Raw genomic sequence first — 43,745 nt, 5'->3', positions numbered from 1 at the left:
GCCTTCGGTGGGCCAAATCGGCCCACCGGGTTCGTTGCGGCGCTCGCCCGATATCCCGTATCGCGCGTCGCGGCCCACGCCTGCCCGGATGAACCGATTTGGCCCATCGAATCGATCCCCTATAACCATGAACCGCTCTAGTCGCCAGCCATCGGCTCATCGGGCGCGAGCAGGTTGAGCGCCAGGGCGTGAACGCGGCCTGAGAGTTCCTCGGCAAGGAGCTCGTTGACCATGCGGTGGCGCTCGATGTGGCTTTTGCCGGCAAAGGCCGCAGCAACCATGCGGACGGAAAAGTGCGTTTCGCCGCCCTCGCGATAGCCGGAATGACCGCGGTGGCGCTCTGAATCATCGGTCACCTCGAGCGCGCCGGGCGCGAAAGCCCGCGTTAATTTGCCTATGATTTGCTGTTTGACGGACATGATGTCGCAACCTCTCGCTTGCTTCGCCTGGCTCGCATACCCATAATCTGCTCGATGAAACTGGACTCGAAATATTTCGATCGCATCCGCGTCAAGCCGAACGCGGAAGAGATGCTGCGCGCGCGAAGCCCGCGCTGCGCCGAGCCCGGCTGCACGCAGGCCGGCGCCTATCCGGCCCCGCAGGGCCGCGGCCGCGAGGGGAAATTCTTCCATTTCTGCCTCGATCATGTGCGCAAATACAACCGCTCCTACAATTATTTCAACGGCATGACGGACGCCGACATCGCCCGCTATCAGGCCCAGACGGCGACCGGTCATCGCCCGACCTGGTCGATGGGCGTGAACGGCAGAGCCGATTCCTCATTCACCGCCTTTGCCGACGGCTTTCAGGACCCGTTCAGCGTGTTCTCCGGGCGCTTCGGCGCCAGGCGCGAGCAGGAGCAGGAGCAGGCCCGACGGCGTCCGGTCTACAATGCCCAGCGCAAGTCGCTTGCCGCCCTCAACCTCGACGGAACGGCGAGCGCGGCGGAAATCAAGTCGCGCTACAAGGCGCTGGTCAAGCGCCACCATCCCGACGCCAATGGCGGCGACCGCAGTTCGGAACACAGACTACGTGAAATCATCCAAGCCTATACCTATCTTAAGAGCGCCGGTTTTTGCTAACTTCGCGGCCGCTTAAGGCCGGCCTGCTCGGGTCAGACCCGGGGGGCACCGGCACCGGAGGAGTGATGACAACTCAAGTGATTGCGCCAGGCGAAGTCCCGCCGCCGCCGGACATGAAGATCTCGGTCCGCCAGGTGTTCGGGATCGACACCGATCTTGAGTGCCCGGCCTACTCGGAAGGAAACGAGCACGTTCCGGAGCTGGACAATGACTATCTGTTCAACCGCGAGACGACGCTCGCCATTCTGGCCGGCTTCGCCTTCAACCGCCGCGTGATGATCCAGGGCTATCACGGCACCGGCAAGTCGACCCATATCGAGCAGGTTGCAACCCGGCTCAACTGGCCTTGCGTGCGGGTCAATCTGGACAGCCATATCAGCCGTATCGACCTCGTCGGCAAGGACGCCATCGTGATCCGTGACGGCAAGCAGGTGACCGAGTTCCGCGAGGGCATCCTGCCCTGGGCGCTGCAGTCGAACACGGCGCTGGTGTTCGACGAATACGATGCCGGCCGTCCGGACGTGATGTTCGTCATCCAGCGCGTGCTCGAGGTCTCGGGCAAGCTGACCCTGCTCGACCAGAACCGGGTGATCCGCCCGCATCCGGCCTTCCGGCTGTTCTCGACCACCAACACCATCGGTCTCGGCGACACCTCCGGCCTCTATCACGGCACCCAGCAGATCAACCAGGGTCAGATGGACCGCTGGTCGATCGTCACTACCCTTAACTATCTGCCCCACGACGACGAGGTGAACATCGTGCTGGCCAAGGCCAAGCATTATCGCACCGACGAGGGGCAGGAGATCGTCGCCAAGATGGTGCGGGTCGCGGACCTCACCCGCAACGCCTTCATGAACGGCGACCTGTCGACGGTGATGAGCCCGCGGACGGTGATCACCTGGGCCGAGAACGCGGAGATCTTCAAGGATATCGGCTTTGCCTTCCGCGTCACATTCCTCAACAAGTGCGACGAGCTGGAGCGCGGCCTGGTGGCCGAGATGTACCAGCGCTGCTTCGCCGAGGAGCTGCCTGAATCGACCGCCAACGTGGCGCTGATGTAACGCCGGCCCGGCGTTTGAACCCATGCCCAAGGACCGCAGAAGCAACGGGACGGCCAACGAGCCGTTCAAGCGGGCGCTGGGCCCGACCATGCGGGCGATTTCCGGCGAGCCGGAACTCGCGGTTGCCTTTGGCACCGACCGGGCCAGCCTGCATGGCTCGCAAGCCCGCCTTCCCGAACCGCCGCGCCGCATGACGCTGAGGGACGTTGCCGTGACGCGCGGCCATTCCGACGCCATCGCCTTGCGGCTGGCCTGCCACGACCCTGCCGTGCATCGCACCTTCCGGCCGCCGGGCGAGAATGCGAGGGCCGCTTTCGATGCGGTCGAGCAGGCGCGCGTCGAGGCCATCGGCGCGCGGCGCATGGACGGCATCGCCGGCAATCTCACCGCCATGATCACCGAGACTCTGGAGCGCCAGAACGCCGCCGAGATGTCGACTCGCGAGGAGGCGCCGCTCGACCAGGCGCTGGCGTTGATCGTCCGCGAGACGCTGGCCGGCCTGGCGCCGCCGGAGTGCGCCAAACGTCTGGTCGCCGCGTGGCGGCCATGGATCGAGGTCAAGGCCGGCGACGACATCCGCGCGCTTTCCGGAGCGCTCGACGATCAGCGCGGCTTCGCCCACATCCTGCGCGATCTTCTTGCCCATCTCGACATGGGCGACGAGCTCGGCTCCGATCCCGAGGACGCGGAGGAGAGCGAGGAGGACGAGCGCAACAATGTCGGCGAAAACGCGTCGGAAGAAGGCGGCGAGAGCGACTCCGCCGAGGCGGCCTTCCTCGAGGAAGGCGATCGGAGCGGAGAGGACCAGCAGGAGGGCTTGAGCGAGGCCGCCGAAAGCGACGCCGACGGCTTGGCCGAGGATGAGGACACCGATGCGACGCGCGAGGCCAACGATCCGTGGCGGCCAAACGCCCACCCCAACGACAACCGGATGGCCGCCGGCTATCGCATCTTCACCACCCGGTTCGACGAGACGGTGAAGGCGGAGGATCTGTGTGAGGCGGAGGAGCTCGAACGGCTGCGCGGCTTCCTCGACAAGCAGCTCGTGCATCTCCAGGGCGTGGTCACGCGGCTTGCCAACCGGCTGCAGCGGCGCCTCATGGCGCAGCAGAACCGCGCCTGGGATTTCGACCTTGAAGAGGGCCTGCTCGACGCGGCCCGCCTGTCGCGCGTCGTCGTCGACCCGATGCATCCGCTCTCCTTCAAGCGCGAGCGCGACATGAACTTCCGCGATACCGTGGTGACGCTCTTGCTCGACAATTCCGGCTCGATGCGCGGGCGCCCGATCACCGTCGCCGCCACCTGCGCGGATATCCTCGCCCGTACCTTGGAGCGCTGCGGCGTGCGCGTCGAAATTCTCGGCTTCACCACGCGCGCGTGGAAAGGGGGCCAGTCGCGCGAAGCGTGGCTGGCGGCCGGCAAGCCGCCCAATCCCGGCCGTCTCAACGATCTGCGCCACATAGTCTACAAGGCCGCCGAGGCGCCCTGGCGCCACGCCAGGCGCAATCTCGGCCTGATGATGCGCGAGGGGCTGTTGAAGGAGAATATCGACGGCGAGGCGCTGTTATGGGCGCATGAGCGGCTGCTCGCCCGGCCCGAGCAGCGGCGCATCCTGATGATGATCTCAGACGGCGCCCCGGTCGACGATTCGACCCTGTCGGTCAATTCCGGCAACTATCTGGAGCGCCATCTGCGCCAGGTCATCACCGCCGTCGAGACCCGCTCGCCCGTAGAGCTCCTGGCCATCGGCATCGGCCACGATGTCACCCGCTACTATCGCCGCGCCGTCACCATCGTCGATGCGGAGGAGCTCGGCGGGGCGATGACCGACAAGCTCGCCGAGCTGTTCGAGGACGACAGCCAGAAGCGCGACCCGCAGGCGCAGCGGCGCGCCGCGCTGCGCGCCCGCCAGGCCGCGCGGGCGTGAGGAAAGCCGGGGAACCGATTCAGGTCACGCGCATCGCACCGATTGGACGGATGAGGCCGCGCAGCGCCCCATAGGGCACCAGCATCATCAATCCCATGAACAGCTTGACGCCGAAGTCGCTGATCGCCCAGGCAACCCAGCGCGGCATCTCGCCCAAGAGCCCGCCGAACGCGCTCGTCTCCTCGACGGCGAAGGGGATGTCGGGCCCGAATACGGAAAAGAACGCCGCGAAGGCGAGCGAGAAGAATATCGCCGTATCGACCGCCGAGCCGACCAGCGAGGAGATGAGCGGCGCCCGCCACCAGGAAAGATGCCGCAGCCGGTCGAACACGGTGACGTCGAGAAGCTGCGCCACTAGGAACGCCGAACCCGAGGCGAGCGCGATGCGCGGAGAGGCGATATACAGGCTCAGCCCCACCGCCAGCGCGAAGCCGACGATGACCACGCGGCGCGCCACCGCAACCCCGAAGCGGCGGTTGGTGAGGTCGGTGACTAGGAACGAAACCGGATAGGAGAACGCGCCCCAGGTGAAATAGTCCTGCAGCCCGACCGGGCGGAAGGGATATTGAACCATGATGTTGGCGGCGACGACGATGACGCACATCGCCGCCACGGGCACGGCCATCGGGCGCAAGGATTGAACAAGCCTCATGAGGATGGACGGCCGCTCAGGCCGAAGCCGCCTGGGCCTTGGCGAGCCGCCGCTTCAGCCGCCGCGCCTTGGTGGACAGCTCGCTGTCGCGGGCCTTGGCGAGGAAGGCGTCGAGGCCGCCGCGATGCTCCACGCTTCTCAGCGCATGGGCGCTGATGCGCAGATTGACCTGCTCGCCGAGGGTTTCGCTGAGCAGCGAGACGTTGCACAGATTCGGCAAGAAGCGCCGCCGCGTGCGGTTGTTCGCATGGCTGACATTGTTGCCGGTCTGCACCGCCTTGCCGGTCAGCTCGCATCGCCGTGCCATGAGCTTTGTCCTTATCGTTGCGCGGCCGGAAGATTGTTGAGCCGCGTTTTCCTCTTAGTTAGGAAATTCGGGCAGGGTATAGTTGGCGGGCGAACGGGCGTCAAGCGGCGCAGATGCGGTTTGCAGCGGTCGCGAGCAGCCATGGGATTGACCCATTTGAACGGCATGATGAGCCCGTAGGCCTCACTAGGCGCAACGAGGCGACACCGTTCGCGGGGACAAGCGGGATTAGGCGTCGGCACGCGGAACGACAGGGGTCTTGTCGAGGGAGATGATGTCGTGCTGTCCTGTAACGGGTTTGTCTGGGTCGGGTCGAAGTCGTTGAATCTGATGCATCCGCGCCGCCTGTGCTCCGCGCTTCCCGGCGCCGCGCTCATGTTCGCCTTGCTGCTTTCCGGTCCGCCGGCGCATGCGGACGGAACCACCACCGTCGTCACCAAATACGAGCTTTCCATTGCCGGCATCTCGCTGGCCAGCTTCAAGTTCTTCAGTGATTTCGATAGCCGCGGCTATAGCATTTCCGGGCGCGGCGACAGTTCGCGCCTGGTCGAGCTGATCGCCAAGTTCGAGGGCTCGACCAAGAGCGCCGGCGCCTTTGCCGGACTGAACGTCCTGCCGGCAAGCTACCGGCTGTCGTTCCTGAGCGGCAACCGCAATCAGAGCGTCGAGATGCATTTCAGCAACGACACCGTCGACAAGCTCGCGGTCGATCCGCCGCAGTCTCCTTCGGCCGCGCGCGTTCCGATCAAGCCGGCCCATCGGACCGGCGTACTCGATCCGCTGAGCGCGGTCCTGTTGCCGTTGCCGAAGGGCGAGCTCGACGGCAACAGCGTCTGCGATCGCCGGCTGCCGATTTTCGACGGCCGCCACCGCTACGATCTCGTGTTCTCCTACAAACGCACCGAGACCGCCCCGGTGGCCGGCAAGCCGCAGGAGCGGACCAGCCTGTTCGTTTGCAAGATCAAGTACAACCCGATCGCCGGCCACAAACCGCAGGTCAATTCGACGCTCTATTGGCAGAACAGCGAGGATATCGAGATTTGGCTGGCGCCAGTGACGAGCGCCGGTATGCTGGTGCCGTATCGGGCAATGTTGCCGACGCCGATCGGGTCCGCGGTTCTATCCCTGAGCAAGATCAAGATTTCGAAAAAGCAGCAGCAGGCCGCCATATCGCCGGCCGGATAGGGACGCCTGCAGGGCCCGGAAGCACGATCCGGCCGGACAAGAATTTAACTTCCCGCTTACCGTAGTTAACCGCGGAGACGGCGGGAACGGACGTGATGAGGCAGCGTCCGGCATGAATTGTGTGCGACGGATCGGACTTCACAATATCTGGTAGAGACCAATGCGGGAAAATGCCGAGGTCAGTGATTCGGGCGGGGTTTGTTCTGTTTTTGCCCCTTTCGTTAAATTCTCCCGGCCGGAACCCGGCCCCCATCGTTTCATGCTGATACAGTCGGACCGCGCGGGGCGGCGATTTACCTCCGCCGGCATACGCCCTATGACAAGAGTTGGCTCATGACCCCCGCATGCGAAAACCTCGTCGCGGTGCTCGGCCCGACCAACACCGGCAAGACGCATCTCGCCATCGAGCGCATGCTCGGGCATGCGAGCGGCATGATCGGCCTGCCGCTGCGGCTCTTGGCGCGGGAGATTTACAATAAGGTCATCGAGCGCATCGACGCCGACCAGGTGGCGCTGATTACCGGCGAGGAGAAGATCAAACCGCCCTCCCCGCGCTACTATGTGTGCACCGTCGAGGCCATGCCGCGCGACGTCGAGGTCGCGTTCCTCGCCGTCGACGAGATCCAGCTCGCCGCCGATTTCGACCGCGGCCACGTCTTCACCGACCGTATGCTGCACCGTCGCGGGCGGCAGGAAACGCTGCTGCTCGGCGCCGACACCATCCGGCCCCTGATCGAAAGCCTGCTGCCGGGCGTCAATCTCCTGCAGCGTCCGCGCCTATCGGCGCTGCGCTATTCCGGCCAGACCAAATTGACCAGACTTCCGCGCCGCGCCGCCATCGTCGCCTTCTCCGCCAACGAGGTCTACGCCATCGCCGAGCTGGTCCGCCGCCAGCGTGGCGGCACCGCCGTGGTGCTCGGCGCGCTCAGCCCGCGCACCCGCAACGCTCAGGTCGACCTCTACCAGGCCGGCGAGGTCGACTATCTGGTCGCCACCGATGCCATCGGCATGGGCCTGAACCTCGATATCGACCATGTCGCCTTCGCCGCCGACCGCAAGTTCGACGGCCACCAGTTCCGCACCCTGAGCGCGGCCGAGATCAGCCAGATCGCCGGCCGCGCCGGCCGCCATCTCCGCGACGGCACCTTCGGCGTGACCGGCCGCGTCGAGCCGTTCGCCCAGGAGGTTGTCGAGCGCCTCGAAGGGCATCGCTTCGAGCCCTTGAAGATGCTGCAGTGGCGCAATTCCAACCTCGATTTCGCGAGCCTCGACGCGCTCAAGGCAAGTCTCGCCGTGACCCCGACGCAGCCGGGTCTGACGCGGGCGCCCATCGCCGACGACGAGCGCGCGCTCGACATTGTCTGCCGCGACGCGGACCTGCGCGACATGTCCAGCGCGCGGGCCAACGTCGCCTGCCTGTGGGAGGTTTGCCAGATCCCCGATTACCGCAAGATCGCACCCGCCAACCACGCCGAGCTCATCGCCACCATCTTCGGCTATCTGCAGACCGAAGGCCGCATTCCCGACGACTGGTTCGCCCGCCAGGTCGCCTATGCCGACCGCACCGACGGAGATATCGACACGTTGTCGAACCGCATCGCCCATGTGCGCACCTGGACCTTCGTCGCCAACCGGCCGGATTGGCTCGATGACCCGGCCCATTGGCAGGGCCAGACGCGGGAGATCGAGGACCGCCTGTCCGATGCCCTGCACGCGTGCCTGGCGCAACGCTTCGTCGACCGGCGCACCAGCGTGCTGTTGCGCCGGCTGCGCGACAATGTCGATCTGGAGCTGGAAATCGAGCACGGCGACGTGCGCGTCGAAGGCCAGCATGTGGGCCATCTGCGCGGCTTTCATTTCGCCCCGGATGCCGCCGCCGGCAGCACCCATGGCAAGACGTTGCGCGCCGCCGCGCTCAAGGGCCTGGCGGCCGAGTATTCAAGTCGCGCAACCCGGCTTGCCGAAGCCGCAGACAAGGAGATCGGCCTTGGCGATCAAGGCGAGCTGACCTGGGCCGGCGAGACGGTGGCCCGGCTTGTCCCCGCGGACGATGCGCTCGTCCCGCGCATCGCGCTGATCGCCGATGACCAGCTTCAAGGTCCCGACCGCAATCGCATCCAGGAGCGCCTCGACCGCTGGATCGCAGGTCACATCGGCGAGGTCCTGGCGCCGCTCTTGGGCCTGCGCACGATCCAGACCGACAACGGGCTCTTGCGCGGCATCGCGTTTCGGCTGGTCGAATGCTTTGGCTTCCTGCCCCGTCATCGGGTCAGCGATGAGATGCGGCAGCTCGACCAGGAAGCGCGCGGGGTTTTGCGGCGCATCGGCGTGCGCTTCGGCGCCCATACGATTTTCATTCCCGCACTATTGAAGCCGGCGGCAACCCGCGTCATCCGCCTGCTCTGGGCGCTGCGTCACGGCGGGTTGACGGCAGAGCTGTTGGAAAACCTGCCCCAGCCCTCGGTCCAGGGCCTAATGTCGGTCGCCGTCGACGACGCCGTGCCGAAGGGCTATTACGCCGCTATCGGCTATCGCATCTGCGCTCGCCGCGCGGTGCGCGTTGACATGCTGGAGCGGCTCGCCGATGCCGTCCGTCCCCTGATCGCCTGGAAGCCCGCCGAGAACGGCGCCGCCGCGCCCGAGGGCGCGCTCGGCAAGGGCCGTTTCGTGGTGACCGCGGCCATGATGTCGCTCGTCGGCTGCTCGGGCGAGAGCTTCGCGGAGGTGCTGAAAAGCATCGGCTTCCGCCGCGACGGCTCGGCGCTGCTGGCGGCAACGGGGGATACGGCCGCTTCCGAGCCGGCGGCAGGCGACGCGTCCGCTGCCGCGAATGGCAACGCCCCTGCCGCCGGCGCGCCGGCCCCGGAGGCGCCCGACAATCCCAAGGCTGACGCCGCCGACTCCCCCCGCAATACGCCGGGGGGCAGCACCGCGATACTCGGGGTGTGGCGCGTCCGCGTGGCCAGACCGAAACGGCCGCGCGCTGCCGCCGACAAGAAAGGCGAGACTCCGCGGGAGCAGCGCTCAGCGCCGGCGCGTGCGCGGAAGAAATGGCCGCGCAAGACCGATCGGCAGCTGCATGGCCGGGACCACTCCGGCGCCGCGAAGCGCCCTGACCGCAAGCCCGGCACACCCGACCCGCTGTCGCCGTTCGCAGCCCTTGCCGAGCTCAAACGCGAACTCGAAGACGCCGGCAAGAGCGGGCGGAAGCGCTGACTTTGCCTGAACCGTCGCCCGAAGCAGTTCCCGGTCAGCGCATCGACAAGTGGCTGTGGCACGCGCGCATCGTCAAGACGCGCACCCTTGCGACGCGTCTTGCCGCCTCGGGCCAAGTGCGCGTCAATAAGCGCAAGACCGCCCGGCCGAGCCGCACCGTGCGCCCCGGCGACGTGCTGACATTCGTCCATGGCGGCCAGGTCCGGGTGCTGAAAATTCTGGCTCTTGCCGCCCGTCGCGGCCCCGCCGCTAAGGCACGCGCGCTCTACGAGGACCTGTCGCCCGAGCCGCAGAAGCCTGGCCCCGACCAAGCCGGCGCGCAAGCTCCGGTCGCCGCCCGCCCGCGCGGCACCGGCCGGCCGACGAAACGCGACCGGCGGGCGCTGACGGCGCTGCGCCAGCGCTAGATCAGGCATTCGCATCCGTTCGAAAGCACGCCGAGCCCGCATGGAGTGGCAACGAAATCGGCGGAAGCGCGATGACTCTATGATGCCTCTATGATGATCTTGCGCCGGCCGCGCAGAAATCGGAGTGTTCCGGCGGCCAGATGATATGATACATTTCTAGACACGAGAGTGGATTTTTTGTGTTACAAAAATGACAGGAACTGCCAAACGATTGGTACGGTGCAGGGATCGACGGTTGCCGCAATGAAGGAAGCGCCGGAACCAGGGCTGAAGATGACGCGCCGAGTGACCGTCGACGAAGCCCGGGTGATCGCTTTCCTCAACGCCGGAGATGGCGGCGAGACGCGGCGCCGCACCTTGCCGCAGGCGGTTGCGCACCACCGCCGTTTCGTATAGCAGTCGAGCCGGCCATTGAGTGCCGCGGCGTCCGGCCGCTGCGCAGCACATAATCCGGAGTGTGCCATGACCTATGTCGTCACCGAGAACTGCATCAAGTGCAAATACACCGACTGTGTCGAGGTCTGTCCGGTGGATTGCTTCTACGAGGGCGAGGTCATGCTCGTCATCCATCCGGACGAATGCATCGATTGCGGCGTGTGCGAGCCGGAATGCCCCGCGGAGGCGATCAAGCCGGATACCGAGCCGGACTTGGAGAAGTGGCTGAAGCTGAACGCCGAATTGTCCGAAAAGTGGCCCAACATCACCGCCAAGAAAGAACAGCCCGAGGATGCCGAGGAGCATGACGGCGAAGAGGGCAAATTCGACAAATATTTCTCCAAAGAGCCCGGCGAGGGCGATTAAAAAGCCGGTATTGATCCCCCCGATTTCCTTGCTGCACTGCGGCAAGACCGCGCGAAAATTGGCTTTTTTCGTTGTCGGGTGCGCAAACGGCTTCAAATCGGCGCTTTTTTGTGCTATATAAGAAAATGCGTCGATTAAGGCCTCAGCGCATGCAATCCCGCCGCGGATGATGGCGGATTTTTTATGGCTAGAGGGCTGGGCAACTGCCGGCATGAAGGAATGTCTGGCAAAGGGGGGTATTTGCGTCGAAGGCGGATGCGGCACGAACACGCCCCGGCATCTTGTCGGGCGTCTTGATGCGGCGAGCGCTTGAAAGGGCATTTACGGCCTGACAAATCGACCGTGTCGCGATGGAAGCGAAGCTAGGGCGCGCGGCGCGCCGGGGCTCCATCGTCAACTCGATCCTCGCGAAAGGGCGCGGATCGCGAATGCATAGGAGTAGAGACAAGCGTATGGCAACTGAGAAGAGGAAGCCGGTTCATCAGCGGTCGGGTTTCCGGACAAACGAGTATGTCGTCTATCCGGCGCATGGCGTCGGGCAGATCGTCGAGATTGAGGAGCAGGAGGTCGCTGGCGCCAAGCTCGAGCTGTTCGTGATCAGTTTCGAAAAGGACAAGATGACCCTGCGGGTGCCGACCGCGAAAATCCAAAGCGTCGGAATGCGCAAGCTTTCAGAGGCGGCGACCGTTCAGAAGGCGCTCGATACGCTTAAGGGCCGCGCGCGCGTCAAGCGCACCATGTGGAGCCGGCGGGCCCAGGAATATGAGGCGAAGATCAATTCCGGCGACTTGATCGCCATCGCCGAGGTGGTTCGCGATCTGCACCGGCTCGAAAGCCAGCCGGAGCAGTCTTACAGCGAGCGCCAGCTTTACGAGGCGGCTCTGGACCGTATGGCGCGCGAAGTCGCCACGGTGCGCAAGATCCTCGAGAGCGAGGCGGTGCCGTTGATCGAGGAAATCCTCACAAAGTCTCCGAAGCGTACCAGGGCGGTCCAGGACGAGGCCGAAAAGCAGGTCGAAGCCGCCTGACCCACCCTTCCGCAGCAAATTTCCGGAGCCCGGCCGGCGCGCAATCAGGCTGAGGGGTTGCCGGTCAGCCGCCCGGACCGCGCGCCACATTAAAAGCTAGGGCGCGGTCGGAGGCAAGAACCGGTCCCCACTTTTGCTGACCGCGCTCTGTTGGCCGGGCTTCTTCATTCATGAGTTCCCCGGCTATTCCCCGATCAGCTTGATCTCTTGGCCGGCGCGCACCTCCTCGCCCGGGGCAAGCCCGTTGATGATCCGGAAGCGCTCCTCGCGATCACCGCTATCGGCCATGCGGCGGGCGAGCGAGCGTACGGTCTCGCCGGGGCGCACGGTGACGATGCGCAGCTTCAGCGGTTTCAGGGCGGTCACCTCCCGTTCGCTCAAGGTGCGCAGGCTGCCGACGATGCGCTCGAAATCGCGCTCGCCCTCGGCGTCGATCTCGCGCGCGGCGAACAGGAAGCGGTAGACGCGTTGCGGGGTCAGGCGGACCGCCGCCAATCGGTACTGCCAGCCCTCATGGACCGCCTCGCCGAACGCCACCGGAATGCCGTTGATCGATTCGCTGCGCAGTTGGCCGACGTCGGTGCCGCGCGCCCACACCGCGGCGACGTAATCCTCCAGGGATTGGTCGGCGGCAACCTCGATACCGTCGAAGCGCAGCGCCGCGTCGTTGCCGCCGACGGCAAAGACCGCTTCGTGGCTGTTCTGCAGGCTGAAGCCCTCGGGCACCGCGAAGGTGAACATCTGCGTCGGATGCAGGAATCTGCGGCCGCGCACATAGCCTTCCGCCGGATCCTCGCCATAAAGAACGCCATCGATCATGTCGAAATAGGCGCTGCGCTCGCGGGTCCGCTTGCCCGGCGCGAATCCGAGATTGCCGGCGAGTTCCATGACGCGGCGGATGCGCTCCGGCGTCGCCGGATGCGAGGAAGCAAGAGTCGGCCGGTGCGCGTCCCGCTCCTGGCCGAGAGCTTGCGCGCGCTCATCGCTGTCCCGGCTCATCGCTTCCAGGAAGCTTGCCGCTCCGTATGGGTCGAATCCCGCCCTGACCGCAGTCTCGACGCCGATCTCGTCGGCTTCCAGCTCCTGGTTGCGCGAGAAGCTGGCGAGCATGGACTCACTGCCGCGCAGCGCCTGGCCGATGGCCGCCGGATCGCGCAGCACGTGGCTGATGCGTCCGAGAAATACCGCCCGCAGCGCCTCGCTCTGGCGCTTGGCGGCGTGGCGGGCCGACACGTGGCCCATTTCGTGCGCCAGCACCGCGGCGAGCTCGTCGGCATCGCTGGCCAGGGCAAGCATGCCGCGGGTGACGTAGAGATAACCGCCGGGCAGCGCGAAGGCGTTGATGTTGGGGGAATTGAGCACCGTCACCTGATAGGTGATGTCCGGCCGCTCGGAGGCGCGACCGAGCCGGTTGACGATGCTTTCCAGCCCCGATTGCAGCACCGGGTTGACGTAGACGCCACCGAATGCGCCGATGATCTTCGGGTGCTCCTTGGCGCTGAGCTCGACCTCCTCGGTCTCGCTCATCAGCCTTCCGAGGCCGTCGCCGAGCCTGCCGTCGACCGAGCAGCCGGCGACAAGCAGGGCCAGCCAAACGGCCATCAGCCCCAGCCGGCGGCGGCGCAACCGCGTCTCAATCGTGCTTATCGCCATCGTCGATCAACTCGATCTGCTCGGGGTGGTCGAGCACCATCATCGGTCCATCCTGCTCCAAAATCCAGCCCCTGAGCCGCACCCGCCGGTTGGGCAGCTTCAACGGCAGGATGCCGGCGGCGGCGAACATGTCGAGATCGTTGGCCGCAATGACGCCGGTGAAGTCCGTCTTCCAGCGGCGGCCGAAATTCAGATAGACCCGCCGGCCCGCCGCACCTACCGAGATCACCTCGCCCTCGACGAGCTGGAACGTATCGAGGAAACGGCGCAATGCCTCCGGCTCGCCGGCCGCGCGCACCGCAAAGTGCGGGCTTGCCCACAGGCCGAGCCGGGCCCCGCGGGCGGCGTCTTCGCGCGCAAGCAGCCGACTTGCGCAGGCGCGGTTGTCCTCGAACGATTGGACCCGTGCAAGCCCTCGAGCGATCAGCCATTCCTGCACCCAGACCCTGTCGTCGCCCTGGCCGACATGGACGTGGGCCGGCAGGCGGGCATAGCGGTCCGGGCTGCCGACATGGGCAAGCGCGACGGCGCGGCCGAGCAGCAGCCTTTCCAGTCCCGCGCGGGCCTCTTCGCCGTATGTACTCTCGCCCGCCGGCACCGCGATAGCCGACAGGCGGACCTGCTGCCCGTCCTCGAGAATAAGCATGCCGCCTTCGCCGAGCAAAGCGACCTTCCCTGCCGCCGTGTGCGCCGCGCCGGGCGGGCAGTCATCTTCCGCGGCAAGCGCGGCGGCCGGCGCGTGAACCAGAAAGCCCGCCAGCAGGACGGCGCGAACGTAAGAGCGGTCGGTCATGGGGTCAGTCTAGGGCGGGGTGGCGCGATTGAAAACGGGCTGCGCGCTAGCTGCCAATCATGCTAAAGGGCAAAACGAATGTCCCCGTAGCTCAGCAGGATAGAGCATCAGATTCCTAATCTGAGGGTCGCAGGTTCGAATCCTGCCGGGGACGCCAACGCTCTCAATAGTCAGGGAAGGTGGAGCGTTTCCCCGTCCACCGGGCAACGTAAAGCAGACACCCTTTGCCAAATGATATCACGCTCGCCAGTCTGGCCGGGGCCTGCAAGGACACCCACCACTTGACCGAATTCTTGTCTTGCCGGCGGCGGTCACATTTCACTGCAAATTACTTGGCGGGCCAGAAAACAGCCGGCAGGGGACTGGCATCACGCGCTGACTTGTGCGATTAATTTTTCCGAGGGGCTGCTGACATCATGGCAGGCGGAACTGCCGTCGCAGGGCCGCTCGAGGATGCGGAGGCAGCCCATGGGTGTGGCCACCATGCTGCCGCTTTGCGGCTCCCCCGACTGCTGGCCGGTCAGAGCGGCGCCGTGGTCGGATTCGACCTTGGCGTCTTGTACGCCCTCGGCAGAGGGTGCCGCAGGGCGATGTGCAAGCGTACAAATGGTTCAACCCCGCCGCCGGTTGCGTCCCGGCTTCGGAACAGGAGTTGCGCGACACGGCGAGCAAGAAGCGCGACCTCGAAGCCGCCAAGACAGCGCCCGCTCGGACGGCCGAGGCGCAGAAGCCCGCACACCAGTGGATGCCCGGATGACCAGCAAACGCCGCAAAGGTCTGTTCTCGATGCTTGGCGCGGCGCTGGCCGCGTGCCTCATGGCGGCGGACCTTGCGGGAACCGCCCTTGCCGGACCGTTAGAAGACGGGGCCTCAGCCTATGGGCGTGGCGAATATGAAAGCGCGATGCGGCTCCTGCGTCCGCTGGCCGAGCAGGGCGTCGCCATGGCCCAGCACGGCATCGGCCTGATGTACGACAACGGCCAGGGCGTGCCCCGAAACCCCGCCGAGGCGGCAAAATGGTATCGTCTCGCCGCCGAACAAGGCGTGGACGCCGCCCAATACGCGCTCGGCGTCATCTATTTCAACGGCAAGGGCGTGCCGCAGGATGGCTTGGAGGCGCTGAAGTGGTTCCGCAAGGCCGCCGATCAGGGAAACGCCAGCGCCCAGTTCACCCTCGGCCACATGTACAATACGGGCCAGGGCGTGCCCCAGGACTTTGCGGAGGCGCGCAGGTGGTTTCGCAGGGCCGCTGACCGGAACTATGCCCAAGCCCAGCTCTTTCTAGGCTCCATGTATGCCGTCGGCCGCGGCGGGCCGAAGGACTATGCCGCAGCGGTGGGGTGGTGGCGCAGGGCCGCCGCGCTGGGCGATGTTCAAGCCCAGCTCCTCCTCGGCTTCATTTACGCCAACGGTGAGGGCGTGGCGCAGGATTTTGCCGAGGCGGTGAATTGGTACGGCATGGCCGCCGAACAGGGCGACACCGGCGCACTGCTCTATCTGGGCGACATTTACAGCGGCGGTCACGGCGTCCGGCGCGACTATGCGGAGGCGATGAAATGGTATGAAAAAGGGGCCGCGCGGGGCGACGCCCAAGCCCAGTACAACATCGCCTTCATGTTCGCCAATGGCCGGGGCGTCCAGCAGGACGACTCCGAGGCGGTGAAATGGTACCGCAAGGCCGCCGAGCAGGGCCTCGCCGGCGCCCAATCCAATCTCGGCAACATGTACAGCACCGGCCGGGGCATCCGGCAAGACTACGAAGAGGCGGTGAAATGGTGGACCAGGGCCGCCGAGCAGGGCAACGCCCAGGCCCAGCGCAACCTTGCCCTCGTCCACGTCAAGGGCCGGGGCGTCCCGCGGGACCCTGTCCTGGCGCACATGTGGTTCAACCTGGCCGCATCGAGCGGGAACCCCGACGCCGTCGCGGCACGTGACATTTTTGCGCGCATGCTAACGGCCGAGGAAGTCGAAAGGGCGAATCAGCTGGCGCACCAGTGGGCGGAAAATCACAAGCAGTGAGCGTCCCGGCGGGCTCCTCATCTGGATGCAAGAGAGCGGCCCTTGATCAACTTTCGAGTGGCCTTTGGCTCATTCGGATATCGCTGGCCCAACCGGTCAGCGCATATGCTTGATGATCCGTGCCCTCTCGATCAAGCCGCGCTCAGGTCGATCACCGGAGCGTCGATGGCATTTTTCTTGATCGAATCGATGCCGTTCATGCAGCCCGACTTGCCTCTATATGCCTCGGACCGTGCAATGATTTCGCCGTTCGCTGCCTTCAGAACGAAATAGAACTGCCCATCTTTCTGTCTCAGGATCTCGAATTTGCCACCGCCGGCGTGTCTCCCCCCCTCTCGTATATCAGCCTTGATGACTCGCCGCCGCATGAGGTCGTAGTCGGACTGCAGCCCCAAGAAGAAGCCCTCCGAGAGGCCAAAATAGCGCGCGAGTCGAAGGTCAGTGTCTTCAGTGACGGCCCGTTTGCCGTGCACAATTTCGTTGATACGCCGAGGCGGCACTTGGATCGCCCGGGCAAGCGCCTTCTGGCTCAGCCCCATGGGCTTCAAGAATTCCTCCAGCAAGATTTCACCCGGGTGCGGGTTCGCCAGCGGCTCGCCGTCACTCATGATAGTCGACGATTTCGACATCGCTCGCTTCTCCGTCATGCCATCGAAAGCAAATACGCCATTGATCGTTGATCCGGATGCTGTGCTGGCCGGCGCGACCGCGCTTGAGCGCTCCCAACCGATTTCCCGGCGGAATACGAAGATCCTCCAGGATACGCGCCTGGTTCAGCATCCTGAGTTTGCGCAGCGCCACGCGCTGAATGTCAAAGGGCAACTTGCGGCTGCGCTGCCCGGACCAAATCCTGGCCGTTTCAGCGTCCGCAAAGCTCCGGATCATAGTCGCATATAACGCATCCCGCTCCGTAAACCAACGAGCCAAGACCCTCTTATCCTGGCTATGCTGTGGCCGCTAACCCGCCTTACCCAGCTCCTTGCGCAGCATCGCGGCGCCGGCGGCAAGGCTCCTGAGCTTGCCCTCGGCGACCGCCCGCGGCAGCGGCGCCATGCCGCAATTGGTGCACGGATAGATGCGCGCCGCATCGACATGCTCCAGCGCCGCGCGCAGATTCGCGGCGACCTCTTCCGGCGTTTCCACCTTGCTGGTGGCAACGTCAACCGCGCCGACCATGACTTCCTTGTCCTTAAGCAGGCGCATCAGCGACATCGGCACCTTGGAGCCGGCGCATTCGAGCGACACCTGATCGATACGGCTCTTATCGAGGGCCGGAAAAATCTCCTCATATTGCCGCCATTCCGCCCCCAGCGTCTCCTTCCAGCGCAGATTCTCTTCGATCCCGTAGCCGTAGCAGATATGCACCGCGCTCTTGCAGGAAAGCCCCTCGGCGGCGCGTTCAAGGGCGGCCACTCCCCAGTCCTTGACGTCGTCCATGAACACGTTGAACGCCGGCTCGTCGAACTGGATGAGGTCGACGCCGAGCGCCGCCAGCTCCTTCGCTTCCGCGTTCAATATTTCGGCAAAGGCCATCGCCATGTCGGCGCGCCGACCGTAGTGGGCATCGGCGATGGTGTCGCAGATGGTCATCGGCCCGGGCAGGGTGAATTTCAGCTTGCGGCCGGTATGAGCCCGGCTGAAGCGGACCTCGTCTACATGCACCGGGCGCGGCCGGCTGACGGGTCCGGTCACCTGCGGCACGTCGACCACATAGCGATTGTCGCGGATGCCCATCTTGGTCTTGTGCTCCCAGTCGATGCCGTCGATATGCTCCAGGAAGCCGTGCACGAAATGTACCCGGAACTGCTCGCCGTCCGAGACGATGTCGATGCCGGCCGTCTCCTGCACCTTGAGCCAGACCAGGACGGCGTCCTGCTGGGCCCGCTGCAAAGCCTCGCCGTGCATCCGCCACGGCGCCCACAGCCGCTCCGGCTCAGCCAGCCAGGCCGGCTTGGGCAGGCTTCCGGCGACCGTCGTCTCGAGCATGAAGCAATCCTTTCTTCCGACCCTCGTGCCGACAATAGCCGCTGTCCCGGCTGCGGCAATAGTCTCATCGGGATCGTTGAGCCCCGGCCACCGCCTGCTATTGACGCGGCCCGATTTTCCCGGCACCGATGGCGCACCCGAAAAACAAAACGAATCTCACGAGGCATGTCGCGTTGGACGACAGCGGTAAAACAGTGATTCCAGCGCGGCGAGGCGCTTTCGCTCCCCGAGCCGGGCTAGCGGTGGTGGCATTGCTGGCGCTGCTGGCGCTGCTTGCCGCGGTGCCGCGGCCGGGCCTCGCGCAGACCTCCGAGGCGCAGATCCCGTCCGGCGAAGCCGCCCCCGCGCCGGCGCTTGCCGAGCAGCCCCCGGCTAGCGAGGAAATCGCCGGGGCCCGGCAAACGCTGGAGATGCTGAAACTCATCGCCGACCGCTTCGAAGCGGCGATCCAGCGCGAGGGGCTGACCGACGCCGAACTCGCGGCCCTGCGCGCGGAGATTGACCCGGTCCAGGCGCAGGCGCAGGCCCTCGTCGCTCAGATCGTCCCCCAGGTGCAAGCGGTCGAGGCGCGCCTGAAGCAACTCGGGGCCCCGCCCGGCGAGGGACAGCAGCCGGAAAGCGAGCTCATTGCGGCCGAGCGCAAAGAGCAGAACCAGCAGCTCACCACGCTCCAGGCCGTCATCAAGCAGGGCAGGCTTCTTTCGCTGCGCTCCGAACAACTCGCCACGCGCATTGCCGAGCGCCGCCGGACCCTGTTTACCGACCGCATTCTCGAGCGCCACGGCAGCGCCCTCAACCCGGTCCTGTGGCTCGATGCGCTGAATGCGGCACCCACGGTCGTCGGCCGGGCCTGGTTGCTTTTGTCCGATTGGTCAGGGATTCTCAGCGCCCGGCTCGGCGCCGCTGCGCTTTTGTCGATCGGCGGTGCGCTGATCGTTCTCGGTCTGGCGCTATTGCCGGTGCGTCGGCTCCTGCTGCGCGTCGCCGCCCGCGACCCGGCGCGCACCCAGCCCCCGCGCCTGCACAAGGTCTCCGCCGCGGCGTGGCTCGTGACCTTCAACGTGGCGGTCCCGGCGCTTGCCTTGACGCTGCTCTATGCGGTTTTTTCCGGATTCGACCTGTTGCCCGACCGCGTCGACCGCCTCGCCACGGCGGGCCTGCGCGCGATCGTCCTGTTCGTGTTCATAGAGGGCCTGACATGGGTGCTGCTGGCGCCGAAGCGGCCGACCTGGCGGCTGTTTCCGCTCCCTGACGTGGCGGCGCGGCGCGTCAACGCGGCAATCATCGCCACTGCCGCGGTCTATGCGATCGACGCATTCGCCGACACGGCCAATCGGGTCTTGTTCGCGCCGCTGTCGGTAAGCGTCGCCAAGGACGTGCTGACCAGCATGCTGATCGCCATCCTGCTGGCCATCGCCCTCACGCATGCGCGCCCCTCGAACCTGCGCGAAGCGCCCGACACGCCGCCGCCTACCCTTTTCCGTTGGCCATGGATCTCCGCGCTCGCCTGGCTCGGCGTCATTGCCATCCCGATCGCCGCCATCCTCGGCTATCTGTCGCTGGCCAGCTTCATCGCCGCGCAGCTCGTCGTCGGCGGCGCCATCATTGCGACCCTGATTCTGGCATTGGCTCTGGTCGACACGCTACTGACCGACGGGCTGGAAGCCGCGGACGGGGTGGGCGATGCGGTCGCCACGATGTTCGGAATGCGCCGTGAAGCCGTCGTCCAGACCGGCATCCTTCTCAGCGGCGCGCTGCGCGTGGTCCTGGTGCTGGTTGCCGCCTCCTTCCTTCTGGTACCCTGGGGAATCGAGACCAAGGACGTGTTCAGCTGGCTGAGGACCGCCTTTTTCGGCTTCACGATCGGCGACATTACGATCTCGTTTTCGGCCATCCTGCTGGCGCTGGCGATCTTTCTAATCGGCCTTGTGGTCACGCGGGCCATCCAGCGCTGGCTGGAGCAGCGCCTGTTGCCGCACACGCGCTTCAATGTCGGCATCCGCGATTCTCTGAAGACTGCCTTCGGCTATGCGGGAATCATCGTCGCGGCGGCGGTTGGATTCACCTTTCTCGGCCTCGATCTGTCCAATCTGGCGATCGTCGCCGGCGCGCTTTCGGTCGGCATCGGCTTCGGGCTGCAGAGTGTCGTCAATAATTTCGTTTCCGGCCTGATCCTGCTTGCCGAACGCCCGATCAAGGCCGGCGACTGGATCGTCGTCGGCAACGAAGAAGGCTATGTCAGCAAGATCAGCGTGCGCGCGACCCAGATCGAAACCTTTGACCGGGCGACCGTCATCGTGCCCAATTCGGACCTGATCAGCGGCGTCGTCAAGAACTGGATGCACTCCAACTTGGTGGGCCGGGTGACCGTGCCGGTCGGCGTCAGCTATTCCGCCGATCCGGAGAAGGTTCGCCAGAAGCTGCTCAAATGCGCCGATGAGCACCCCTCCGTGCTGCGCGAGCCGGCACCGCGCGTCTATTTCCACGATTTCGGCGCAAGCTCGCTCGATTTCGAACTGCGTGCCTATATCAGCAATGTCGACGTGTCCCTGACGACGCGCAGCGATTTGCGCTTTGCGATCCACAAGGCGCTGAAGGAAGCGGGAATCGAGATCCCGTTCCCGCAGCGGGACGTTCATCTGCGCGACATCGACCGCATCGAGAAGGCGCTGGCGAGAGGCCGCGACGACAACAAGGCGGCGGGGAAGGCCCGTGCGCGCCGCAACCGGGAGGCCGAATGAAGGCGAAGCGGCATTTTCTGTTTCTCACCTTGGCGCTGCTGCTTGCCGCCTGCGCGGATGGCGGCATCCCCCCGATCTATGCGAGCCTCGCGCGCGAGGACGTCGAGATCGATGCCGCCGCGGCGCGCGACCTCATCAATCAGCATCGCCAGCAAGCCGGCCTGCCGCCGCTGGTGCTCGACCCGGCGCTGACCAAGGCAGCAGCGGCGCACGCCCGCGACATGGCAAGCCACGACCGCGTCGGCCATGACATCTCCAACGGCGCGCTGGCGAAGCGATTGGCGGCGCATGCCATCGGCTTCACGGCGGCAGCGGAAAATGTCGGCGCCGGCTATCACACCATCGCCGATGCCATCAGCGGCTGGCGCGGCAGCCCGCCGCACAACGCCAACATGCTGCTCGCCAAGGCCCGCCGCATGGGCATCGCCGCCACCTATGCACCGACTTCGAAATACAAGCTGTACTGGTCGCTCATCCTGGCGGACGGCTCGTAGTCAGCGCCGTAGCCCTGCAAGAAACGTTTTTGCCGCCGCCTGTGCCGCCCGCGCCGCCCGCACGGTCGCGAAGATGGCGCCAGGCGGAAGCGCGCCGGGGCGAATGACGGCAAGCGCATCGGTGATCGCGATGCGTTCGCGCCAGATATGGTCGATCATCGGATGGTCCGGCGCGGCGCAGGAATCGACCAGACGGAACTCTCCACCGTCGAGAAGAGCGCCGGTCAGCGCGACCACGAGCTGCGCGCCGGGAGAAAAGCGCGCATAGACTTCATCGAAGGCAATCTTCCAAAGCCACGCCTCATCGCCGCTGACCAGCAGAACGGCCACGGCGAGCGCGCGGTCGCCGAGCATCAGGCGGACCATGCGAACGCCCCGCTCCTCCACCAGCCCGGCCATCATCTCGCGGAAGAAGGCAAGCGAATGAGCGTCCTGAGCGAGCGCCGTGCCGCGCCGGCCCTTCCAGCCGCTTTGCTCCAGTTTGAGAAAGTCCTCCGCGGCGCGCTCGATCCCGTCCTCGTCCGTCACCGGTTGGAAGCTGAGCGCGCCCTTTTCCGCCAGGCGCTTTTCAAGACGGCGATACTCCTTGAGCCGCTTGCGCCCAAGCGCGGCACGAAGATAGAGGGCCCCCGACTGATCGCTGCTCAGACAGGCGCGGCGATGACGCTCGAATTCCATGAGCGGCAAGCCGCGCGCGGCGAGGGCGCCACGGAACGCGGCGTAGATCGGGCCTTCGGCCCCGACCTGCCGCAGCCGCAAGAGCCGCGGGCCGTGCCCGCGCGCTTGCAGCCAATCGAGCACGGCCGAGACGGCTTCTTCGACATGGCGGCGGTGGATCAGCGGCGTTCCGAGATAGCCGAGCCCATGGCGCCAAACTTCCGCCGTTCGGAACGGCAGGCCCGGCGACGGTGGCCGGTTGGCGAGCGCCATAACAGCGATGAGCCGCTCGCCATTCGTCTCCCTGTTGCCGTTCCGCCAGACGAACAGCCAGCCGATGCCCGTCCCGCCTTCGACGTGGCGCCAGGCCGGCAGCGCCATGGCCGGCTCCATGAGCTTGTTCTTCTCCGCAGCCTCCGTGGCAAGCGCGCGCCAGGCGGGAATGAGGGCCGCAAGCCGCGCCTCGCCGTCGACGCGCTCGACGCGCTCGACGCGCTCGACGCGCAGTTTGCCCGGCACTTTCGCGCCGCCGCCTGCCTCATGCGCCTCAGCCGGCAAAGCCGCCCTCGTCGAGGAACCGCTGTTCCTCCGGAAGGGTCTTGCGCCCGAGGATGCGGTTGCGGTGGGGAAAGCGGCCGAAGCGCTCGATGATCGCGGCGTGGGCGCGCGCGTGTTTGACCCCGTTCTCGTCGCCCGCCGCCTCGCACAGTTCGATGCAGCGCCGCTGCATGGCCGGGTCTTCGGCATGCATGAACGGCATATAGAGAAACCGCCGCAGCGGCAGCTCGAAGGCCTGATCGAGACCGCGCTCAACCGCCTGCTTGGCGACGGCAAGGGCCTTAGCGTCGGCGGCAAACGCCCGCGGCGTGTCGCGGTAGATATTGCGTGGAAACTGGTCGAGCAGAATGACCAGCGCCATGGCGCCCTTCGCGTTCTCCAGCCAATCATCGCACGCGCCGGCCGCAGCCGCGTCGTGGACGGCACCGAAGCGCTGAGCGATTTCGCGGTCGAAATCCTCGTCCTTCTCGAACCATTTGTCCGGACCGGACTTAATCCAGAATTCGACGATGTCGTCGGACCCTGCTCGGTGCTCGGATTGCTCGCTCAAGACAAACTCCTTCCTAAAGTCGCACCTTGCCGGCGCGGATTAGCGCATGGAGGTCTGCATCGAGCGGCGTAAACGTGCCGGCTTCCGGGTCATTGAAATAGAGCGGATCTGCGACGGTTGCGGGGTCAAAGCCCTCCTTCACCAGATCGATCTTCTTCTGCTTGAAGGTCATGGTCGCCGCCGGCTTCTCCTGCAAGCGCAGGAACAGCGGCCGGGCAAAGGGGGGAAGTTGTGCTGCGACGTGCCGGCAGAGCGCCTTAAGGTCGATGCCGTCGTCGACCACCAGCGCCGCCATGCCGGCGCGTCCCTCATAGCCGGGCACCGTGACGCCATAGACATTGGCATCGCGGATGCCGGGGAACACGGTCAGCACCTCGCTGACCTCGGAGGTCGCGACATTCTCCCCTTTCCAGCGGTAGGTGTCGCCGATGCGGTCGATGAAATAGAAATAGCCTTCTTCGTCGCGGCGCATCAGGTCGCCGGTGCGGAACCAGACATCGTCCTTCTCGAACACGTCGCGGAGAATCTTTCGTTCGTTCTCGGTGGCGTCCGCATAGCCCTCGAAACGCTGGCTCGGCCGCGCCGGATCGTTGACCACCTTGCCGATCACCTCGCCGATCTCGCCCGGCTCGGCGTGAATGCAGAATCCGTCTTCGCCGCGCACCGGCACCTCCTTCTCCAGATCGAAACGGATGATCTCGGTCACGAAACGGTTTCTCAGATAGGTCGGGATGCGCCCCACCGTGCCCGCCTTCCCGTCGAGGTTGAAAAGCACCACGTTGCCTTCCGTGGCGCCGTAGAATTCGAGGATGTGCGGCAGGCGAAAGCGGGTCTTGAACGCGGTCCAGATGTCCGGCCTCAGCCCGTTGCCGCAGCAGAGCCTGATCCTGTGCCGGGTCTCGTCGGGGCTGACGGGATTGTTGAGCAGGTAGCGGCACAACTCGCCGACATATTGAAACAGAGTGCAGTCGTAGCGAACGATGTCGGTCCAGAAATGGCGCGCCGAGAAAGACTCCCGAATCACCACCGAGCCGCCCACCGTCAGGGTCGAGCCGACCGCGAGCACGCCACCTGAGGAATGGTAGAGCGGCAGGCAGACATACATGCGGTCGTCCTTGCTCGCGTTCATCGCCGCGGAAAAGCCGTTCATGATCGCCTGGACGCGGTAGTGGTTGATGTTGGCGGCCTTGGGCAGGCCGGTGGTCCCGCTGGTGTAGATGTAAAGGCACGGATCGTCGTTGCTGAGCTTGGGCTTGCGCCCGTCCGCGAGCGGCGTTGCCGGCTGCCGGTCCAGCGCCGCTTCGATGCTGTCCTTGCCGGAAGCGGCGGCGCCCGCGACCCAAACGCGCGCGGCCTGGAGCAATTGCGGCTCTGCCGTCTTTAGGGCCGCCAAGAGATCGGCGCCGACGATGATGTGCTTCGGTCGGACGATGTTCAGGCAATGGGCGAGACCCTGGCCGGTGAGATTGGTGTTGATCAGCGCACAGACCCCGCCGGCGCGCACCACGCCGAGCCAGACGACGAGGAATTCGGGCCGGTTACGCATGAACAGTGCCACCGTCTCGCCCTGCCCGACGCCGTTTTCCAGCGCCCAGTGGGCGTAGCGGTTGGCGCGCTCGTTATATTGGCGGTAGGTGAACTGCTCCGTATCGCTGATCAGCGCCGGCCGGTCGGAAAATCGCGCCGCAAGGTCGTCCATCACGTCGGGGAAGGTGCGCTGCGGGTTGTTCGCCACCTTCCTCAGCCGCCTGAGGATCCTGACCGCGCCGGCCACATAGACGAGAACGCTTCTTAGACGGTTGAAAAGGCCCATGCGCTCCTCCCGCCGCTCCGACAGCGGCGGTGAACGGTAACATTCCACCCGACGCAAGGCGAGAAAGTGTGGCTTCCGCCCCGCGCATTGACAAACACAACGCCGCGGGCGAAGGACGAGCTCGCGGACGGAACGTTCGGGTCAAGGGCATGGACGAGACGCTCGACGTCAAGGGGCTGTTATGCCCGATACCGGTGCTCAAGGCGCGCAAGGCACTCGCGCGCCTGCCCTCGGGCACCTTACTGACGGTCGAGGCGACGGATCCCGCCGCCATCATCGATTTTCCGCATTTCTGCAACGAGACCGGCCACGAGCTCGTGGCTCAGAGCCAGGCCGACGGCGTCTACATTTTCACCATCCGCAAGGCCTAGCGATCACGGCGCAGCGACAGGGGATTGTCGGCAAGCACGTCGGGGCTTGCGGTATCGACCTTGGGTTGCCCGGCGAGCGCTTCCAGGAGTCCCATGACCTTGTCGCGCTCCACGTCCCGGGTGATCAGCACCATCCGGGTGCGGCGGTCGGCGTCGGGCCAGGCGTCGAGCCGCACCGGCGGGTGAAACACGTGCTGCACGCCGTGCACCACGAGCGGCCGGTCGGGGTCGTCCTTGAGCCGCACGACACCTTTCAGCCGCAACAGATTGGGCCCGTGCATGCCGCGCAGAAGGTCGAGAAACATCTCCAGCGCCGACAGCGAAACCGCCTCGTCGATCGCCACCGTGAAGGCGCGAATGTGCTCGTCATGGCGGTTGACGTCATCGCGCGCGTGATCGTGCTCGCGCCCGTGCCCGGCCTGATAGGCCTCCTCGGCAAGCCAGCGGGCGACGTCCGGGTGCTTGGTCGCCGGATTGTAGAGCCCGGCCTCGAACAGCCTCGCCGCCCGCGCCTCGCCTTTTGCGGCATCGAGGATGGGGGCGGCCGGATTGAGGGCCGACAGCCGCGCCTTGAGCGCCGCCAGCGCCGCGGCCGCGGCCTCCATCAGGTCGGTCTTGGTCAGCACGACGCGGTCGGCGACCGCCGCCTGCTTGACCGATTCTTCGTGGGCATTAAGGGTTGCCGCGCCGTTGACCGCGTCGACCGTGGTAATCACCCCGTCGAGCCGGTAGCGCAGCACCAGATAGGGATGCGCCATGATGGTGTGCAGCACCGGCGCCGGGTCGGCGAGCCCGGTGGTCTCGATGACCACCCGGTCGAATGGCTTGATGCGGTGATTGTCGCGCTTGCGCAGCAGCCCTTCCAGCGTATTGATGAGGTCGCCGCGGATGGTGCAGCACAGACATCCCGAAGACAGCTCGACGATGCCCTCGTCCGCCGTCTCGACCAGCAGGTGGTCGAGGCCGATCTCGCCGAACTCGTTGAGGATCACGGCAGTGTTGGCGAGCGCCGCGTCCTTGAGCAGCGCGTTCAGCAGGGTGGTCTTGCCGCTGCCGAGAAAGCCGGTCAGCACGCTGACCGGGATCGGCGTCCGCGCCTCCCCTGGCTCACTCGGGCTCATGGCGGCTTGGCCTAGCGGTCGGGCCGCAGGGTCGGGATCGGCACGTCGCTTTCCGGGCCGGGATCGATCATCGGATTGACGGTCGAGGCGCTGACGAGCCGGGGCGCCTTGGCGATCTGGGTGATCTTTTCCGCCTCGAGCTGCGCGCGCAGCTTGGCGTCGACCGCGTAGGCATCCTCGCCGTCAGAATAGCGGCCCCTGCACACCACCGGGCCCATATGCTCCGGCAGCAACCCATATTCGTAGGGTGGCGACAAATCTTCGAGCTTTTTCGGATTGATCCCCTTCCACCACGCATCCTGGAACCCGCGCTCCAAGAGGTCGGCGGCTTCCGCGCGGCGTGCATTGCCCGACTTGGCGCCGAGAACGACGGCGACCACGCGGCGCTTGCCGCGGGTGGCGCTGGCGACGAGATTGTAGCCGGAGGCGCAGATATAGCCGGTCTTCATACCGTCAGCGCCGTTGAACTGGCCGAGCATCTTGTTGTGCGAGCGCACCGTCCGCTTGCCGATCTTGATGCTCTCCAGCCCGAACAGCCCGTCATATTCCGGGAAATCGCGAATCAGTGCGCGGGTGAGCAGCCCGATATCGCGCGCCGTGGTCATCTGGTGCGCGGCCGGCAGGCCATGCGGATTGGTGAAATAGGTCCCGGTCATGCCCAACTCGAGCGCGATCGCGTTCATCTCGGCGACGAATTTTTCGACCGAGCCCGATACCGCCTCGGCGAGCATCACCGCGACGTCGTTCGCCGACATGACGATGAGCGCCTTAAGCGCCGTTTTGACGTCAATCGTGGCGCCGGTCGGCAGGCCGAGCTTGCTCGGCGGCTGCGCATGTGCCTCGGCGGAGCAGGGGATGCGCTGATCCTCCTTGAGCCGCTCGTCGCGAATGGCGCGAAACGTCACATAGGCGGTCATCAGCTTGGTCAGAGAGGCGGGGGCCCACGGCGCCATCGCCTCCCTGGCATACAGCACATTGCCCGTCTTGGCATCGAACAGCAGCACCGGGCCGGCGTCTGCCGCCCCCACTGCCAGCATCGCCCATAAGGTGAAGAATAGAGTTGCGGTTCGGCGCATTGCCCCGTCAGCTCACGTTCAGCCCCGCTCAAAACCCGCCAAGGGCGTAGGCCTTCCCGGCTGTTGGTGCCCCTGGCCGGAGTCGAACCAGCACGCCCTTGCGGGCAACAGATTTTGAGTCTGTCGCGTCTACCAATTCCGCCACAGGGGCTCTCCCGGCGCGTCGATCATAGCGAGCCAATGGGCCCGGTCAACCCGCCGAACGGGTTAGATCAAATTAGTTTGAACCGGCGGATGCCGCGCGCATCGGCAGCGCCAGAATCGCCCGCAGGCCGCCCTCGGCGCGGTTTTCCAGCGTGACGTTGCCGCCGTGGCCGCGCAGGATGGTCCGTGCGATAGCCAGTCCCAGGCCGATGCCGCCGGTTTCGCGACTGCGCGAGGCCTCGCCGCGCACGAACGGCTCGAACACACGCTCCAGATCCTCTTCCGGAAGGCCCGGGCCGCCATCCTCGACGACGATTCGCGCCTGGTCCGGCCCGGCCTCCAACCTGATCTGCGCGGCACCGCCATAGGCAACCGCGTTCTCGATCACGTTGCGCAACGCCCGGCGCACACCGTCCGGCCGGCAGCGCACGACCATCCGCTCAGCCGTCGCCACCGTCACCTTGTGGTCGAGCTCGCCGAGGTCATCGGCAAGGCTTTCCACGAGCGCGGTCAGATCGACCTCGCGGGTCTCCTCGCCGCTGCCCTCGGCGCGAATGAAGGCGAGCGTCGCCTCGACCATGCGCTGCATCTCGTCGAGGGTCTCGATGAGCTTGGCCTGCGCTTCCTTGTCCTCGACCAGCTCGGCGCGCAGCCGAAGGCTGGTGATCGGCGTTCTGAGATCGTGCGAGATCGCCGCCAGCATCTGCGTGCGGTCGCGGATGAAGCGGTCGAGACGGGCGTGCATTTCGTTGAAGGCGCGGGTGCCGCGGACCACCTCCTCGGGCCCGCGCTCGGGAAGCGGCTCGACGCGCTCGCCGCGGCCGAGCCGGTCGGCGGCCAGCGTCAGCTCGCGCATCGGCCGGGTAATGCGCCGGGCGACCACGAGGCCAGCCAGACTCGCCGCCGTCGCCGATAACAGCAGCGATACGACGAAACTCAAGCCGAAGGGCGGCGGCAACGGCGGCGGCCCGGTGACGCCGTTGAGCCATTGGCCTCCCGGCATGGCGATCGAGAAGGCGATCCAGCGCACCTGGCGTAACGTCTGCTGGCCGCGCGGCATGGGCGGGCGGCGGAGCAGCGGACCGTCATCATCCTCCTCCATGCCGTGCATCATCGGCATGTCCCTATGGCGCGGCCCGAACGGCTCGCCGGGGTCGAAGACCTCGCGGGTCAGCGCAACCCGCAGGCGCTCCGGACGGATGCCCACGGCGATCGCCATATCGCGCGCCAGGCGCTGGGTGCGCAAATCGCCGGCGTCCTCCGGCAGCACAGGTTCCGTGGACAGCGTAAAGCGGACCAGCTGCGAGGTTGCCGCGTCGAGGATGCGTTCGTGCAGCGACGGTGGGGTGTCCTCCAGGAGGCGCACCAGCGAGGCCGCTCGGACCACCACATTCTCCCTGTAGGCGGTGCGCACCGCGCGGGTGCGCTCGTTGGCGAACAGCACGATGGCCACGGTCTGGGCGACGAACAGCGCCAGCACCAGCGTCGCCGTAAGCTGGCCGGCAAGGCTTTTCGGCCACAGCCTCATGACCGTTCCACGGGCGCTGCGAAGGTGTAGCCGCCGCCCCACACGGTCTTGATCAAGGCCGGATTGGCCGGATCGCGTTCGATCTTGCGGCGCAGCCGGCTCACCTGGTTGTCGACGCTGCGGTCGAAGGGCGCCGCGCCGCGCCCGCGCGTGATGTCGAGGATCTGCTCGCGCGACAGCACCATCCCCGGCCGCTCCAGAAGCGCGCTCAGAAGCCGGAACTCGCCGGTGGAGAGCGCCACGCTGACACCATTCTCATCGACCAGCTCGCGCCTCGCCGGAACGAGCCGCCAGCGGTCGAAGCTGATCTCGCCGGCCGGCCGCGGCTCGCGGCTCGGCGGCAGCGCGTGGGTGCGCCGCAGTACCGCCTTGATACGCGCCAACAGCTCGCGCGGGTTGAACGGCTTGGTCAGATAGTCGTCGGCGCCGATCTCGAGCCCCACCACCCGGTCGGTGTCTTCGGCCATGGCGGTGAGCAGGATCACCGGCAGGTCCGTGGTTTCGCGTAAGTGCCGGCACAGGCTAAGCCCATCCTCCCCCGGCATCATGATGTCGAGCACGATGAGGTCGATGGCCGCGCCTTTAAGCGTGCGGCGCGCCGCGGCGGCGCCGTCGGCGGCGCTGACCCTGAGGCCGTTCTTCGACAGATAGCGCGCCAACAGATCCCGGATGTCGCGGTGATCGTCGACAACGAGTATGTGCGGCGTCTCGCTCATGCGTCTGAGTTAGCCTTGGCCGACGGCTCAGGGGAAGAAAAAATGTAACAAGATCTGTCAATAGGCCGCCTTGGCAAGGGGCGTGACCATTGGGCGGCCATCCTCTCATAGTTTTGCGACAGCTCGGCGCCATATCTTGAGCGCCGAGTGGCAAACGCAACGCAATTCGATGAAGGAATCTCAACATGACCAGAAACAGGAAACTCATTCTCGCAGGGACCCTGGCCGGGCTCTTGGGCAGTGTCGCCATCATCGGTGCCGTCCAGGCGGACCCGCCGCGCGGCTACGGGCCGGGCTACGGCTCTTATGGCCAAATGATGGGCGGTTACGGGCCCGGCCAGCACATGATGGGCGACTCCGGACCCGGCTACGGTCCCAGCTATGGCCCCGGTCGCCACATGGACGGTTCCGGCCCCCGCGGCGATCATCCCATGTGGCGCGGCGACCGCGGCCCTAGCGGCGCGTTCGGTCCCGGCTTCGGCCCCGGCGCCGGCCATTCCGGCACCATGATGGGGCTTATGTTCGAGGAGGCCGACGCCGACAAGAACGGAAAGCTCACTCAGGCCGAGATCAATGCCTATCGTGACGCGCGGTTCACGCGCTACGATGCCAATTCCGACGGCAAGCTGAGCCTCGACGAGTTCGAGGGCCTGCTGCAAGAAATCACCAAGCCGATGACCGTGCGCGCCTTCCAGATGCACGATCCCGATGGCGACGCGGCGATCACCAAGGAGGAGTTCGATCGTCCGACGGCCGGCCTGGTCGAAAGGCTCGACCGCGATGACGACGGCGCCCTGTCGCGTGACGACCGGTCTCGGTCCCGCTTTGCCTGGGGCCATAGGCACCACCACGACGACAACAGATAATTATTGATTCCTCGGCCTCCCGCCGAGGGGTGGGCGCGCGGTCATCGCCCCGGACGCGCGCCCGCCTCTTTATGCCCGCCTTGCCCCCTCCATCGCCTTATGGACAAGCCCGGCGCGGCAGCGTAACTAGCTCGGCGATGCTGCGCCGCCTCTATGACCGTGTCCTGGAGCTCGCCGCCCACCGACACGCGGTCTGGGCGCTCATTCTGGTTTCCTTCGTCGAGAGCTCGGTGTTCCCGATCCCTCCCGACGTGATGCTGATCCCGATGACGCTCGCCGAGCGCCGGCGGGCCTTCGTCTTCGCCGGGCTTGCCACCGTCGCCTCGGTGGTTGGCGGGGCGCTGGGCTATTTCATCGGCTGGGGCCTGTACGAGGCGGTTGGCCAGCCGATCCTCAGCTTCTACGGCTATGGCGACCGCTTCGCCGCCTTCGCCGACAGATACAACGCCTTTGGGGCGTGGATCGTGCTGTTCGCCGGCATCACGCCGTTCCCCTACAAGGTGATCACCATCGCCAGCGGCGTCACCGGCCTGAGCTTCCCGGTGTTCATGGTGGCAAGCATCATTGCCCGGGGCTTGCGTTTCTACCTCGTCTGCGGCCTGCTCTACTGGCTCGGGCCGGAGATCCGCAGCTTCATCGAACGCCGCCTCGGTCTCCTGGTCACGTTGTTTTTCATTGCCCTGTTCGGTGGTTTTCTGCTCGTTAGGTACGTTTTTTGAGACCACTCCGAATGCTGTCGCTCGGTCTGCAAACACGCCCCCTGGTGCTTGCCGCCAGCATCGTGCTCGTCGCCGGCGTCGCCATCCTCGCCGGCGCCTGGGGGCTGCAGACCTTCGCCGATGTCGTGCCCTGCCCGCTATGTCTGCAGCAGCGCCAGGTCCACTATGTCGGCCTGCCGCTGACCGCCGTGGCGCTGATCTGGCTGTTGACCGCCGGTTCTGCCGGTGTTGCGCGCATCCTGCTCGCCCTCGCCGCCCTTCTGTTTCTCGGCGGGGCGGCGCTGGCTGCCTATCATGCCGGCGTCGAGTGGCACTGGTGGGCGGGGCCCAGCAGTTGCATCACGGGCGCCGGCGCGCCGCAGAGCGCGGCCGGCCTCTTGGAACAGATGCAGCGCACCCGCGTCGTCCCCTGCGACGAGGTGACATGGAGCCTCTTCGGCCTGTCGCTCGCCGGTTACAACGCGCTGATTTCGCTGGCGATGGCGGCGCTGCTCGGCTGGGCGCTGAGCGCCAGCCGGCGCGCTTAAGCCGCTTACGGCTCCAGCTCGCTCCGGTCATCATCATTCCCGCGAAAGCGGGAATCCATTGGCCCGAGCCAAAAACCGGCTCGATCGCCCATTGTCTCAGGCATGCACGACGTGCACCGCCAATAGGTCCCCGCCTGCGCGGGGACGACGAAGAATGGAGGTCAATTGGCAAGCCGCGCGGCTTACGGCTCCAGCTCGCTGTCCCAATAGAGATAGTCGAGCCAGCTTTCGTGCAGATAGTTGGGCGGGAACAGCCTTCCGTTATTGTGCAGCTGGTAGACGGAGGGCCTGAACGGCTTCTGCCCCGGCCACATGCGCGCCTCGCCCGGCAGCTTGCCGCCCTTGCGCAGATTGCACACCGCGCAGGCGGCGACGACATTCTCCCAGGTGGTCTGGCCGCCGCGCGAGCGCGGCACCAGATGGTCGAAGGTGAGCTCGTCCTTGTCGCCGCAATACTGGCAGGTGAATCGGTCGCGCAGGAACACGTTGAATCGGGTAAAGGCCGGGAAGCGCGCCGGCTTCACATAGGTCTTCAGCGACACGACGCTGGGCAGGCGCATCTCGAAGGAGGGGCTGTGCACCGCCCGGTCATATTCGGAAATGATGTTGACCCGATCGAGAAACACCGCCTTGACCGCGTCCTGCCACGACCACAGCGACAGCGGGTAGTAGCTCAGCGGCCGATAGTCGGCGTTCAAGATCAGCGCCGGACAAGTTTCCGGCGATACGGCGACGTTCACCCTGTTAATCCCTTGAAACTCAAACCTCGAATCAGTCTTTTTGCGCGGCGAGACAGTCTATCAACAGTGTGACGAGCTTGTGAAGCGGCGGCCCGCCGCAGCCCCGTCACACCGGCGCGCCGCCACGATTTCCGCGCCGCACGCGGTAATAAGACCAGAACAGGCGCGCTGCAACCCCCCTCCACGGCCGCCAGCGCGCCGCGATCTCGGCCACCGCCCGCGCATTGGGGCGTTCGGCAAGCTCCAGCGCCTCGCCGACCGCCACCTGCAGCGCCAGGTCGCCGGCCGGCCAGATGTCGGCATGGCCGATGCCGAAAAGCAGATAAAGCTCCGCCGTCCACGGCCCGATTCCCTTGATCTGGCACAGCTCGTCGATAACGTCCTCGGCAGGCCGGCCGTCGATTCCGTCAAGATCGACTTGGCCGGCGCGAAGCGCCTGCGCCAGCGCCCGCACGGTCGCGACCTTGGCCGCCGACAGGCCGCAGCCGCGCAGCGTCGCCTCGCGGGTGCGGGAAAGCCGCTCCGGCGTCATCGGCCGCACGCGCGCGCAAAGCCTGCGCCAGATCGCCTCGGCGGCGAACTTCGAAAGCTGCTGCGCCATGATGATCTGCACCAGGCCGGCGAAGCCCGGCTGCGACCAGTTGAGCGGCACCTCGCCGGTCTCCGCCCGCACCGCGGCGATCACCGGGTCGGCGCGCGCGAGCGCATCGAGCCCTTCCCTGATGTCGGCTTGGCTCTTTATGGTGCGCATGGTCAATGTGACGCCTCCGCTCAGGACGGCGGGACTCTAGTCAAGCCATGACGACAATGCCAGAGCGACCCGTTTTCCGATTCGCGCCGAGCCCGAACGGCGAATTGCATATCGGCCACGCTTTCTCGGCCCTGTTCACGGCTATGGCCGCGCGCTCGGCCGGCGGGCGGTTTGTGTTGCGCATCGAGGACATTGACACCGGGAGGGCGCGGCCCGAGTTCGAAGAGGGCATCTATGCGGACCTCGCCTGGCTCGGCGTGACGTGGGAGGAGCCGGTGCGCCGCCAGTCGGAGCATTTCGGCGACTACCGGGCGGCGCTGACCCGGCTTCAGGAATTGGGCCTCGTCTATCCCTGCTTTGCGACCCGCGCCGAAATCGAGGCGGCGGCGCGGCTCGATTCGCCGCGCGACCCGGAGGGCGCGCCGCTCTATCCCGGTCTGTGGCGCTGGCGCCCGCCGCGCGACGTGGAGGCAAGGCTATCGGAAGGGGCGCCCTTCGCGCTCCGCCTCGACATGGCCCGCGCCGTCGCCGCGGCCGAGAAGATCGCTGGCGGTCCGCTGACATTCACCGAGGAAGGCGCCGGGCCTGCAGCCGAGACCGGCGAGGTCAGGGTCGAGGCGCAGCGCTGGGGCGACGTGGTAATCGCGCGCAAGGAGGTGCCGACGAGCTATCACCTCGCCGTCGTGGTCGACGACGCGTTGCAAGGCATAACCCATGTCTCACGCGGCCAGGACCTGTTCCACGCCACCTTCATCCACCGCGTCCTGCAGGCCTTGCTCGGCCTGCCCGCCCCCCGCTACCGCCACCACGCCCTGATTCGCGACGGCGCCGGCCGCAAGCTCGCCAAGAGCGCCCGCGACACCAGCCTACGCGCCCTGCGCGAGGCCGGCATGAGCGCCGAGGAGCTGCGGCAAAGGCTGGGGTTTGCGGCATACAAACCTTGAGCCGGCCGGGCAATTGGATCATGGTCAGAATTCGGTCACACAAGGCCGCTATTGTTTGAACCCAGTCAGGGCACTCGGGCGCTCCCGATTGTTCGTACCGAACTGCGGGGACATCTTTTCATGATTGTCGAATACAGTCTCGGCGAGCGGGTGGCCGACGGCTGCATGCACCTGTTGGGCGTCACCGCGAGCCTGGCTGCCGCCGTCACGCTGATGATCGTCGCGGGCCAAATGCTGCCTGCCTTGTCGCTGGTTCCGCTCGCGGTCTATGGCGCCGGCCTGGTGGCGATGTTCGCCTGCTCGGCCGCCTATCATCTGATCCGGAAGGGAAAGGCCAAGGAGCTTTTCCGCCGCCTCGACCACGCCGCGATCTTCGTGATGATCGCCGGCACCTACACCCCGTTCGCGCTCCTGAACATGGGCGGCGCCTGGGGGATCGGCCTCCTGTCGGCGGTGTGGGCGATCGCTCTTTTCGGCGCGGCGGCAAAGCTGTTTTTGCCCCGCGCGTTCGAGCGGATATCGCTCGCGCTGTATCTCGCTCAGGGCTGGGCGGTGCTGGTCACGCTCAAGCCGCTGGCCGCCGCCGTTCCCACGCTCGCCCTGGTCCTCATCGTCGTCGGCGGGGTCTTGTATACGCTCGGCGTGCTGTTTCATCTCTGGCGTCGCCTGCCCTACCACAACGCCATATGGCACGGCTTCGTCCTCATTGCCGCGGGCGTGCACTACGCCGCCATCCTCGACGCCACGATCCTGGTCTGACGCGCCGCCGGCTTAAGCGCGAACGGACCCCCGTCCCGGCGGGCGAGGTGAAGCTTTTCGATATGTCTGCTATGGCCCAAGGCGCAATTCCCCCTCGCCCATTTAGCCTCTAATATGCCGCCGCCCGCCCGCCTCTTGTCGATGCAAAGAAGCGCCCCATGACCCAACCTCCCGGCCTGCGCGAACGCCTTCCCGGCATGGCGCGGGCGCTGGCGATCGGCATCCCGGCGGGCTTCCTGTTCGACTGGCTGGACACGCCGGTGCCGTGGATGATCGGGCCGATGGTCGCCATCGCCGCGGTCAATCTGATGGGCGTCACCGTCACCCCGCCGCCCTATGCCCGCCAGTTGGGCCAGGTCATCATCGGCTCCTCGGTGTCGCTCTATTTCACGCCGCCGGTGTTAGCCGCGCTGAGCTCCCATCTGGGCGCCATCGTGCTGTCCACGGCCTCGGCGTTCCTGATCGGCGGCCTCGGCGCGCTGACCTTGAGCCGCGTCTCCGGCGTCGACGGCAAGTCCTCGTTCTTCGCCTCGATCCCCGGCGGGGCCATGGCCATGGCGGTGCTCGCCGACCGCCACGGCGCCCAGATCCCGCCGGTGGCGATCGCCCACAGCCTGCGCGTCTCCATCGTCGTCCTGACCGTTCCCTTCGCGCTCACCTATGGCGGCATCCCGATGGAGTTCTCGCCTTACAAGCCGCAGCTTCCGCTCGACTTTCCGGTCCTCGCGGTGTGGCTTGCCGTCGGCTATGCGCTGGGCGCAGCGTCGGAGCGTCTCGGCTTGCAGAACGGCCACCTGCTGACACCGATCTTTCTCGGCGCGGCGCTGGTGGTGAGCGGCGTTTCCCTTTCCGCCGTGCCGTGGTGGATGACGGATTTCGCCCAGCTCATGTTCGGCCTGGTGCTGGGCGCGCGCTACGAACGTGCCTTTTTCGTGCGCTACAAGCTGTTCCTGCCCTTCGCCATCCTCAATTCCGCCTTCGTCCTCCTCGCCTCGGTGATCGTCGCCATCTTCCTCGCCTGGGCGTTCGGCCTGCCGATCGCCACCATGATCCTCGCCACCGCGCCGGGCGGGATGCCGGAGATGACCATCGTCGCCCAGGCGCTCCAGGTCGGCGTGCCGGTGGTCGTCGCCTTCCACGTGTTCCGCGTCGTCGTGGTCAATCTCGGCACGCAATATCTCTACAGCCTCGCCGTGTGGCTGCGCGGGCGGCTGGCGGGCGCGCCGGAATAGGGGCTTAAGGCGTCACCACGATCGCCAGCACGGCGGCGTTGGTGAACAGCGCCAGGCCGGTGCCGATGAGGATGGCGCTGGAGACCGCGCCGATGGCGGTGTTGTAGCGGGTCGCAACGACGTAGGAGGTGATGCCCGAGGGGGCGGCCGCGAACAGCACCGCGACGCCGGCCCACACCGGCGGCAGGCCGAACAGGCGGGCCGCCAGCAGCACCAGAAGCGGGTGGACGACAAGCTTGGCGGTGACGATGACCGCGGTCAGCTTCAAATCGCCGCCGATGCCGTAGCGCCGCAGCGTCAGCCCCATGGCGATAAGCGCGCAGGGGACCGCCGTATCGGCGATGGAATCGACGATCTTTTCCGCGGCCCCCGGCATCACGAGGCCGGAAAGCCGCCACAAGAGGCCCAGAGCGATACCGATGATAATCGGGTTGGTCACGACCGCCAGCGCCGTATCGGCGGCAAGCTTGCGCTTGTCGCTGTCGCCTTGGCCGGCCGCCTCGCCGACCAGGATGCCGGCGACCATCATCACCGGCAGATGCACCGAAATCAGCAGAAACAAGGGTATCGCGCCGGCATCGCCGAAGGCGGTCAGCACCAAGGGCAGGCCGAGCAGGACGGTGTTCGAATAGGCGCCGGCGCAGCCGCCGACGCCGGCGCGCAGCGGGTCGGCGCCGAGGACGAACCGTGCGGCGAGGCTCGTCAGTCCCCAGGTGGCGGCGGCGCCGAAAAAATAGGCGCCCCAATAGGCCCAGGGCGAGACGTCGGGAAGGCTGCCGGCGCTGACGGTGCGGAACACCAGAAGCGGGATCGCCAGGTTGAAGACATAGCTGGCAAGCCCGGTGATCGCGCCTTCGGGCAACAGCCGCACCCAGCTCGCGGCATAGCCGACCGCCATCAGCCCGAATACCGGAAGCACGATATTGACGAGCGCCTGCATCGGGCGGTTCCCGATTCACGACCGCAAAGAGAAGCCCGGCCTCTCGCGCCGCGTCATGAACCCGCCCACCGCTCCGCCAGCCGGACGATGTCGGCCATGATGGCGTTGAGCTTGAAATCCTTCGGCGTATAGACCGCGGCGACGCCCGCCTTCTTCAGAGCCGGCGCGTCCTCCGCCGGGATGATGCCGCCGACGATCACCGGCACACCGGAAAGGCCTTTCGCGCGCATGTGCCGCATTACCTCCTTGACCAGCGCCGCGTGGCCACCCGACAGCACCGACAAGCCGACCACGTGCGCGCCCTCCCTGGCCGCGGCATCGACGATCTCGGCCGGCGTCAGGCGGATGCCGTCATAGACGACCTCCATGCCGCAGTCGCGGGCACGGACAGCGATCTGCTCGGCGCCGTTGGAATGGCCGTCGAGGCCGGGCTTGCCGATCAGCACCTTGAGCCGGCGCCCGAGCCTGTGCGAGGCCGCCTCGACGGATTTGCGCACCTTTTCGAGCCCCTCGTCGCCGACCTGCCGGGCGGTCTTGGAGACACCGGTAGGTGCCCGGTACTCGCCATAGACCGTGCGCAGCGCCTGACCCCACTCGCCGGTGGTGACGCCCGCCTTGGCGCAGGCGATGGAGGGCTCCATCACGTTGCGCCCCTCCTTGGCCGCCGCGCGCAAGTCCTTCAACGCCGTCTCGACCGCCTTTGCGTCCCGCGCGGCCCGCCAGGCCTCGATCTTCTCCACCGCCTCGCGCTCGACCTCCGGCCCGATGACCTGGAAGTCGCCGTCGCCGGTCGAAAGCGGCGAGGGCTCGGTCTCGGTGAAGGCGTTGACGCCGACGACGGTCTGCTCGCCGGATTCGATCCGCGCGACGCGGCGCGCGTTCGATTCGACGAGGGCCGCCTTCATGTAGCTCGATTCAACGGCGGCCACCGCGCCGCCCATCTCCTCGATGCGCGCAAGCTCCTCGCGCGCCTCGTCCTTCAGCGCCGCGACCTTGGCCGCTATCTCGGGCGAGCCGTCGAACAGGTCGCCGAACTCCAGAAGGTCGGTCTCAAGGCTGAGGATCTGCTGCAATCTGAGCGACCATTGCTGGTCCCAGGGGCGCGGCAGGCCGAGCGCCTCGTTCCAGGCCGGAAGCTGCACGGCGCGGGCGCGGGCCTTCTTCGACAGCACCACGGAGAGCGCCTCGATGAGGATGCGGTGGACATTGTTTTCCGGCTGCTGCTCGGTCAGCCCCAGCGAGTTGACCTGAACGCCGTAGCGGAAGCGGCGGTACTTCTGTTCCCTGACGCCGTAGCGCTGAAACGTGATCTCGTCCCACAGCTCGGCGAAGGCGCGCATCTTGCACATCTCGGTGACGAAGCGCAGCCCGGCGTTGACGAAGAAGGAGATGCGGCCGACGAGGCGCGGAAATTCGGCCTCCGGCACCTCGCCGGAGGCCTTCACCGCGTCGAGGATGGCGATCGCGGCAGCGAGCGCGAAGGCAAGCTCCTGCACCGGGGTCGCGCCCGCTTCCTGCAGATGATAGGAGCAGACATTGATTGGGTTCCAGCGCGGCAGCTCCTTATGCGCATAGACGATGACGTCCTTGGTCAGCCGCATCGACGGGGCGGGCGGGAACACATAGGTGCCGCGCGACAGATACTCCTTGATGATGTCGTTCTGGGTGGTGCCGGAAAGCTTCCTGCGGTCCGCCCCCTGCTCGTCGGCGAGCGCCACATAGAGCGCCAACAGCCAGGCGGCGGTGGCGTTGATGGTCATCGAAGTGTTCATCTTGGCAAGCGGGATGCCGGTAAAAAGCGCCCGCAAATCGCCGAGATGGGCGATCGGCACGCCGACCTTGCCGACCTCGCCCTTGGAAAGCCGATGGTCGGGGTCGTAGCCGGTCTGGGTCGGCAGGTCGAAGGCGACGGACAGGCCGGTCTGGCCCTTGGCGAGGTTCAAGCGGTAGAGGCGGTTGGATTCGGCCGGCGTCGAATGGCCCGCATAGGTGCGGAAGATCCAGGGCTTGTCCCGCTTCGCCGTCGCTTCCCGTTCGCTCATGAAACGCGCCTTGGCTGGTCACATTCGGCCGCCGATTGTGACCTATCACGGCCCGTTTTGCGACGCAAACCGGAGGCCCCGGCGCGGCGGCGGAGCGAATGGTCGCGGAATCCCGCCATCGCCTCCACTTGTTTGCCTTCTGGCGCTTACGCTAAGTTGAACGGTTGCGTTACTATGGCCGGCTAATCCAACCCCGTACCGGCACAGAGGAGGACTGTCATGGCCCACAAGACCAAAACCGTTGCCCGCGAGATGGTCGAAAAAGCAGGCGTCAACGTCGACGAGCTGCTCGATCTCCTGATCCGCAACGCCGCGGCGGAGCTCACCACCTATTACTATTACACGATCCTGCGCACGAACCTTATCGGCTTCGAGGGCGAGGGCCTCAAGGAGATCGTCGAGGATGCGCGCATCGAGGACCGTAACCATTTCGAGGCGCTGGTGCCGCGCATTTACGAGCTCGGCGGCGACCTGCCGGCGAACATGAAGGACTTTCACGACATGTCGGCCTGCCCGCCGGCGTCCCTGCCCAAGAACCCGACCGACATGAAGGCCATGGTCACGGTGCTGCTCAAGGCCGAGCAGTGCGCGGTGCGCGGCTACACGCACGTCTGCAACATCACCGCCGGAAAGGATCACCGCACCTACGATCTGTCGCTTGCCATCCTGCACGAGGAGATCGAGCACGAAGCCTGGTTCCAGGAGTTCCTCGGCAATGGGCCGAGCGGGCATTTCCTGCGGCCGGGCGGCGAGAACTCGCCCTACACGTCGAAATTCCTGAAGCCCCTGTCGCGCTAGTCTGCTGAGCGGGCAGGACGAACAGAAGGATTCGGCGCCGCTGAAAGTCTTCACGGCGAAGAGCCTCGCCGAATTTAATGGAGCGGTTCCCGGCCGGCCGGTCCTGGTCGCCCATGCGGGGTCCGTTTACGACGTCACGGGCTCCTACCCCTGGTATGGCGGCCGGCATTGGGCCTGCGCCCGCGCCGGCCGGGACGAGACCGCCACATTCGCCCGCGCCCCGCACGGAAGCGAGGTTTTCGCGCGGGTTCGCCGCGTCGGCGTTCTGGTCAGCGAGGACTGAGCGATTACCCAACCCGACGGTGCTTCCTTCGTGGAACGCCGCAGGCGGCTGGCGAGCGCTCCGATTCGTCAGTTGCCGGCGCAGATCACCCGGTGCGCCTCGACCACGTCGAAGATATCGACGTCGACAACGACCCCGACGACGGTCACCCGCGCACCCTCGCCGCAGCCCGGTTGGCTTTCATACTCAACATAGGCCTCGTCGCATCCATAATCGACGAAGAAGGTAGAGAGGCTGCCCACCTGATCGATGTCCTCCATCGTGCCGGTGAAGGTCAGCTCGCTGCCGTCGACATAGCTGTCCGTGAATTGATCGAAGAGCTTTTCGCAATCGTCCTGCGCTGCGGCATCCGCCGGCCACCACAGGACGAGGCCCAGCAAGACTCCGGCGACGAGGGCGGCTATGATGTTGTGTTTGCTCACGGTGAATCCCCCCCCCGAAGCGCCCGCAGCCAATATCGGCCGGCAGCTTGCGCCCGGACCGAAACATCGGTCCGCCCCTCCTCGTTCTGCATTTTTTGAAGCTTAACAAAGTCTTAAACGCCGGTAAATCGGCCGGCAAAGCCCGGATCGCCTAACGGAGTGCCGGAAAACGCCGCTCACAGACCGCGCGGCAGCCTTTCCGGCTCTTGGTAGACGCCGGGCGGCATGTGCCTTCTTAGCGCCATCATGATGGCCCGCTGGGTGGCGTCGAGCCCCATCAGCGGCAACGAGAAGCGCGGCAGCCTGAGCGCGTCGCTGACCCACAGCGACAGCTTCTCGAACGGGCCCGGCGGATCGATGTACGCCTCCGGGTCGTCCGGCACCACGGCGAGATAGACCTGCGAGCGGGCGCGAAAGACGTAAATCTGGCGCACCCGCTCCCAGGGGATCACCTTCGGCCCGATTCGCCGGTCCGCAATCCCGTGGCGAGAGACGATCAGCACCGGCCCGCGCCAGGCGAGCCGCGCCAGCATGCCGATCATCCAGACGCCGAAAAAGCCGGCCGTCATGGTCAACAGCGCGGCGAAGCCGAGCTGCGCCTCGCCGCTGAACGCCGCTCCCAGCGGCACCAGGGTCAACACCGCCAGGATGAAGGCGAAGGCCGCGGTCTTCACGTGGCTATAGCCGAAGGCGGCCGTCTCGCCAGCCGCGCCGGCCGTGTCACTGGCCTTGTCCATTCGCACCCAAACGCTCCTTTTCGCCCCTTCGCTCGCTGTTGTCGCGACGCCACGCGCGGCGGCCCGCCTTTGCTGCACTGCAAAAAAATCGCTTGCGCGTTCCGCGCCGGCGATCATACCATGCGTCCCCGATCGGCCGGCTTCGATGGCGGCACTAGCGCGGCCCAAGGACGACGACGGAGAATTCGAGAATGGCCATGAGCGAAGTTCTGGCGCACCCCGTCGCGTATGACGCTCCCAAGAAGGATCTTTACGAGATCGGCGAGATCCCGCCGCTCGGCCATGTGCCGAAGTCGATGTATGCCTGGTGCATCCGCCAGGACCGCCACGGGCCGCCGGAAGACTCCATGCAGGTCGAGGTGGTCCCGACCTGGCGCCTCGACAGCCACGAGGTGCTGGTTTTGGTGATGGCCGCCGGCGTCAATTACAACGGCATCTGGGCGGCGCTCGGCAAGCCGGTCTCGACCATCGACGGCCACAAGAACCCCTACCACGTCGCCGGCTCCGACGCCGCGGGCGTCGTCTGGGCGGTCGGCTCCAAGGTGGCCCGCTGGAAGGTCGGCGACGAGGTCGTCATCCACTGCAACCAGGACGACGGCGACGACGAGGAATGCAATGGCGGCGACCCGATGTTCTCGCCGTCGCAGCGCATCTGGGGCTACGAGACGCCGGATGGCTCCTTCGGCCAGTTCTGCCGCGTCCAGGCGCAGCAGCTGATGCCGCGGCCGATGCATCTGACCTGGGAGGAATCGGCCTGCTACATGCTGACGCTGGCGACCGCCTACCGGATGCTGTTCGGCCATGCCCCGCACATCTTGAGCCCCGGCGACAATGTGCTGGTGTGGGGCGGCTCGGGCGGGCTCGGCTCGATGGCGGTGCAGATTTGCGCGGCCGCCGGCGCCAACGCCATCGGCGTCATCTCCGACGAGGAAAAGCGCGACTTCGTCATGCAGCTCGGCGCCCGCGGCGTCGTCAACCGCAAGGATTTTTCCTGCTGGGGGCAGATGCCCCAGGTCGGCAGCGAGGAATATTCCGCATGGGCCAAGGAGGCGCGCCGCTTCGGCAAGGCGATCTGGGAAATTACCGGCAAGGGCATCGATGTCGACATCGTCTTCGAGCATCCGGGCGAAGCGACCTTCCCGGTCTCCTGCCTCGTCGCCAAGCGCGGCGGCATGGTTGTCTTCTGCGCCGGCACCACCGGCTACAACATCACCTTCGACGCGCGCTATGTGTGGATGCGCCAGAAGCGCATCCAGGGCTCGCATTTCGCCCATCTGAAGCAGGCGAGCGAAGCCAACAAGTTCGTCCTCGAACACCGCCTCGACCCGTGCATGTCGGAGGTCTTCCCCTGGGCGCAGATCCCCAAGGCGCACACCAAGATGTGGAAGAACGAGCACCTGCCCGGCAACATGGCGGTGCTGGTCAACGCGCCAGCGACCGGCCTGCGCTCGTTCGAGGACACGATCGAGGCGAGCCTGGCACAGGGCTGAACTGCGCACCTGCGGTTCCGTCGCTTCCGGGTCAAGCCGTCGCCTTATGCCACCCTGACCTCGCCGAGGAACTGGTCGACATTGGCGCGCAGCGCGTCGGCCTCTTCGGTGAGCGCGCCGGCGAGCGCCTTCAGCTGCTCGGCGGTTTCGCCTGTCTCCTCGGCGGCGGCGTTCACTTCCGACATGTTTTTGACGCCCGAGCGCGAGCGGTCGGCGGCGCGGCTGACATTCTCGGCGATCTGCCCGATCACCGCGTGCTGCTCTTGGACGGCGCTGGCGACCAGCTCGGCGATCCGCGACATTTCCGTGATCACCCGGTCGACGGTGGTGATGGCCTCCGCCGCGGCCCCGGCGGTGCCTTGGATCTCTTTGATCTGCATGGAGATTTCCTCGGTCGCCTTGGCCGTCTGGGTGGCCAGCGCCTTGACCTCGCTGGCGACGACCGCAAAGCCGCGCCCGGCCTCGCCCGCGCGGGCCGCCTCGATGGTCGCGTTGAGCGCCAGGAGATTGGTCTGCTCGGCGATGTCCTGGATCAGGCCGACGACCTCGCCGATGCGGTTGGCGGCGTCGGACAGGCCGCGCATGGTCTTGGTGGTCTTGTTCGCCTCG

General features: G+C 66.2%; 42 protein-coding genes, 2 tRNA genes and 2 pseudogenes. 22 read left to right on the top strand and 24 right to left on the bottom strand.

The window, feature by feature from the left end; all coding sequences use genetic code 11:
• Positions 1-137: 137 nt before the first annotated feature.
• Positions 138-419 carry a BolA family protein gene (locus tag Q8P46_17765; protein ID MDP2621992.1) on the bottom strand — a complete coding sequence of 94 codons (282 nt, stop codon included), beginning with the start codon at positions 417-419 and terminating at the stop codon, positions 138-140.
• A gap of 54 nt (positions 420-473) precedes the next feature.
• Here Q8P46_17765 and Q8P46_17760 point away from each other — a divergent pair, with 54 nt between their 5' ends.
• The 3 genes from Q8P46_17760 (at position 474) to cobT (ending at position 4,070) form a co-directional block, all read left to right on the top strand.
• Positions 474-1,082, top strand: coding sequence for a DnaJ domain-containing protein (locus Q8P46_17760; protein MDP2621991.1), 609 nt, complete (start codon positions 474-476; stop codon positions 1,080-1,082).
• 65 nt (positions 1,083-1,147) lie between these two features.
• Complete coding sequence (cobS, locus tag Q8P46_17755; protein ID MDP2621990.1) at positions 1,148-2,143, top strand: cobaltochelatase subunit CobS; 996 nt, start codon at positions 1,148-1,150, stop codon at positions 2,141-2,143.
• Between the two features lie 22 nt (positions 2,144-2,165).
• Positions 2,166-4,070 (top strand): cobaltochelatase subunit CobT, encoded by a 1,905-nt coding sequence (cobT, locus tag Q8P46_17750; protein MDP2621989.1) that lies wholly within the window; start codon positions 2,166-2,168, stop codon positions 4,068-4,070.
• 19 nt (positions 4,071-4,089) lie between these two features.
• Here the strand turns inward: cobT and Q8P46_17745 are convergent, their stop codons facing one another.
• Positions 4,090-4,695, bottom strand: a complete 606-nt coding sequence (locus Q8P46_17745) for a queuosine precursor transporter (GenBank protein MDP2621988.1) — start codon at positions 4,693-4,695, stop codon at positions 4,090-4,092.
• A gap of 43 nt (positions 4,696-4,738) precedes the next feature.
• Positions 4,739-5,029, bottom strand: a complete 291-nt coding sequence (gene rpmB, locus Q8P46_17740; protein MDP2621987.1) for a 50S ribosomal protein L28 — start codon at positions 5,027-5,029, stop codon at positions 4,739-4,741.
• 279 nt (positions 5,030-5,308) lie between these two features.
• Here rpmB and Q8P46_17735 point away from each other — a divergent pair, with 279 nt between their 5' ends.
• The 6 genes and pseudogenes from Q8P46_17735 (at position 5,309) to Q8P46_17710 (ending at position 11,666) form a co-directional block, all read left to right on the top strand.
• A complete protein-coding gene (locus Q8P46_17735; protein ID MDP2621986.1) occupies positions 5,309-6,214 on the top strand; it encodes a DUF3108 domain-containing protein in 906 nt (301 codons plus the stop codon).
• A 333-nt stretch (positions 6,215-6,547) separates the two neighbouring features.
• Positions 6,548-9,430: a helicase-related protein gene (locus tag Q8P46_17730; GenBank protein ID MDP2621985.1), complete on the top strand. Its 2,883-nt coding sequence runs from the start codon at positions 6,548-6,550 to the stop codon at positions 9,428-9,430.
• 2 nt (positions 9,431-9,432) lie between these two features.
• Positions 9,433-9,837, top strand: coding sequence for an RNA-binding S4 domain-containing protein (locus tag Q8P46_17725; GenBank protein ID MDP2621984.1), 405 nt, complete (start codon positions 9,433-9,435; stop codon positions 9,835-9,837).
• 219 nt (positions 9,838-10,056) lie between these two features.
• The gene (locus tag Q8P46_17720) at positions 10,057-10,233 is read left to right on the top strand and encodes a hypothetical protein (GenBank protein MDP2621983.1); all 177 of its coding nucleotides are present in this window, start codon (positions 10,057-10,059) and stop codon (positions 10,231-10,233) included.
• Between the two features lie 66 nt (positions 10,234-10,299).
• Positions 10,300-10,638, top strand: coding sequence for a ferredoxin family protein (locus Q8P46_17715; protein MDP2621982.1), 339 nt, complete (start codon positions 10,300-10,302; stop codon positions 10,636-10,638).
• Positions 10,639-11,099: 461 nt separating this feature from the next.
• Positions 11,100-11,666: pseudogene (locus Q8P46_17710) on the top strand (CarD family transcriptional regulator).
• Between the two features lie 183 nt (positions 11,667-11,849).
• Here Q8P46_17710 and Q8P46_17705 read toward each other — a convergent pair.
• Together Q8P46_17705 and Q8P46_17700 are read right to left on the bottom strand one after the other, a co-directional pair.
• A complete protein-coding gene (locus Q8P46_17705) occupies positions 11,850-13,319 on the bottom strand; it encodes a M48 family metalloprotease (GenBank protein MDP2621981.1) in 1,470 nt (489 codons plus the stop codon).
• Entirely contained in the window at positions 13,300-14,112 is an 813-nt protein-coding gene (locus tag Q8P46_17700; GenBank protein ID MDP2621980.1) for a thermonuclease family protein, read from the bottom strand. The genes Q8P46_17705 and Q8P46_17700 overlap by 20 nt, the downstream gene beginning before the upstream one ends.
• Before the next feature lie 80 nt (positions 14,113-14,192).
• Here Q8P46_17700 and Q8P46_17695 point away from each other — a divergent pair.
• Both Q8P46_17695 and Q8P46_17690 read left to right on the top strand, forming a co-directional pair.
• Positions 14,193-14,269 (top strand) — tRNA-Arg (locus Q8P46_17695).
• A 596-nt stretch (positions 14,270-14,865) separates the two neighbouring features.
• Positions 14,866-16,131, top strand: coding sequence for a tetratricopeptide repeat protein (locus Q8P46_17690; GenBank protein ID MDP2621979.1), 1,266 nt, complete (start codon positions 14,866-14,868; stop codon positions 16,129-16,131).
• 131 nt (positions 16,132-16,262) lie between these two features.
• Here Q8P46_17690 and Q8P46_17685 read toward each other — a convergent pair whose 3' ends face one another.
• The 4 genes and pseudogenes from Q8P46_17685 to Q8P46_17670 form a co-directional block, all read right to left on the bottom strand.
• Entirely contained in the window at positions 16,263-16,427 is a 165-nt protein-coding gene (locus Q8P46_17685; protein ID MDP2621978.1) for a YegP family protein, read from the bottom strand.
• A gap of 39 nt (positions 16,428-16,466) precedes the next feature.
• Positions 16,467-16,760 (bottom strand): annotated as a pseudogene (locus Q8P46_17680) (HigA family addiction module antitoxin).
• Entirely contained in the window at positions 16,732-17,016 is a 285-nt protein-coding gene (locus Q8P46_17675) for a type II toxin-antitoxin system RelE/ParE family toxin (GenBank protein MDP2621977.1), read from the bottom strand. Before Q8P46_17675 ends, Q8P46_17680 begins: the two are co-directional and overlap by 29 nt.
• Before the next feature lie 72 nt (positions 17,017-17,088).
• Positions 17,089-18,117 (bottom strand): methionine synthase, encoded by a 1,029-nt coding sequence (locus tag Q8P46_17670; protein ID MDP2621976.1) that lies wholly within the window; start codon positions 18,115-18,117, stop codon positions 17,089-17,091.
• Positions 18,118-18,359: 242 nt separating this feature from the next.
• Here Q8P46_17670 and Q8P46_17665 point away from each other — a divergent pair, with 242 nt between their 5' ends.
• Positions 18,360-20,858: a DUF3772 domain-containing protein gene (locus Q8P46_17665; protein MDP2621975.1), complete on the top strand. Its 2,499-nt coding sequence runs from the start codon at positions 18,360-18,362 to the stop codon at positions 20,856-20,858.
• The gene (locus tag Q8P46_17660; protein MDP2621974.1) at positions 20,855-21,352 is read left to right on the top strand and encodes a CAP domain-containing protein; all 498 of its coding nucleotides are present in this window, start codon (positions 20,855-20,857) and stop codon (positions 21,350-21,352) included. Before Q8P46_17665 ends, Q8P46_17660 begins: the two co-directional genes overlap by 4 nt.
• Here the strand turns inward: Q8P46_17660 and Q8P46_17655 are convergent, their stop codons facing one another.
• The 3 genes from Q8P46_17655 to Q8P46_17645 are packed head-to-tail and all read right to left on the bottom strand — an operon-like array spanning position 21,353 to position 24,930.
• On the bottom strand, positions 21,353-22,528 hold the full coding sequence (locus Q8P46_17655) for a GNAT family N-acetyltransferase (GenBank protein ID MDP2621973.1): 1,176 nt from the start codon (positions 22,526-22,528) through the stop codon (positions 21,353-21,355).
• A gap of 28 nt (positions 22,529-22,556) precedes the next feature.
• Positions 22,557-23,117, bottom strand: a complete 561-nt coding sequence (locus Q8P46_17650; protein MDP2621972.1) for a DUF924 family protein — start codon at positions 23,115-23,117, stop codon at positions 22,557-22,559.
• 13 nt (positions 23,118-23,130) lie between these two features.
• The gene (locus Q8P46_17645; protein MDP2621971.1) at positions 23,131-24,930 is read right to left on the bottom strand and encodes a long-chain-acyl-CoA synthetase; all 1,800 of its coding nucleotides are present in this window, start codon (positions 24,928-24,930) and stop codon (positions 23,131-23,133) included.
• 149 nt (positions 24,931-25,079) lie between these two features.
• On the opposite strand from Q8P46_17645, the gene Q8P46_17640 reads away from it, so the two are divergent.
• Positions 25,080-25,301, top strand: a complete 222-nt coding sequence (locus Q8P46_17640) for a sulfurtransferase TusA family protein (protein MDP2621970.1) — start codon at positions 25,080-25,082, stop codon at positions 25,299-25,301.
• Here the strand turns inward: Q8P46_17640 and Q8P46_17635 are convergent.
• The 5 genes from Q8P46_17635 to Q8P46_17615 all read right to left on the bottom strand — a co-directional run bounded on the left by Q8P46_17635 (position 25,298) and on the right by Q8P46_17615 (position 29,886).
• Complete coding sequence (locus Q8P46_17635; GenBank protein ID MDP2621969.1) at positions 25,298-26,422, bottom strand: GTP-binding protein; 1,125 nt, start codon at positions 26,420-26,422, stop codon at positions 25,298-25,300. The genes Q8P46_17640 and Q8P46_17635 overlap by 4 nt on opposite strands.
• A gap of 11 nt (positions 26,423-26,433) precedes the next feature.
• Positions 26,434-27,498 carry a D-alanyl-D-alanine carboxypeptidase family protein gene (locus Q8P46_17630; GenBank protein ID MDP2621968.1) on the bottom strand — a complete coding sequence of 355 codons (1,065 nt, stop codon included), beginning with the start codon at positions 27,496-27,498 and terminating at the stop codon, positions 26,434-26,436.
• 64 nt (positions 27,499-27,562) lie between these two features.
• Positions 27,563-27,649, bottom strand: a tRNA-Leu gene (locus Q8P46_17625).
• 66 nt (positions 27,650-27,715) lie between these two features.
• Positions 27,716-29,170: an ATP-binding protein gene (locus tag Q8P46_17620; GenBank protein MDP2621967.1), complete on the bottom strand. Its 1,455-nt coding sequence runs from the start codon at positions 29,168-29,170 to the stop codon at positions 27,716-27,718.
• Entirely contained in the window at positions 29,167-29,886 is a 720-nt protein-coding gene (locus Q8P46_17615) for a response regulator (protein MDP2621966.1), read from the bottom strand. Before Q8P46_17615 ends, Q8P46_17620 begins: the two co-directional genes overlap by 4 nt.
• 185 nt (positions 29,887-30,071) lie before the next feature.
• Here Q8P46_17615 and Q8P46_17610 point away from each other — a divergent pair, with 185 nt between their 5' ends.
• The 3 genes from Q8P46_17610 to Q8P46_17600 all read left to right on the top strand — a co-directional run bounded on the left by Q8P46_17610 (position 30,072) and on the right by Q8P46_17600 (position 31,998).
• Positions 30,072-30,752 (top strand): hypothetical protein, encoded by a 681-nt coding sequence (locus tag Q8P46_17610; protein MDP2621965.1) that lies wholly within the window; start codon positions 30,072-30,074, stop codon positions 30,750-30,752.
• A gap of 137 nt (positions 30,753-30,889) precedes the next feature.
• A complete protein-coding gene (locus Q8P46_17605) occupies positions 30,890-31,471 on the top strand; it encodes a YqaA family protein (protein ID MDP2621964.1) in 582 nt (193 codons plus the stop codon).
• Positions 31,468-31,998: a disulfide bond formation protein B gene (locus Q8P46_17600; protein MDP2621963.1), complete on the top strand. Its 531-nt coding sequence runs from the start codon at positions 31,468-31,470 to the stop codon at positions 31,996-31,998. The genes Q8P46_17605 and Q8P46_17600 overlap by 4 nt, the downstream gene beginning before the upstream one ends.
• A gap of 182 nt (positions 31,999-32,180) precedes the next feature.
• Here the strand turns inward: Q8P46_17600 and Q8P46_17595 are convergent, their stop codons facing one another.
• Complete coding sequence (locus Q8P46_17595) at positions 32,181-32,738, bottom strand: HNH endonuclease (protein ID MDP2621962.1); 558 nt, start codon at positions 32,736-32,738, stop codon at positions 32,181-32,183.
• Between the two features lie 106 nt (positions 32,739-32,844).
• Positions 32,845-33,489, bottom strand: coding sequence for a DNA-3-methyladenine glycosylase 2 family protein (locus Q8P46_17590; protein ID MDP2621961.1), 645 nt, complete (start codon positions 33,487-33,489; stop codon positions 32,845-32,847).
• Positions 33,490-33,545: 56 nt separating this feature from the next.
• Here Q8P46_17590 and gluQRS point away from each other — a divergent pair, with 56 nt between their 5' ends.
• The 3 genes from gluQRS to Q8P46_17575 all read left to right on the top strand — a co-directional run bounded on the left by gluQRS (position 33,546) and on the right by Q8P46_17575 (position 36,424).
• Positions 33,546-34,433 (top strand): tRNA glutamyl-Q(34) synthetase GluQRS, encoded by an 888-nt coding sequence (gluQRS, locus tag Q8P46_17585; GenBank protein MDP2621960.1) that lies wholly within the window; start codon positions 33,546-33,548, stop codon positions 34,431-34,433.
• 120 nt (positions 34,434-34,553) lie between these two features.
• Positions 34,554-35,192: a hemolysin III family protein gene (locus tag Q8P46_17580; GenBank protein ID MDP2621959.1), complete on the top strand. Its 639-nt coding sequence runs from the start codon at positions 34,554-34,556 to the stop codon at positions 35,190-35,192.
• Between the two features lie 158 nt (positions 35,193-35,350).
• Positions 35,351-36,424, top strand: a complete 1,074-nt coding sequence (locus tag Q8P46_17575; protein ID MDP2621958.1) for an AbrB family transcriptional regulator — start codon at positions 35,351-35,353, stop codon at positions 36,422-36,424.
• A 4-nt stretch (positions 36,425-36,428) separates the two neighbouring features.
• On the opposite strand, the gene Q8P46_17570 is transcribed toward Q8P46_17575, so the two are convergent.
• Together Q8P46_17570 and Q8P46_17565 are read right to left on the bottom strand one after the other, a co-directional pair.
• Positions 36,429-37,364 carry an AEC family transporter gene (locus Q8P46_17570; GenBank protein MDP2621957.1) on the bottom strand — a complete coding sequence of 312 codons (936 nt, stop codon included), beginning with the start codon at positions 37,362-37,364 and terminating at the stop codon, positions 36,429-36,431.
• Positions 37,365-37,417: 53 nt separating this feature from the next.
• Positions 37,418-39,406 carry a protein meaA gene (locus Q8P46_17565; GenBank protein ID MDP2621956.1) on the bottom strand — a complete coding sequence of 663 codons (1,989 nt, stop codon included), beginning with the start codon at positions 39,404-39,406 and terminating at the stop codon, positions 37,418-37,420.
• Positions 39,407-39,625: 219 nt separating this feature from the next.
• On the opposite strand from Q8P46_17565, the gene dps reads away from it, so the two are divergent.
• Complete coding sequence (gene dps / locus Q8P46_17560; GenBank protein MDP2621955.1) at positions 39,626-40,204, top strand: DNA protection during starvation protein; 579 nt, start codon at positions 39,626-39,628, stop codon at positions 40,202-40,204.
• Between the two features lie 351 nt (positions 40,205-40,555).
• On the opposite strand, the gene Q8P46_17555 is transcribed toward dps, so the two are convergent.
• Positions 40,556-40,909, bottom strand: a complete 354-nt coding sequence (locus tag Q8P46_17555; GenBank protein MDP2621954.1) for a hypothetical protein — start codon at positions 40,907-40,909, stop codon at positions 40,556-40,558.
• Positions 40,910-41,085: 176 nt separating this feature from the next.
• On the bottom strand, positions 41,086-41,646 hold the full coding sequence (locus Q8P46_17550; protein ID MDP2621953.1) for an STM3941 family protein: 561 nt from the start codon (positions 41,644-41,646) through the stop codon (positions 41,086-41,088).
• A 197-nt stretch (positions 41,647-41,843) separates the two neighbouring features.
• Here Q8P46_17550 and ccrA point away from each other — a divergent pair, with 197 nt between their 5' ends.
• On the top strand, positions 41,844-43,136 hold the full coding sequence (ccrA, locus tag Q8P46_17545; GenBank protein ID MDP2621952.1) for a crotonyl-CoA carboxylase/reductase: 1,293 nt from the start codon (positions 41,844-41,846) through the stop codon (positions 43,134-43,136).
• 44 nt (positions 43,137-43,180) lie between these two features.
• On the opposite strand, the gene Q8P46_17540 is transcribed toward ccrA, so the two are convergent.
• Positions 43,181-43,745, bottom strand: a 565-nt coding sequence (locus Q8P46_17540; protein MDP2621951.1) for a methyl-accepting chemotaxis protein, incomplete at its 5' end; no start/stop codon positions are given.

The organism is Hyphomicrobiales bacterium (genome assembly GCA_030688605.1).
Classification (GTDB): Bacteria; Pseudomonadota; Alphaproteobacteria; order Rhizobiales; family NORP267; genus JAUYJB01.
The sequence above is the reverse complement of the archived record's forward strand: the minus strand, read 5'-3'. Positions and strand labels throughout refer to the sequence as shown.

Excerpts from the sequence above, each read along its gene's own strand:
- cobS (MDP2621990.1), top strand. The coding sequence starts at position 1,148 with ATGACAACTCAAGTGATTGCGCCAGGCGAAGTCCCGCCGCCGCCGGAC.
- Q8P46_17690 (MDP2621979.1), top strand. The coding sequence starts at position 14,866 with ATGACCAGCAAACGCCGCAAAGGTCTGTTCTCGATGCTTGGCGCGGCG.
- Q8P46_17610 (MDP2621965.1), top strand. The coding sequence starts at position 30,072 with ATGACCAGAAACAGGAAACTCATTCTCGCAGGGACCCTGGCCGGGCTC.
- cobT (MDP2621989.1), top strand. The coding sequence starts at position 2,166 with ATGCCCAAGGACCGCAGAAGCAACGGGACGGCCAACGAGCCGTTCAAG.
- Q8P46_17745 (MDP2621988.1), bottom strand. The coding sequence starts at position 4,695 with ATGGCCGTGCCCGTGGCGGCGATGTGCGTCATCGTCGTCGCCGCCAAC.
- Q8P46_17620 (MDP2621967.1), bottom strand. The coding sequence starts at position 29,170 with ATGAGGCTGTGGCCGAAAAGCCTTGCCGGCCAGCTTACGGCGACGCTG.
- Q8P46_17760 (MDP2621991.1), top strand. The coding sequence starts at position 474 with ATGAAACTGGACTCGAAATATTTCGATCGCATCCGCGTCAAGCCGAAC.
- Q8P46_17590 (MDP2621961.1), bottom strand. The coding sequence starts at position 33,489 with ATGCGCACCATAAAGAGCCAAGCCGACATCAGGGAAGGGCTCGATGCG.
- Q8P46_17630 (MDP2621968.1), bottom strand. The coding sequence starts at position 27,498 with ATGCGCCGAACCGCAACTCTATTCTTCACCTTATGGGCGATGCTGGCA.
- Q8P46_17615 (MDP2621966.1), bottom strand. The coding sequence starts at position 29,886 with ATGAGCGAGACGCCGCACATACTCGTTGTCGACGATCACCGCGACATC.
- Q8P46_17715 (MDP2621982.1), top strand. The coding sequence starts at position 10,300 with ATGACCTATGTCGTCACCGAGAACTGCATCAAGTGCAAATACACCGAC.
- Q8P46_17765 (MDP2621992.1), bottom strand. The coding sequence starts at position 419 with ATGTCCGTCAAACAGCAAATCATAGGCAAATTAACGCGGGCTTTCGCG.
- Q8P46_17605 (MDP2621964.1), top strand. The coding sequence starts at position 30,890 with ATGCTGCGCCGCCTCTATGACCGTGTCCTGGAGCTCGCCGCCCACCGA.
- Q8P46_17565 (MDP2621956.1), bottom strand. The coding sequence starts at position 39,406 with ATGAGCGAACGGGAAGCGACGGCGAAGCGGGACAAGCCCTGGATCTTC.
- Q8P46_17635 (MDP2621969.1), bottom strand. The coding sequence starts at position 26,422 with ATGAGCCCGAGTGAGCCAGGGGAGGCGCGGACGCCGATCCCGGTCAGC.
- ccrA (MDP2621952.1), top strand. The coding sequence starts at position 41,844 with ATGAGCGAAGTTCTGGCGCACCCCGTCGCGTATGACGCTCCCAAGAAG.
- rpmB (MDP2621987.1), bottom strand. The coding sequence starts at position 5,029 with ATGGCACGGCGATGCGAGCTGACCGGCAAGGCGGTGCAGACCGGCAAC.
- Q8P46_17700 (MDP2621980.1), bottom strand. The coding sequence starts at position 14,112 with ATGACCGACCGCTCTTACGTTCGCGCCGTCCTGCTGGCGGGCTTTCTG.
- Q8P46_17730 (MDP2621985.1), top strand. The coding sequence starts at position 6,548 with ATGACCCCCGCATGCGAAAACCTCGTCGCGGTGCTCGGCCCGACCAAC.
- Q8P46_17675 (MDP2621977.1), bottom strand. The coding sequence starts at position 17,016 with ATGATCCGGAGCTTTGCGGACGCTGAAACGGCCAGGATTTGGTCCGGG.
- Q8P46_17640 (MDP2621970.1), top strand. The coding sequence starts at position 25,080 with ATGGACGAGACGCTCGACGTCAAGGGGCTGTTATGCCCGATACCGGTG.
- Q8P46_17580 (MDP2621959.1), top strand. The coding sequence starts at position 34,554 with ATGATTGTCGAATACAGTCTCGGCGAGCGGGTGGCCGACGGCTGCATG.
- dps (MDP2621955.1), top strand. The coding sequence starts at position 39,626 with ATGGCCCACAAGACCAAAACCGTTGCCCGCGAGATGGTCGAAAAAGCA.
- Q8P46_17705 (MDP2621981.1), bottom strand. The coding sequence starts at position 13,319 with ATGGCGATAAGCACGATTGAGACGCGGTTGCGCCGCCGCCGGCTGGGG.
- Q8P46_17550 (MDP2621953.1), bottom strand. The coding sequence starts at position 41,646 with ATGGACAAGGCCAGTGACACGGCCGGCGCGGCTGGCGAGACGGCCGCC.
- Q8P46_17570 (MDP2621957.1), bottom strand. The coding sequence starts at position 37,364 with ATGCAGGCGCTCGTCAATATCGTGCTTCCGGTATTCGGGCTGATGGCG.
- Q8P46_17670 (MDP2621976.1), bottom strand. The coding sequence starts at position 18,117 with ATGCTCGAGACGACGGTCGCCGGAAGCCTGCCCAAGCCGGCCTGGCTG.
- Q8P46_17645 (MDP2621971.1), bottom strand. The coding sequence starts at position 24,930 with ATGGGCCTTTTCAACCGTCTAAGAAGCGTTCTCGTCTATGTGGCCGGC.
- Q8P46_17575 (MDP2621958.1), top strand. The coding sequence starts at position 35,351 with ATGACCCAACCTCCCGGCCTGCGCGAACGCCTTCCCGGCATGGCGCGG.
- gluQRS (MDP2621960.1), top strand. The coding sequence starts at position 33,546 with ATGCCAGAGCGACCCGTTTTCCGATTCGCGCCGAGCCCGAACGGCGAA.
- Q8P46_17660 (MDP2621974.1), top strand. The coding sequence starts at position 20,855 with ATGAAGGCGAAGCGGCATTTTCTGTTTCTCACCTTGGCGCTGCTGCTT.